Below are 57,306 nucleotides of genomic sequence, written 5' to 3'. Positions count from 1 at the left end.
GCGAGTCCGCCTCCACCTCCGCGCGGCGCGATGCGCGCGCGTACAGCGTGAGCCCGTCCGACTCCCACGTCGCCCACGGCCCGGCGGCGAAGGCGATGAGGTAGGTGGAGATCGGCTTCGTCTCGCCGAAGCGCCAGACCACCGCCGTGCGCACGGAGTCGAGCCCCTCCAGCGCGCTGTTGGTGAGCACCTTCCAGGACGCCGGCGCCGTGATCCGCATGCGCACGCGGGCCTTGAGGTCCGGCTGGTCGAAGCAGGGGAAGAGCGCGTTGGCGTCCGCCGGCACCAGGAGGGTGTAGAGGTACGTCGTGGCGTCCTTGGGATCGTCGGCGCGGATGATGGGCGCCCCCGCCGCCGCGATGCGCGTGGTGAACTCCGCGGACACCCGGTTGGACCCATCGCGCAGGTGGCGCGCGGGGATGCGGATGTGCCCCTGCGCCCACTGGTAGTCCGTGACCGCGGCCCCGTTCGCGCGCACCGAGTGGAGCGACGGTCCGCGGAAGTCGAGCACCAGGTCGCCCGTGCCGCTGCGGTCGAACTCCGCCTCCACGCGTCCGCGCGCCGAGTCGCGCCGGGTGATGTTCAGCGCCAGCGAGTAGCGCACGCCGGAGAGCGTGGCCGCGCGCTCCCGCGCCAGCTCCAGCGAGACGCCGGGTTGCATCGGATTGGAGCTCATCTGCGCTCTGACGGGGTGCGCGGCGGCCGCGGCGGCGATCGCCAGGACGGACGCGGGACGGATGCGTGGCATGGATTTCGGTTGGTGGCGGGGGCCCTCACCCCCGGCTCGTTACACTCGCCTGCCCCCTTCCCGATAACAGGAGAGGGCTGCGCCCTAACGTTATCGAGAGAGGGGGCTGCGGTCGCGGATGGCCGCCTGCACAGATCCGGTAGGGGCGCGATTCATCGCGCCCGTGCCCCGTGCCGCACCGCGTTCTCCCGACACACACACCAATACCCGTAGGGGCAGACCTGCGTGTCTGCCCACCCCCGCCGCCACACCGGCCCGCGCCCCGCCGCACAGATTTCGTAGGGGCCGCCCCACGTGGCTGCCCGTGCCTCGCCATGCCCAGATGCCGGCGTTTTATCGCCCGCCGTTTATCGCCTGATTCGCACGGTCGTGGCACGGATCGGCAGGGCCTGCACGCGGGCGCGGAAGCGCTGGTACTCGGGCGTGTCGCGGATCATGCGCTCGCGGTTCAGCGGGCCCAGCGTCCCGATCAGCGCGCGGGTGTTGCGCACGCGCTCCGTGCTGGTGGGATGCGACGCGAACCACTGGTCGAACGAGGTGGGCTCCTCCCTCTGCTCGCGAAGAAGCTCCTCGAAAAAGGTGGCGATGCCGTCCGGATCGTAGCCGGCGTTGGCCACCGTCACCACGGCGCGCTCGTCCGCCTCGCGCTCGGCGTCGCGGCCGTACTTGGCGAAGACGGCCGCGCCGCCCCCCTGGATCACCACCTGCTCCACCACTCCCGGCTCGCGGTCCAGCGCCCAGTAGACCAGCCGCACCAGGACGTTGGCGCGCTGCTGCTTCTCCATCTGCTCCAGCCCGTGCCGCTCGGTGACGTGCGCGATCTCGTGCCCCAGCACCCCCGCCATCTCCGACACCAGGTCCGCGTGCTCGATGAGGCCGCGGTTCACGAAGATGTGGCCGCCGGGGATGGCGAACGCGTTCACCTCGGGCGAATCGACCAGGTAAAAGGTGTAGCGGCGCCCGGATGAGTCCGCGCGGGATGCCAGCCCCTTCCCCATACCGTTGAGCGCCTCCACCGCGACGGGGTCCTGGATGAGCCGCACCTGCCCGCGGATCTCCGCCGCGTACTGCGCGCCGAGCTGCGCCTCCTCGTCGAGCCCGATGCTCCCCGCGCACGCGGCCAGGCTCAGCGGCGCGAGGAGCACGGCTACGTGTGCGAGGGTGCGGGTGCGTGGCATCGGCGCGCGCGTGCGGGTGGACGAAGGTGATCCCCCCTCTGCTTCACGTTCCGAGCCAGCCGGGCACGGCCCGGGTGCAGCCGCGCGGCTGCACCGCAGCCCGGATGCGGCACCTGGTGCGGTGACCCAGGTCGCGTAAGCCGTTGGTGTAAGGCGGTTTGCGAATTTGGCCACGCCGGACCGTGGGTTGCGTTGTCGGTAGGCACGAGCAGGACGAAGTGCAACCGAACAACATCGAGGCGACCATGCGAAACAAGATCGTGCTTCTGGCCGGAGCGGCCATACTGGCGACGGGCGGAGCGGCCGCCGCGCAGGCCCCCATCCCCACCGCGGCGGACAGCGCCCTCACCGAGTGCTCGCGCGCCGCGGCGGCTAAGGACGAGGCCGCCGCATCGACCGCCGCGGACCGGGCCGAGCGCCTGTTCCGCGCCCGTCTCGCCGCCGAGCCTCAGAGCGCGGAGCCGCGTGTCGGGCTCGCGCGGGTGATCGGCGAGTGCCGCATCGGGTTCGCGGACTTCATGAGCAAGGGGAGGCTCTCCGGGCAGTCGATCGAGCTGCTGAAGGCGGCGCTCGCGATCGACAGCACCCACTGGACGGCGCGCTACGTGCTCGCCCTGAACTACTTCCACCTCCCCGCCTTCCTGGGCCGCACGGACGACGCCATCCGCGAGTTCGAGCTGCTCGTGGCGCAGCAGGGGACGCGCAACACGCCCGGCATCTTCGCGCAGCCCTACCTGCGCCTCGGTGAGCTGTACGTCCGCCAGAACCGCACGGCGGATGCGCTGGCGATCTGGCGGCGCGGCGCGGCGCTCTTTCCGGGGGAGGCGCGCTTCGCCGAGCTGATCCAGCAACACGAGCGCCGCGCGGACACCACCGATTCGCCCACCGCGGCTCCGGCAGTCGCGATCGCGCCGGCCGCACCGGCGCCTGCTCCCGCCGCGCCCAAGCAGGCGGTGCTGCTGGACGGGCTCACGGTGCAGGCCAGTGCCAACCGGATGGACGACACGCGCAGCGGCACCTCGCTGAAGCGGATCGACGTGCTGATGACCCCCGGCGGCACCGCGGACCTGATGCAGGCCATCCAGACGGGACCGGGCACCACCCGCGCCGCCGAGGGGGCCGACCTGTACGTGCGCGGCGGCGACCCCGCCGAGGCGCCCGTCTGGGTGGACGGGGCGCGGCTGGTGTACGCGGGGCGCTACGAGTCGCTGCACGGCGGCGCGTTCGGCGTGCTCGACCCGGCGGTGCTGGGCTCCGCCACCTTTTCCAGCGGCGGCTTCGGCGCGCGCTACGGCAACGCCCTCTCCGGCGTGCTGGACGTCGAGACGCTCGGCCGCCCCTCCTCCGCGGCGGGCGTCCTCTCCGCCAACACGGTCGGGGCGGGGGCAATGCTCCAGCTTCCCGCCGGCAGGCGGGCGGGGATGTGGGGAGCGGCACGCGTGACCGAGGCGTCGATGATGCTGGCGATGCACGGCCGCGGCGGCGAGTTTGACACGGCGCCGCGCGCGCTGGAAGGGATCGGTGGCGCGGTGTGGGCGCCGCGCCCGGGGTGGCAGCTCAAGGCCACCGGGCTGATCGACACCGACGCGTCGGCGCGGAACGTGAGCGCCTACGGGTACAGCGGAGCGTTCGGCTCGCGCGGCGGCACGACGCTGGCGACGCTCTCGGGGCGCGGGGTGTCGCGCGACGGGCGGGTGGCGGTGCGGGCCAACCTCAGCGCCACGGAGCGCACCACTGGCTTCGACTTCGGGGTGATGGACCGCGAGCGCACCGACCGCGGGGTCGCCGCGCGGGTGGACACGGAGTGGATGCTGGGCGGCGGCCGACTCCGCGCCGGCGCCGAGGCCGCTGGGATGGAGGCCCGCCAGACCGGCGTCACCCCCACCACCGACCAGCTCGCCCCCGGCTCGCCCTCGCGGGTGCTGCAGGCGGTCACGGACGATGCATCGCACGTGGGCGGCTACGCGGAGTACGAGTGGGCGGCGTCGGGGCGGGTGGGCGTGGTGGCCGGCATCCGCGCCGACCGCCTTCCCGGCGAGACGGAGTGGACCGCGGACCCGCGGCTGGCCCTCGCCTTCCGCGCGGGCGACTGGACGCTGCGCGCTGCCGGCGGCGAGTTCCACCAGGGGCGCTGGCGGACGCGCTTCGCCCTTCCCGATGCGGGCTCCCCGGCCGGCGTCCCCACGCGGGCGCGGCACCTGGTGGTGGGCGCGGAGCGATCCGGCGAGCCCTCGCTCAAGGTGGAGGCGTACACGAAGTCATACGGCCGTTACGCCGAAGCCGGCGACGGGCCGCAGGCGGCCTCGGGCCGCGCCACGGGACTGGACGCGATCGTGCGCTGGAGCCGGCAGGCGCGAGTGAACGGGTGGATCACGTACGGGCTGCTCCGCGGGCGGCTGGAGCTGGAGGACGGGCGGGTGGTGCCCTCGTCGGTGGACGTGACGCACTCCTTCACCGGCGTGGCCACCGTGCGGCTTCCCGCCGAGCTGCAGCTCGGCAACACCCTGCGCTACGCCACCGGGCGCCCCTTCACCCCGCGCACGGTCGGCGCACCGGGCGAGCCGAACGGCGACCGGCTGCCGTACTACCTGCGCCTCGACACCCGTCTCACCCGCTTCTGGACGGTGCGCGGGCGGATGGTGGTGACGTACCTGGAGATGCTGAACACCGCGGGCCGCGAGAACATCGCCGGCTACAGCTACGACGACGCGGCGGGCACGCGCACCACGGTCCCCAACTTCTTTGGGCAGCGCACGGCCGTCTTCGGCGGCAGCGTCAACTTCTGAGCGGGATTCCAGCCGAATGAGCTCCCTTGCCGTCGCGGTCGCGTTCTTTGCCTGCGGAGTGGTCTTCTTCAGCACCGCGACGCTGCTCCTCTTCAACCCCCGCAGCCGCGGGGTGCGCTGGTACGCCCTCTTTCAGGCGGGGCTGATGTCGTGGCTGGCCGTGCAGGGGTGGATCTTCGCCACCGGCGGCACGCGCGGACCGCTCTTCTTCGGCATCATCCACATGCTCCCCGCGTTCTTTCTCGCCTTCGCGCTGGCGGAGGGGATGGAGCGGCCGGACTGGCAGGCGCTCCTGCCGGTGTGTGCCGGCCTCGTCCTCCTCCCGTTCGCCCTGCACGGGGAGAGGGGGACGATCCTGGACCTGTGGCAGCTCGCCGCCTGGGTGGGTGGCACGGTCCCGATGGTGCGCTTCGCGACGGTGTCGAGACGGGTGAAGGGCCCGGGGGAGCGCCGGCTGAGCCTGGGCGTCGTGGGCGGGATGGTGGCCGTGCTCCCGCTGGGGTTGATCGGCGGCTATCTCACCGAGGGCTCGCACTCCGTCTACGCCCTGCCGCTGGCGATGGTGTGGATGCAGCTCCTGATCTTCGTGGGGGTGTCGCGGCTGCGCTTCTACGACATCGAGGTGCGCGCGTCCAGGACCGGCGAGCTTGCCGCCGCCGCCACCGAGCAGGAGCGCCTCGCGGTGCTGGGAGAGCTCTCCGCGTCGGTGGCGCACGAGGTGCGGAACCCCCTCACCGGCATGCGCTCGCTGGCCCAGCGCCTCGCCGAGGACGATGTGGACGACGCCAAGCGCCGGCGCTACGCCGCCGTGATCCTGGAGGAGGCGGAGCGCGTGGAGCGGATCGTGGCCAACCTGCTGGGCTTCGCGCGGCGCGCCACGGTGCGACCCGAGCCCGGCGCCCGCACGGCGCTCGCGCCCCTCTTCGACGACCTCCTCCTGCTGGTGGAGGCGCACGCGCGCAGGGGCGGCGTCACCGTCGATGCGGACGCGGGCGGCAGCGTGGCCGCGGCGCCGCGGGAGGCGCTCGCGCAGGCCATCCTCAACCTCCTCCTCAACGCCATCCGCCACACCCCAGCCGGAGGCACGGTCCGCCTCGCTGCCCGCCCCGCGCAGGGCGACCTGGAGGTGGTGGTGAGCGACACCGGCCCCGGCGTTCCCCCCGCCGAGCGCGAGCGGATCTGGGAGCCCTTTCGCAGCGAGGGCGGTGGGACGGGGTTGGGGCTCGCCGTCGTCCGCCGGCTGGCGCGCGAGCTGGGGTGGGAGGCGCGGGTGGGCGGCGCACCCGGCGGCGGCGCGGAGTTCTCCATCCGCATTCCAGCTCCACAGGCGGCGCGATGAAGATCCTGGTGGTGGACGACGAGCGCTCGATCCGCTTCTCGCTTTCGGAGCTGCTGGAGGAGGAGGGGCACGACGTGCGAGAGGCCGAGCACGCCCCCGCCGCCCTGGCCGCGCTGGAGGATACGCCGGCGGACCTGGTGATCTCAGACCTCTCGATGCCCGCCATGAGCGGGCTCGAATTGCTGGAGGAGGTGCGCTCGCGGCACCCCGGAACCCTCTTCGTGCTGATGACGGCGCACGGCGACGAGCGGCTGGCGGTGCGCGCGCTGCGCGAGGGGGCGTATGGCTACGTCCCCAAGCCCTTCGACAACGAGGAGATCCGCGCCATCGCCCGCCGCGCCCGCGAGCTCCTGGCCCTGCGCGCGGAGAACGTGCGGCTGCGCGAGGAGCTGGGCGGCGCCTTCCACGGGCTGATCGGCGACTCGCCCGCGCTGCGCCAGGTGCAGAGCGTGGTGCGCCGCGCCGCCCCCACCGACGCCACCGTCCTCATCACCGGCGAGAGCGGCACGGGAAAGGAGGTCGTCGCCCGCGCCCTGCACGCGGAGAGCCGGCGGAGCGGCGCGGCGTTCGTGGCCATCAACTGCTCGGCCCTTCCCGGCGAGCTGATCGAGAGCGAGCTCTTTGGACACATGCGCGGCGCCTTCACCGGCGCCGACCGCGACCGCGTGGGGCTGTTCGAGGCGGCGGGCGGCGGGACGCTCTTCCTGGACGAGGTGGGCGACCTGGCCGCTCCCGCGCAGGCCAAGCTCCTCCGGGCGCTGGAGGAGCGGCAGGTGACTCCCGTGGGCGGCACGAAGCCGGTGGCCGTGGACGTGCGCGTGGTGGCCGCTACCAACCGGCCGCTTCAGCAGATGGCGGCGGAGGGCACCTTTCGCGAGGACCTCCTGTACCGGCTGAGCGTGATCGGCCTGCACCTTCCGCCCCTGCGCGAGCGGCGGGAGGACATCCCTGCCATCGCGGCGCACTTCCTCGCGTACTTCGCCGAGCGTCACGCCCGCCCCACCCGCGCCCTTTCCGAGGCGGCCCGGCGCATCCTGCTGGCACACGACTGGCCGGGCAACGTCCGCGAGCTGCGCAACGCCGTGGAGCGCGCCGTCGTGCTGGCCGAGGGGGAGACGATCGAGCCCGCCGACCTCCCTCCCGGCCTGGACACGCGCGCGCCGCTGGGGCCCGTCGATGCCGCCCTCGCGGACCTCTCCTGGGCCGACGCCCGCGCGCGAGCCATGGATGCGTGGGAGCGCGGCTTCCTGGCGGCGGCGCTGGAGAGGCACGGCGGCAACGTCTCGCGCACGGCGCAGGCGCTCGGCATCCACCGGCAGAGCCTGCAGAAGCGCCTTCGCCAGATTGGGCTTGAACGCGACTGACGGCGGGTTCTCACACAGAGCCACAGAGGTACGGAGAGGAGAACGGAAGGAAGGGCATCTGGAACTCTGCCGCACCTGCGCGGGTTGCATCTTGTGGGCAGAATCTTAATACAGGCGGACCGCGGCGCGGCGGGATCGGGCAACGCGTGCAGGCACAGCGAGTTAGGGGAAAGCAATGCAATGGCGCCACATTGATGCGGCGCGGATTGCAAGGTGTTGTAGGGGTTGGATTTCGGCGTGGTTGCGGGGATCGGCGACCGAATCAACTCCGAACATTACACACGTAACACGCGATTGTTGACAACGCTGGACGGGAGCTGTAGAGTGCATATCCCACTCCCAAACCCAGCCAGTCTCACCCCCCAGCCACAAGCATCCCCATGCTTACCGCCCTGTCGCTGGCGGCGTCGCTCGGCATCCTCGTGCCGGGGCCGCTCGCATCCGAGCCGGATTCGCTCCCCTTCCGCGATCCCGGCCTCGCTCGCCACGAGCTCGCCGCGCCGTCGTCGGTGGGGATGAGCGCCATCGGCCTGATCCGCGCCGAGGACGCCGTCTACTCCGAGCTGCAGCGCGGGTCCTTCCCCGGCGCGGCGCTGGCCATCGGGCGCCGCGGCACCATCGTGCTGGAAGAAGGGTTCGGCAACACGGGGCGAGGCTGGGACTCGGCCCCCGTGGACCCGGACGAGACGGTGTTCGACCTCGCCTCCCTCACCAAGGTGGTGGGGACGACGACCGCGGTGATGCTGCTGGTGGAGGACGGGAAGATGGGGTTGGACGAGCGCGTCTCGTCGTACCTGCCGGAGTTCACGGGCGGGGGGAAGGAGTACGTGACGGTGCGCCACCTCCTCACGCACACGGCCGGGCTCCCCGCCGGCACCGACGTGCCCGCCGGCCTGTCGCGCGCGGAGGCGCTGGCGCACGTGCTGCGGACCCCGCTGGTGACCTACCCCGGCGGGCGGATGGAGTACTCCGACCTGAGCCCCATCGTGCTCTTCGCCGCCGCCGAGCGCGCCGCGGGGGAGCCGCTCTACCACCTGCTCGACCGGCGCGTCTTCCAGCCGCTGGGGATGACCTCCACCTCGTATGTCTTCGGCCCCGACGGGTGCCAGCGCTGCGCCGGCACCTCGGGCGCGCTGGGCGCGGGCTTCAAGGGGCGCGTGCACGACCCCATCGCGCGGCGCCTGGGCGGGATCGCGGGGAACGCGGGGCTCTTCTCGACCGCGCACGACCTGGCGCGCTTCGCCGGGATGCTGGCCAATGGCGGCGAGCTCGACGGCGTGCGGATCTTTCGCGCCTCCACGGTGCGGCAGTTCGCCATGCGGCAGCCGGGCGCGGGCACGCGGGCGCTGGGGTGGGACACGCCTCCCCCGGGCGGCGGCGGCTCGGCGGGGACGCGCATCTCCACCATCGCCTTCGGCCACACCGGCTACACGGGCACCTCGCTCTGGATCGACCCCGAGCGCGGCACCTGGGTCGTTCTCCTCACCAACCGCACCTACGACGGCGAGGACAACAACCGCATGCAGGCCCTCCGCCGCGCCGTCCACGACCGCGTCGCCGAGGCCACCGACCGCGGCGGGTACCTGGCGAACAGCGGGAACTGAGGCCCCCACCCCCAGCGTCGCTCCGCGACGCATCCCCCTCCCCCATAACTGCCTGGGGGAGGCACTGCTGTCCGGCTAACGTAAGTAGATGCTTCTGTAACTGACAGCATGGTAGCTAGTTACAAAGAAAATCAGCCCGCGCCGATTTGAAGTCGGTGCCGCCCCTTCGTCATTCTGTCTGGAACCCTAGACAGGAGCGCCGAATGAACGAGGGCAGCACCATCTTCTCGCAGTTGATCGCCCATGCTTCCCGCGATGCGCTGGACCGTTGCATCCGGCGGTATCAGGGCAATCACCGCGTCCGCACCTTTAGCTGCCGAGACCAGTTCCTGGTCATGGCCTTCGCCCAGCTCACCTATCGTGAAAGCCTGCGCGACATCGAAGCCTGCCTGAGCGCCCTGCCCGATCGCCTGTACCACATGGGCATTCGTGGGAACGTGTCGCGCAGCACCCTCGCCGACGCGAACGAGCAGCGGGACTGGAGGATCTACGCCGACTTTGCTCAGGGGCTCATCGCCGAAGCACGCCGCCTGTACGCGGGCGAGCCTCTGGATCTCGATCTCGAACACACCGTCTACGCGCTGGACGCGACGATCATCGAGTTCTGCATCGAGCTCTTCCCATGGGCTCGCTTCCAGAAGCACGTCTCCGGCGTGAAGCTCCACACGCTGCTGGACCTGCGCGGCCCCATCCCCGCGTTCGCCCGGATCACAGCCGGCAACCTTGCGGATTCGCACATCCTCGACGCGTTGACGCCCGAGCCCGGCTCCATCTACGTCTTCGACCGCGCCTACCTCGACTTCGTGCGGCTGCATCGGCTGAACCAGGCAAAAGCGATCTTCGTCACCCGTGCGAAGAAGAACCAGAAGCTTCGCAGGATCTACTCGCGTCCTGTAGACCGGAGCACTGGCCTCATCTGCGACCAGACCGTGGTGCTCGCGATTGCCGCTACAGCCAGGAAGTACCCTGAGCACCTGCGCCGCGTCCGCTACAAAGACCCGGAGACGGGCAGGGGATATGTCTTCATCACCAACGACTTCGATCTGCCGGCGCTCACGATCACCAAGCTCTACAAGTCACGCTGGCGCATCGAACTCTTCTTCAAGTGGATCAAGCAGCACCTCCGGATCAAGGCGTTCTACGGGAGAAGCCCCAACGCCGTCAGCACCCAGATCTGGATCGCCATCTCCGTGTACCTGATCATCGCCATCGTCCGGAAGCGGCTTGGCATCGAGCGGGATCTCTACACTTTGCTACAGATCCTGAGCCTCTCTCTTTTCGAGCGAATCCCGCTAGAACAAGCACTCGGCTCACCCAATTTCGCCGATCTCAAAAACCCCTCCGCTAACCAGTTGCTACTACTGGACTTATAACCGGACAGCAGTGCTGGGGGAGGGGGTTTTGCATGTATCCGTCCGGGCTGCACAGGTCCCGTAGGGGCGCGATTCATCGCGCCCGTGCCCGCCTCTGCGCCGCCATTCGGTGTCTCACCACCAATCCCGTAGGGGCGGCCCCGTGTGGCCGCCCGTGCCCGCCGCCGCTCCGCCACCCTGCCGCTGACCACGAATCCTGTAGGGGCGGACCTGCGTGTCCGCCCTCCCTCGTCCCGCACGTTCCTCGGCGGTTCAGCGCGGCAGCCGCTGCCAGCGCGCGTGGGCGACGAACGACGTGAGCATCCCCACCACCAGCGGAATCGCCGCCATCGACACGTCGCCGAGGGCGGTGAGGACCACCGCGCCCGTCATGATGATCGTCAGGCCGGCGGCGGCGAGCGGGGTCAGGAACTGGTGGATGCGGAAGAGGCCGGGGAGCACCAGGCCCAGCGCCCCCAGCACCTCGCACACGCCGATGAAGCGTAGCAGCGAGACGGAGACGGTCGACTGCGCCTGGAGCACCTCGAACGGCGTTATGAGCTTCATCACGCCGGCGAACAGGAAGACCAGCGCGAGCACCACCTGCACGCCCCACAGCAGAACTTCCGAAGCCTTGTGGGTTTGCGTGCCCACCGCCAGGGTCTGCTCGCTCGCCAGTGTCGTGGACGTCATCGTTCTATCTCCGCGCAGGGTCTTGGTTGGCCGGGTGTCAGCCCCGGGTCTACCTGTGCGACGAAGGAAGGGTGCGCGGATCGACATGAGGCCCTCACCCCCGTCTCGTTACACTCGACTGCCCCCTCTCCCGATAACAGGAGAGGGCTGCGCCCTCCTGTCATCGGGCGAGGGGGCGGAGGTCCGATGTGCGCTGCGGAGGGCGGTGCGGAGGAGGGGACGGGCAGCCACGCGGGGCGGCCCCTACGTGGATCGGTGCGGAGGGCGGAGGTCGCGTCGCGGCAAGGGCGGGCAGACACGCAGGTCTGCCCCTACCGAGCATTGGTTTCCGTGCCACGGATGCCGTGGCAGGGGCGGAGTGCACCCTTTCCCCCGCTTGCGGGGGAGAGGGCCGGGGAGAGGGGGAACCCGCGCGGTTCGACGCCCGGGGGAGGGGCCCTCTACGGCTTCGGCTTCGCCGGCTCAGTGCGGCCGGTGCGGGCGGCCTGGGCGGCGGCGGGGTCCGTCACGTCGCCGTGAGCCTGCTGCACGGCCTTGTCGCGGGCCGCGCGCACACCCTCGCGCTCGAAGCGGTTCACCCACTGGAGGACATCGGCGGGCGGGGTGTACTGGGGCTTCCTGCGCGATTGGGGCTCACCGCGCTCCAGGCCGGCCAGGAACGGCTCGTACTTGGAGCCGGGATGCCAGAGCACCCAGTCGTCGAAGCCCACGTCGTACACGCCCTGCTTCTGCTGGCGGATCTGGTCGGGGCCGTACGTCTGGTGGTTGCGGCCGAGCCAGGTGGCCGAGAAAGCCTGCAGCCACGGCATCACCCGCGCCGGGCGAACCCCCGCCTCCTGCAGCCGGTCGTTGCGGAGGCGCGCCATCCCCGCGGACTTGAAGAGCACGTCGTACGGCATCAGGTCCGGCCGGCGCACCCCCGGCAGGTGCGTGGGGAAGTAGTGCGACGGGTACATCATGGGAAGGATGTGGTCCGCCGTCGCGGCCACCGTCTCCCACTGCTGGCCGATGTTCACGTCGCCCGCCTCGTTGGGCACCAGGCCGAAGACGTCCGCCGTGACGGTGACGCCCAGCGGGTGCAGGCGCCGCTTGGCCTCGTTGAGGAAGGCCGCGATGGCGTCCGCGCGGGCGCCGCGCGCCTTGGGATGCACCTGCGGCGGCAGGCTGCGGTACGGCTCGGCGAAGCGCACGTAGTCGAACTGGATCTCGTTGAAGCCGGCGCGCGCCACCTCCTCCGCGATGTCAAGGTTGTAGTCCCACACGTTCTCGTCCCAGGGGCTCACCCAGGTGTTCCCCGCCTTGTCCACCCAGAGCGCCCCGCCCGCCCGCTTCACGGACCAGTCCGGCCGCGCCTTGCTGAGGATCGGGTCCTTGAAGACGACGATGCGCGCGATCGTCCAGATCTTGTGCGCCCGCATCGAGTCCATCAGGGCGGGGAGGTTGCGGATCGCCACTTCGCCCGGCTGCGCGAGCTGCCTGGGAAGCTCCAGCGCCGTCTGGTAGCGGATCCCCTTTTCGTCCTTGACGTCGATTACGAAGGCGTTGATCTCCGTCTCGTCCGCCATCTTGAGGAGCTTGGGAAGGCGCGCGCGCGACCCCGCCGCGTAGGCGTTGATGTACAGGCCGCGGATGATGGGCGGCGCTTTGCCCCGCACCGCCTCGTTGCCCACCGTGCTCCGGTCGTCGCCGGGCGCGGCGGCGGCGCGGCCGGTGTCTGCGGTCGCCTTTGCCTCGCCCCCCGCGGTTTTCCCCTTTTCCGCCGCGCCGCCCGCCTTGTCGCCGCATGCGGCCCACAGCGGAAGGGCGCAGAGGAGGGCGAGCGGAAGCCTGGTCTTCATCGAAGTGTGCATCGTTTGAGGGTTCCGTCCGTTGATGTTCAGGGTGCCGCAGCGGGCCACACGTTGTTGGCGCGGTTCACGTCCGGCAAGGTGCCCGCGGGGTCCACTTCGACCCGTACCGGCGCGGCGCCGAGCGGCAGGGTAAAGGTCGCCGTGCGGGTGCGCGCGCCGGTCCAGCTTTCCAGCGGGATGTCCACGCTAGCCGATGCGCCGCCCTCGCCCGTGGCGGTCACGCGGATCGGCGCGGGGATGTCGCCCAGGTCCGTGATCGTCACCTCCACGCCGCCGTCCACGGCACGCACCGCGCCCACGGCGAAGTCCAGCGTCCCCGTCTCGAACCACCAGGGATAGAAGAACCAGTCCAGATCGCGCCCGGCCACGCGCTCGAACGTGTTGAAGAAGTCCCACGGGTACGGGTGCTTGAACATCCACTCGGTGGCGTAGGTGCGCATGGCGCGGTCGAAGGTCTCCGCGCCCACGACGCCGCGCAGCGCCACCAGCATCGTCCCCGGCTTGCTGTACGCCGCCACCGTGCGCGCCCCGTACGGAGAAACGAGGTCGGTGTGGCGCATGAGTGGCACCTCGTTGTCGCGGCCGGCCACGCGCAGGTACGCGTCGCGGGTCTCGTCGTGCGCGCGCGTGCCGGGGAAGAACGCCTCGCGCCCCTCGTCTTCGTGGAACGTCGTCAGCCCCTCGTCCATCCACGCGAACGACGCCTCGTCCGAGCCCACCATCATGGGGAACCACTCGTGCGCCAGCTCGTGCGCGATGACGCTGTGCAGGTCCGCGCGCTCGCGGGCGCGTGGGATGAACACCAGCATCGGGTACTCCATCCCGCCGATCGGCCCCTCCGCGACGGTGGCCTGTGGGTACGCGTACGGCACCAGGCGGTCGCTGAAGAAGCCGATCGAGTGCTGCGCGAAGCGCGCCGCTTCGTCCCAGTGCGGCGCGCCGGCGCGGTAGAGCGCATGGACGAGCACCGTCCGCCCCGCCGCCGACGTGCGCGCGGCGTCCCACAGGTAGCGGTCGGAGGCGGCGAAGGCGAAGTCGCGCACGTTCTCCGCGCGAAAGCGCCAGGTGAGGCGGCTGCCGGTGCGCGTGGCGCGTCCGGCGGCGCGCTCCGCCTCGGTCACCACGCGCACGATGCTGTCCGTGGTGGCGGCGCGGGCCAGGCGGGCGGCGGCCTCGGGGGTCAGCACCTCGCCGGGGTTCTGCAGGATGCCGGTGGCGCCCACCAGGTGCCCGGCGGGGAGGGTGATGGCGACGTCGAAGTCGCCGTACTCCAGGTAGAACTCGCCGTCTCCCAGGTACGGCGTGGCGTCCCATCCGATCACGTCGTCGAACGTCGCGACCTGCGGATACCACTGCGCCACGTTGAACGCCCGCCCTCCCAGCGCGTCCTCGTACGCCGTGCGGAACGTCCCGGCCGGGGGAACGCGGTAGCTCCACTCGATCTCCAGCACCGTGCTGTCGCCGGTCGCGACCGGGCGGGGAAGGGTCAGCCGCGCGAGCGTGCCCGCCACCTCGTACCCGGTCGCCGGGGTGCGCACGGGCGTCACCACGCCGATCTGCCCGGTCGCGACGGGGCGCAGCTCGCGCCCTTCCACCGCCACGCGTCCCAGCGTCACCCCGCCCGTGGGCGCGACGATGACGCGGTTCCGGCGCGCCGTCTCGGTGAAGATGTTCTGGTACAGGTTCAGGACGACCGAGGTGAGCGCCTCGGGCGAGCGGTTGCGGTACACGATGCGCTCGCGGCCGCGCAGCTCGGCGCTCGACGGGTTCAGCTCGGCCTCGATGCGGTACGACACCGCCTGCTGCCAGTAGCGCGGGCCGGGCTGCCCCGTGGCGGTGCGCGTCCCCGCGTGCAGCGCCTGCCGGTACCCCTGCGTCGTCGGCACGGCGCGCAGGATGGGGCGCGTGATGGTGTCGCGCGGCGCTGGCTCCGCGGCGCGGCGCCCGCCCGGCGCGCACGCCGATGCGAGGAGCAGAACGATTGCGGCTGTCTTGTGCACGTACGGTTCTCCGGGTTGTGGTGCGCCGGGGAATGTACGGCGGAGACGGGGAACGGGGAACCGCAGGCAGCGTACGCGAAGGTTGAGGGCGAGGAACCGGCGTGGGGCCGTACCCTGTCATCCTGAGCGACGCGCCTCACCGTCCTCTCCACGTCTCCGTACTCTGGCGCGTAGCGAAGGATCTACTGCGCGTAGCGAGAGGCCCGCCATCGCGCGCCATTCTCCTGCCTCGCCGGCTAGATCCTTCGGTCGCCGCAGGGAGTCCGGAGCGCGCCGCCGACATCTGGGTGGGCGGCTCCCTCAGGATGACAATAGGGGGCCTGGGGGGCTATGTTTGCAGCCCCACGCTACTGTTTTCGAACGAGGGATGTGACCGATGAAACTGGACCTCAGCGGCGTGTTCGCGCCCGCCACGACTCCCTTCGACCCGGTGACGGGCGATGCCGACCTGGTGTCGCTGCGCGCCAACGTGCGCGCGTGGATGGAGGCGCCGCTCTCCGGCGTGGTGCTCTTTGGCTCCACGGGCGAGGGGCCGCTGCTGGACGAGGACGAGCGCGCGCGCCTCACCGCCGGCGTGCGCGGGGTGCTGGATGCGGGGCGCCTCCTCCTGGCCGGCACCGGCGCCGAATCCACCCGTGCCACCCTGCGGATGACCCGCGCCGTCGCCGCGGAGGGCGCCGACGCGGTGCTCGTGCAGCCGCCCGGCTACTACCGCCCGCTCCTGACCCCAGAGGCGCTGCGCGACCACTACCTCGCGGTGGCGGAGGGCTCGCCGGTGCCGGTGATCCTGTACCAGGTGCCGCCCCGCTTCAGCGGCGCCGAGCTCCCCGCCGGGCTGGTGGGCGAGCTGGCCAAACATCCCAACATCGTGGGGATCAAGGACTCGCACGGCGACCTGCGCACGCTGGGCGCGCTGGTGGAGGCGTGCGGCAAGCGGTGCCAGGTGCTCGCCGGCAGCGGCGCCATCCTCTACGCCGCGCTGGAGATGGGCGCGGTGGGCGGCATCCTGGCCGTCTCCCTCCTCGCCCCCGCCGAGTGCGCCGAGCTCGCGCGCGCCTTCACCGAAGGCCGCTTGGGCGACGCGGGCCGCCTGCAGGAGCGCCTCGCTCCGCTCCATCGCGCCGTGGTGGCCGAGCTGGGCGTGCCCGGGATGAAGGCCGCGCTGGAGCTGCTCGGAATGCACGGCGGCCCCCTCCGCGCGCCGCTCAAGCCGCTCCGGAGCAAGGACCGCGAGCGAGTCCGCGAAGCGCTCCAGGCGGCGGGGCTGGGCGCGGCCGCTCTCTCCTGACCGACAAAAAACAACGGGGCTCACGCGGAGACGCGGAGACGCAGAGAGAACTCCGCCAGCTCCTCCGTGTCTCCGCGCCTCCGCGTGAGACAAATTCGGTCGGCCTGTTTCGTGCCTCCGCCGCCCGGCTCGTGTTCTGATACCCGAGCCGCGAAGGGGATGAAAGGGGCGATCTGGTTCCTGGTGGTGGGCGTCCTCCTGGTCGCCATGGCGCTCTCGCGGTCGATCGTGGCCCGGCTGCCGCTCTCCACCGCGATGCTCTACCTGGCGGCCGGATTCGCGCTCGGCCCGTACGGCGCGGGGCTCCTGAGCCTCGACGTATACGAGCAGTCGGCCGTGTGGGAGCGCGTCACCGAGATCGCGGTGCTCGTGTCGCTCTTCGCGGCCGGGCTCAAGCTGCGTGCGCCGCTGCTCGACGGCCGCTGGATCCTTCCCGTGCGGCTCGCCACCCTCTCCATGACCATCACGGTGGGGCTGGTGACGCTGCTGGGGGTGTTCGCCATGGGGCTGCCCGTGGGCGCGGCGGTCCTGCTGGGCGCCATCCTCGCCCCCACCGACCCCGTGCTCGCCTCCGACGTGCAGGTTACGCACGCCGCCGACCGCGACCGGCTGCGCTTCGGCCTCACCGGCGAGGCCGGCCTCAACGACGGCAGCGCCTTTCCGTTCGTGATGCTCGGATTGGGGCTCCTGGGGCTGCACGAGATGGGGGAGATGGGCTGGCGCTGGTTCGCGGTGGACCTGGTGTGGGCGGTCGTCGCCGGGCTCGCGGTGGGCGCCGTGCTGGGGACGCTCGTCGGACGGCTCGTCCTGCACCTGCGCAGGGTGCACCGCGAGGCGGTGGGGCTGGACGACTTCCTGGCGCTCGGCCTCATCGCGCTCGCCTACGGGATGGCGCTCCTGGTGAGCGGCTACGGCTTCCTGGCCGTGTTCGCGGCGGGGCTCGCTCTGCGCCGCATCGAGCGCCGCGAGTCGGGCGGCGACGCTCCCCCGGAGGACGTCGCGGCCGCCGCGCACTCCATCGACGTGGAGGAGATGGCGACCGACAAGGACACGGCGCCCGCCTACATGGCGCAGGCCGCACTCGGCTTCACCGAGCAGCTCGAGCGCATCGGCGAGTTCACCGTCGTCCTCCTGCTGGGAGGGATGATCTCCTGGCACTTCCTTCCGGCCGTCGCGCTCTGGTTCATCCCCCTCCTCTTCCTCGTCATCCGCCCGCTCTCGGTGTACGCGGGGCTGGTGGGGTCGCGCAGCACCGGGCTGCAGCGTGGGATGATCGGGTGGTTCGGCATCCGGGGGATCGGCTCCGTGTACTACCTCACCTTCGCCATGCAGCACGGCCTTCCCGAGGAGCTGAGCCGCCCGCTCGCCGAGCTGGTCCTCGCCACCGTCGCCGTCTCCACGGTGGCGCACGGCATCTCGGTGACGCCGCTGATGGCGCTCTACGGCCGGCGCACGAAAAGCTGAGGGCGGGCCGTTGTTCGCCGCTGCCGGGGCCGCTAGCTTGTCGCCCGCACGCGCCTATCGACCCCACGCACCCGCATCCGTCCCATGGCCGAATACAGCAACGTCAAGCTCGAAGTCCAGGACCGCATCGCCACCCTCTCGGTCAACCGGCCGGACAAGCTGAACGCCCTCAACGAGCAGACCATCCGCGAGCTGGGGCAGGCGATGGAGGAGATCGCCGGGCGCGAGGACGTGGGCGGCGTGATCCTGACCGGCGTGGGGGAGAAGGCGTTCGTGGCCGGCGCCGACATCGCCGAGCTGGCGAAGATGGGCCCGGTTGACGGAATCGAGGTGAGCCGGCTTGGGCAGCGGGTCTTCCGCTCGATCGAGCTGTCGCGCAAGCCGGTGATCGCGGCGGTCAACGGCTTCGCGCTGGGCGGCGGGTGCGAGCTGGCGCTGGCCTGCCACCTCCGCGTCGCGTCCGAGAACGCGAAGTTCGGCCTTCCCGAGGTGAAGCTGGGGATCATCCCCGGCTACGGCGGCACGCTGCGGCTGCCGCGCATCGTGGGGAAGGGCCGCGCGCTGGAGCTGATGCTGACCGCCGAGATGGTGGACGCGCAGGAGGCCTACCGCATCGGCCTCGCCAACAAGGTCGTCCCGCTTGCCGAGCTGATGGACGCCGCGCGCGCCATGATGAAGGGCATCCTCAAGAACGGCCCCGTCGCGCTGGGCCTCGCCATCGAGTGCACCACGCGCGGGCTGGAGATGTCGGTGGATGACGGGCTGGCGCTGGAGTCGAACCTCTTCGGCCTCCTCGCCTCCACCACGGACATGCGCGAGGGGATGACGGCGTTTCTGGAGAAGCGGCGGGCGGAGTTTACCGGACGGTAGGAATGACGAAGCGACTGGCGCCGTCATCCACGCTTCACCGGCTGCTGCTGGCTTCGCCGGTGGGGCCGTTGCTGGTGGAGCACGATGGGGCGGCGGTGCACGCGGTGCACTTCTGGGAGCAGGGGAAGCATCCGCCGGCCGGCACCCGCGTGGAGCCCACCCGCGACGATGCGCTCGGCTGGGAGATCGCGAAGCAGTTGCGCGAGTACTTCGCCGGCGCGCGTCGCGACTTCGACCTCCCGCTCGCGGCGGAGGGCACGGACTTCCAGCAGCGCGTGTGGCAGGCCCTGCGCGCGATTCCGTTTGGCCGCACCTGCTCGTACCGCGACGTGGCGGTGGCGATCGGGGTGCCGCGCGGCTCGCAGGCGGTCGGCCAGGCCAACCGCCACAACCCGATCCCCATCGTTGTCCCCTGCCACCGCGTACTCGACGCGAAAGGCGGCATCGGCGGCTTCATGGGCGCCGGCCCGGACGGCCCCGGAAGCGCCATCAAGCGCTGGCTCCTCGCCCACGAACGCTCCCTCTGTCCCCCTGAGGAAGCCGCCGCGCCCGACCTGTTCGACACGCCCTGAGCCGTTCCTTTTCTCTTGTCATCCTGAGGGAGCCGCCCGACAGATGCTTCCGATGCGCCGTACTCCTGCGGCGACCGAAGGATCTAGCCCGCGAGGCAGGAGGACGGCGCGCGAGCACGGGCCTCTCGCCACGCGCAGTAGATCCTTCACTCCGCGCCAGAGTTCGCGGACCGGTAAACGCTGGAGAGGCGCGTCGCTCAGGATGACACGGAATTTTTGTCATCCTGAGGGAGCCGCCCGGCCGATATCTGCTGTGCTTTCCAAGCTCCCGCGGCGACTGAAGGATCTAGCCGGCGAGGCAAGAGGACGGCGCGCGACCACGGGCCCCTCGCCACGCGCAGTAGATCCTTCACTCCGCGCCAGAGTCCAGAGCACGGGCGAGGACGGAGCGGCGCGTCGCTCAGGATGACAAAAAGACGGCTGGTCCGTCGTCAGTCCCATTCCCCATTTCCCCATTCCCCATTCCCCCCTCCTTGCACCTCGCCCGCCTCCACCTCCGCAACTACCGCAACTTCGCGGAGCAGGTGCTCGAAATCCCGCCGCAGGGAGTTGCCATCGTGGGCGACAACGGGCAGGGGAAGACGAACCTGCTGGAGGCCGTCTACTATCTGGAGATCTTTCGCTCCTTTCGCGGCGCGCCGGACGAGCAGCTCGTGCGCTTCGGCGAAGAGGTCTTCCGCGTGGAGGGCACTCTGCGCGGCGAGGACGGCGGCGAGCGCACCCTCGCCGCCGCCTTCGAGCGCCGCCGCAGGAAGAAGAAGGTGACCGTCGGCGGCGCGGAGCCCGAGCGGCTGGGGGATGCGCTGGGGAAGGTAGGCGCCGTGATCTTTTCGCCGTCCGACGTGGAGATCGTCGCGGGCGGGCCGGGGGAGCGGCGGCGCTTCCTGGACATCGTGCTCTCGCTGGCGGAGCCCGGGTACCTGGGCGCGCTGCAGCGGTACCGTCAAGCTCTCTTCCAGCGCAACACCCTGCTTCGCCAGGCGAGCCCCCCCGCGCTGGTGGAGGCGTGGAACGATCCCCTGGTCGCCGCCGGGAGCCGCGTGCTGGAGGCGCGCGCGCGCTGGGTGGCGGACCGCGCCGCCAGCTTCGCCGCGCACTACGCCCGCGTCGCCGGCGGGCAGCCCGGCACGCTCGCTCTCGTCCCATCCGTCGAGCTGGGGGAGGATACGCCCACCGTCGCCACCATCGCCGCGGCGTTCCGCGAAAAGCTGGAGCGCGTCGCCGAGCGCGAGCAGCGCCGCGGGATGACGCTGGCCGGCCCGCATCGAGACGACCTGCGCTTCGCCACGCACGCGGCGGATGGCACGCTCCTGGAACTGCGCACATACGGCTCGGGCGGCCAGCAGCGCACCGCCGCCATCGCGCTGCGCATGGTGGAGGCGGAGACGATCCGCGAGACGCGCGGCCGCGAGTCCGTCATCCTGCTGGACGACGTCTTCGCCGAGCTCGACCCTGGCCGCTCGCAACGCATCGTGGACTGGATCGAGGGCGAGGAGGGCGGCCAGGTGATCCTCACCTCCCCCAAACCGACGGACTTCCACGTCCACGGCGACACCCTGCCGCGCTGGACGATCCGCAACGGAGTGGTCTCGCCGCTCTGACCCGCCACCCGCCGCACGCCCGTGTACCGCACCTGCATCTACTGCACGGCCGATCTGGGCCAGAACGAGGCCGTCGAGGGGTTCCCTGTCGGGCGCACCCTCGCCTTCGATGCGGCGCGCGGGCGGCTGTGGGCCGTCTGCCCGAAGTGTGCGCGCTGGAACCTGGCGCCGCTGGAGGAGCGCTGGGAGCCGGTGGAGGCGGCGGAGCGGTGCTTCGTGGATGCGCGGCTGCGCGTGCAGTCTGAGAACGTGGGGCTGGCGCGCCTTCCGGACGGCACGCAGCTGGTCCGCGTGGGCAGGGCGCTCGAGGGCGAGGTGGCGGCGTGGCGGTACGGCCGCGAGCTCCAGCGCCGGCGCTGGAAGAACGCGCCGGCACAGGCGGTCTCGCTGGCGCTGCGGGTGGGCGCCATCGCCAGCCCCTGGGTGTACCTGGGGATGATGGGGACGCGCGTGGCGCGGGGGCTCCGCGTGGTCCACCAGATCCCGGCCGAGCGCTCCCCGGCCGGACAGCCCATCGTCATTCGCCGCGGCCACCTGACTCGCTCCTGGCGCCAGCCGGACGACGACGGCGACCTCGCGCTCCACATCCCGGGCATCCTCCCCGCCGAGCGCGACGGCAAGCGGTGGCACGTCCCCTCGCTCCTCCTGCGCGGCGAGAACGCGCGCCGGGTGCTCTCCCGCGCCGTGCTGGACGCGAACGCGGGGGGCGCGTCGGCGCACAAGCTTGAGCGCGCACTCGGGAAGCTGGCGGAGCGCGGATCGTCCGAGGAGTACCTGCGCTCCACCGCGGCCCAGCTGGTGCGCCTGGACGTCCCCGACCTCGGCTTCCACCCGCGCGGCTGGCGAGAGGTCGCCGGCTGGCTGCGCGGCGAGCGGCGCGACCGGCCCTTCAAGGCGAAGAAGCTGGACGCCCCCGGCGCCCTGGCCCTCGAAATGGCCCTCCACGAAGAGCAGGAGCGCCGCGCGCTGGAGGGCGAGCTGCACGCCCTCGAAGCCGCCTGGCGCGAGGCCGAGGAGATCGCCGCCATCGCGGATGGGCTGGCAATCTAGGGGCCCCTCACTCCATCTCCAGCTTGCGAGGCGGGCAAGGTGCCGCGATAATTGAGCAGGCTTGCCAAACCAGGAGGGACGATGGCGGTGATGACGTACACGGAAATGCTCGGCGGCTCCGCCGTGCTCGGCACCAGGGTCGAGACGCCGCTCGAGTGGGTTGGGGTTCTCGAGGGCGGTTTCCCGACGCGGAGTGTCGATGCGGTGATCGATGCGGGTGTCCTCAGCCGCGAGGAGGCGGAGGACCTCGTCATCCCGCGCCGCACCCTGTCGCACAGGAAGCAGCGGGAGCAGCACCTGACGCTGGAGGAATCGGACCGTCTGGCGCGGATCGTCCGGGTCAGCGCGCGCGCGTTCGAGACTTTTGGGGATGAGGACGGCGCCCGGGGGTGGCTGCGCGACCCGAACGGGGCACTGGGCGGCGCCACGCCGCTCTCGCTGCTGCGGACGGGCGAGGGGGCCGTGCTCGTCGAGCAGATCCTCGGACGGATCGATCACGGCATCTTTACCTGATGCCCGCTCGTTCGTATCGGATCGCGCGCGCCCCGTACGCCGACCTGAGCGGCGAGGGCGCGCGGCTCTACGGCGGACGGTGGAATCGTCCGGGACTTCCCGCGGTGTACACGGCCAGCAGCCGCGCCCTCTCCGTCCTGGAGATGCTGGTTCACCTTCAGCCGCGGCGCCTGCCCCGCGATCTCCAGCTCTTCACGGTCGAGATGCCGGACGACGTGCCGAGCGAGACGCTCGCCGTCGGCGGCTTCCCGGCGGATTGGAGGGCGATCGGATCGTCGTTCTGCCTGGACGCCGGTGACGAGTGGCTGCGCGGTGCACGTGGGGCAGTGCTCTGGGTGCCGTCCGCCGTCGTGCCAGACGAGTACAACGCGATCCTCAACCCGAACCACCCTGACGCGGCGCATATCCGGGTCGTGCACCGGCAGCCGTTCGAGTTTGATCCGCGGCTCCTGGCGCTCGGTGGCGTGAGTCTGGGCGACAACTGAGACGGGTTGAGTGTTGGCGATCGGACGAAGCCCCCGCGTGAACTTCGCGGGGGCTTCTGTGCGGATGCGTCCGTGGATGCTTAGGCCGTGACCCAGCCGTCGCCGTCGTGGAGGAGGCGGGGAGGGCCGTGGTCGCCGATGGCGGAGGCGCGGGTGACGAGCCCGGTGCGGGCGTCCCACGAGTGCAGGAGGCAGGAGGGCGGCTCCATCAGCACGCGCAGCCGTGTCCGGTCGCTCACATCCGGCATCAGCTGGTGCATGGTCGAGGCGCAGGTCACGGCGACGGTGCCGTGGAAGCGGCGCGTGAGGGTGCAGTGGATGTGTCCCGCGGCGACCGCTTCGACCTGCGGGTGCCGTGCGACGACCTCGCCCAGCCTCTCCGGGTGGCGCAGACCCATCGCGTCCAGCACGTCCATTCCGCACGGGACCGGGGGATGGTGCATGAAAAGGAGCGTGGGCCGGCCGGGTGCCTCCGCCAGGCGCTGCTCCAGCCAGTCGAGGCGCTCGTCGCAGAGCTCGCCTTCGTCGCTGCCAGGGATGTGGGTGTCCAGCGCCACGAGGAGGAGCGGGCCCGCATCCACCACGTACTGGACGAAGCCCGGCAGCGCGGACCGCCCCTGCGCGCCGAACACGGACAGCATCCGCTCCCGCCGGTCGTGGTTGCCGGGGAGCACGTACACCGGCATGGGGAGCGGCCGGATCAGGTCCTGGAAGAGCCGGTACTCCTCCGCCGTGCCGCCGTCCGTGCAGTCGCCGCTGACCACGACGGCGGCCGGCGCGGCGGGGAGGCGCATCAGGTGCCCGACCGCTGCCTGGAGCCGGGTGGCCGCCTCGCTCTGCGCGTCGGCGATGATGTGCGGATCGCTTATCTGTGCAATGAGCATGGCGCGGCGGCGGGAGGGGGCTGAGATCGCGTGCGTCAGAGGGGTGCGGCGAGCGGACCAAGTGGGAACGGCTCGGACACGCGCATCGCGTGTGGAACCTCCGTCTCCACCGCCCCCTCCGGGCCGGTGTGCAGGCCGTAGACGATGAGGCGGTAGGTGCCCTTTTCGATGCGCTCGCCCACGCCGATCTCGACCTGGAAGGTGCGGGTCTCGCCCGGCGCGATCACGATAGGCGCGGAGTGGCAAGCGTCGGTGGCCACGATCCAGGCGCTGGTCCAGGCACCGTCAGGGCGATGCTCCAGGCCCCACGGGAACGCGCCGTTGCAGTTGTCCAGGTAGAGCGGATGGCCGGCGGGCGCACTCAGCCGGATGCGCAGCGTCCGCTCGTCGGGCCGGTTCAACACCGCTACGTACGATGCGGGGCGGGGTGCGGCCGCCGCCGGTGCTTCGACCTTTGCGGGGCCCCTGGGCGGCTGATCGCAGGCGGCCGCCACCAGCAGAAGCGCGAGGGTGGCGAGCATGAACGGCGACGGCATCGGTCGCATTCCCATCACGTGACGAAACCGGGGAAGCCTGGGGCCTCCTCCCATGCGATCCAGCGCTCGATGGATCGCTTGTACCCGTCCGGCATCGGCAGATTCCTCACGGCTTCAGGGGCGAAGGCACCCACTTCCTTGTGCTCGGCGCTGTGCGTCAGCGCGGCGAACGGGGCGGGGTAGCATCCGTAGGTGACGATCAGGACCTCCTCGCCAGGAAGCACTTCGTAGAGCCAGGAGTCGATCAGCGGGCCGACGCGCACCAAGATCGCGAGCTCTTCCTCCAGCTCCCGCGCGACGCACCGCTCCGGAGCCTCCCCGCGCTCCAGCTTGCCGCCGGGCAGCTCCCACTCGTCGCGCTCGTTCTTCAGGAGCACGACCCTGCGGTCCGGGGTCAGGACCACCCCTTTAACGGAAACCGGGAATCGATGGTGCACGGCTCAGCGGGAAAGGGGGACGGCCGGATAGGGCGAGCTATGGCACCTCCATGATAACCGGCCTGCAAGCGCTCGCAACCGCAAGACGTCAGACGCTGCACCTCACATTCGTCATGTCTCCGCGCGCGGCATATCCGATGCGAGCCGTCGTGCTTGGGACCTGGATGATGAACGTCACGCACTAACGCACTAACGCACTAACGCACTCACGCACTCACGCACTCACGCACTCACGCACTAACGCACTCACGCACTAACGCACTCACGCACTCACGCACAGATCTCGATGCCACCCACCGACCCGATCCGCACCTGGCACGCGAGGCGAGTCCTCGCGCTGCTGGCACTGCGCTGCCTATTCGCCGTCCCGGCATCGGCGCAGTCCACGCCCGAAGCGCGCGTGGTGGAGGCGGTCTGCAACAAGCAGATCGTCGTGCTGGGGGAGCTGCCCAGCCACGGCGAAGCGCGCGGATTTCAGGCAAAGGCGCGCATCGCCCAGCGCCTGATCGAGCGGTGCGGCTTCGACGCGGTGCTCTTTGAAGCACCCATCTACGATTTCATCGGCTTCCAGCAGGCGGCGGCGCAGCGCCAGGCCACGCCGCTGCAGCTCGACCGGGGGATCGGCCGCTTCTGGTGGACGCGCGAGCTGGCGGAGTGGCGCGGGTGGCTGTACCGGCGCGCGGCGTCGGGCACGCTGGTGCTGGGCGGTCTGGACGACCAGGTGAGCGCGACCTCGGAGTACGCACGCGCCACGCTGCCGGGCCTGGTGGGCGCATCGTCGGGCGCCGAGTGTGAGCAGGCGGTCGCCAGGAACCTGAACTGGCGCTACGACGAGGCGCACGCCTTCGACGAGCCGGAGCGCGTGCGCCTCCACCGCTGCGCGCGCGCCGCGGCGGACGCCCTGGCCTCGCGCGGCTCCGGCACGCCCGAACAGGTGATGGCCGAGAACCTGGCCGGCTACTTCCATCGCCAGCTCGCCCCAACCGAAGCGCGCACTCGCGACGAGGCGATGTACCGCAACTTCGTCTGGCAGAGCGGGCGCATGCCGCGCGGCAGCAAGTGGATCATCTGGACGGCGACGGTCCATGCGGCACGGCGGCAGGGCACTCTGACCGAAAAGCCGCTCGGGGCGCGGCTGGCCGAGCGGTGGGGCGACCGGGTTGGCGTCATCGGCTTCAGCGCCCTCGCGGGGCGGTCGTCCAGGGCGGGAAGGCCCAGCGAGGCGCTTTCGGAGGCGCCCCCGGGCTCGCTGGAAGCCCAGGCACTCGGCACGCGCGCTGCCTCGGCCTATCTGGATCGCCGCGCACTGCGCAGGATCGGAAGCGCACCGTCGCGGCTCTTTGGCAGGTACACGTCGGCGGACTGGTCCACCCACTTCGACGGGGTGGTCGTGTTCCGCGAAGAGGTTGCTCCCGTGTTCGAACCACTGCCGTAGCCTCGCGCGAGCTTCAAGCTAGCATCACGCGATGCAGAACGGCGGACCGGATCACTCGGGCCGCCGTTTCACTTCGTTGCCCTTCGTCGGCAGGCGCCCTCCCCGGGATTTTGCCACTCAGCGGAACTGCGCCCTCCAGGACCTGGGAGTCAACTTGGCGAGCGCCGCGTAGTAGGCGACGTTCGGATCCTCTGGCAGAGTAGAGTTTTCCTGGAAGAGCGCATGCATATGCCCCGCAAGCACCGAAGCGATCGCGTGGAGCGCCTCATGCCGATCGAGTCCCTGTTTCATGAGCCGGGTGAGAGTAGCCGCCACCGGAATCTCGGACCCGAGCGCGATCTGGTTCTCAATGATGACGTGGAAAACCGCATGGGCGGTCGCGTTCGGCAGGCGAACACGCGTCTTGCGATGGTACTCTTCCACCAGGTGCATGCGCTCGTGCTCGTCTAGCGCGAGCCACCACTCCGGGTCTGGGGCCCGTTCGGGATCGTATCGGTACTGAGCCATGGGACGAGTTGGTTGCGTGGACAACGGCCAAGAGTGAAAAAGCTCGGGCACGAGCGGACAAACGCCCCCCCGTTGGCAATCGTTGGACTCGCTACATCCTCCGTGCAGGAGAAGTTGCACTCTCATCTTCAGGTGCACCATGACCACGCATCGGATCTACAGGACGAGCGTCGCGAGCGTTTATCCGCATTACGTCGCCAAGGCGGAGAAAAAAGGGCGCACGAAGGCGGAAGTCGACGAGATCATCCGCTGGCTGACGGGATATAGCCAGGAAGAGCTCGAAGCGCACCTCGACCAGCGAACGGACTTCGAAACCTTCTTCGCGGAAGCGTCCGGAATGAATCCGTCGCGCGCCCTGATCAAGGGCGTGGTCTGCGGCGTCCGCGTGGAGGAGGTCCAAGAACCCGTCATGAGAGAAATCCGCTACCTGGACAAGCTGATCGATGAGCTGGCAAAGGGCAAAGCGATGGAGAAGATCCTGCGGAAGCCATAGCGGGAGCGAAGCGGCAAGCACGCTGGGTCGCGCCGGGCGAGGCCGTAGTCCGCCCGAGTTCAAGAGTGTAGCCGCTCTGGATGCGTATGCTCAGTAGCGATCCTTCCACGCCTCGTAAGCTTCCCGGGCCGCCTCGACCGTCCATTCGGGTAGGCCACGGGCCGGGACGCGCCGGGAGTTCAGCTCCCGGACGAGCTGGGCGAACGAGACGCCGTCGTACTTGATCCGCTGGACCAGGGTGTAGGCCACCTTCACCTCCTTGCGATCCGCCTCCACGGAGCCGCCGGCACGGCGCTGGCCCCAGGGCGGATCGAAGATTCGTGTGGCGGAAGCATCGCTCGCCGGCGGCAGCAGCTCGCCCAGCAGATTCGACAGGTAGTCACCGAAATCCGTGGCGATTCGCGTCGCGCCACCCGCCTCCCAGCGCACGATTTCGGGCTCGGCGCCGGCCGCGGACGGCACGAACCCGACCGGGTCTCCTTCCACTCCGTCGATCTCGATCACCACGGCCGTCGCGGGGACCACTCCCTCGTCGCGCCACCGCAGCGACTCCTCGACGACGGGAATCACCCCCGCGCCGCCGGCTCCGAATACCTCGACCGGCGGCACGTCGAGCGCGCCCAGCACCTCGAGAAAGCGCCGGTAGCTGCGCGGGAAGCCCACCTGTAGGCGGTGCTCCGCTTCGGCGATCTCGTCGGCGCTCGCCGGCTCGCCTGCCGAGAAGTCATCGGACTTGGCGGTCCGCAGGCGGTTGAGCAGGTCGTCGTACGGACTCGTCATGTGCGACGCGGGAAGAAGGGAGCGGGAGAGTACGGATGTGGCCAAAGAGGCTGGCGCAGCGCGGGGAAGTTCTCCCCCTCACCCGCCCTGCGCCCCAGCGGGAGGGGGCCGGGGGGAGGGGGCCTGGAGCCTTTCGCGCCAGCGAGGGTCGGAGATGATCATGCGGATCCAGGGCGTATATGCCTCCGGATGGGCTTGGGCGTCGCGGGCGAGGTCGTCTAGCGGGGCCCAGCGCCAGCCTTCCACCTCGGCGGGGTCGGGGGCGGGAGCGCCGTCCCAGCGGCCCACGTAGACGTGGTCGAGCTCGTGCTCCACCAGCCCGCCGCCCACATCCGCGCGGTAGGTGAAGGCGAAGGCGGGGTGGAGGTCGCACTCGAAGCCCATCTCCTCGCGCAGGCGGCGGCGCGCGGCGGCGCCGACGGGCTCGCCAGGGCGCGGATGGCTGCAGCAGGTGTTCGTCCACTGCCCGCCGGAGTGGTACTTGGCGGCGGCGCGGCGCTGGAGCAGGACGTCGCCGTCGCGGTTGAAGACGAACACGGAGAGCGCGCGGTGCAGCCGCCCCTCCACGTGCGCGCGCTGCTTCTCCAGCGTGGCGACTTCGGCGTCGCTCTCGTCCACCAGGACGACGCGCTCTTCAGGTCGTGGCGGGTTCATGGCGGAAATTTACACGCGTACGCCGCGCCGCACCACGACCGGCGACCCCTCGGCGACGAAAGCGGAGCGGGGCGGGGCGGCGAGCGCTTCGGCGAAGGCGGGGCCGTAGAGCGCGGCCACGTCGGCGTCTAGCTGGTGCGTGCGCGCATCCCACACGCGCCACGACGGGTGCTCCACGCGGTACTCCACAGTGCCGCCGCCGCGCTGCGCCGCGTATCCCCAGTAGTGCTCGGTGATGAACTCCGCCTCGGAACCCGGGACGAGCGGCCGGGGCTCGCCGTGCGTGGTGGCGCGCAGGGCGGACCAGCGGCCGCGGTGCTTCCATCCGTACTCCACGTGCCGCCCGCCGCCGTCCAGCGGCGCGATGCGGTGGCGCATGGGCATGGCGGCGTACTGCTCGTTGTAGATCACGCGCGCCGCCGTCGCGATGGCCCAGCGCGGCACGATCTCGCGCACGAACACCACGCCGCGCCGCCACCCCTCCGGCCCGCGGCGCCGCACGTAGAAGCGCAGGTTTACCTCCTCGAAGTCGCGGTGGAAGGGGATCGGCACCCCCAGCACCCGCGTGTCCAGGAAGAGGAACCCCACCATGCTGGCGTACGTGGTGCCGCCCCACGAATCCAGCTCCGTTCCGGCAGGGACGAGCGGGCGCAGGGCGGCCGGATCGACCTCGAAGTTGAGCATCACGAGGTCGCGCCACTGCGCCGTCAGGAAGCGGCCGGGGAGCACGCCCGGTTCTTTCGGCATCGTGGGCAATGGTGGGCGATTGGACGAACTGACACCCAGAAGACGCGCGTTCTCTTCCGCGTCTCCATGCGCAGGCAATCGCCGCGCCGGAGGCAGCACGCGGCGTTTGCGAACCGCCCGCGGCTCGCCTATCGTGCACCCGTCGCGCACCCACAACTCTGGAGGCAGAACATGGCCGGCACGCTCACCCCCGTCCAGCAGCGCGCGCTCGACCAACTGCTGCACGCGCTGCGTCCCGGACGCGTGGTCGCGTTCTCAGGCGGCGAGGGCGCGGGAAAGACGACGGTGCTCCGCGCGGCGCACGCGGCGCTGGGTGGCGCGTGGCTGAGCGCCGGGGACCTGGCGGAGGCCGCGGACGGCCGCCATCCGCTGGCGCTGGAGGAGGCGTTCCACCGGCTCGTGGTGGACGCCCTCGCGCGGCACGACACGGTGTTCGTGGACGATTTCCACCTGCTGGGGATGGTGGTGGGGATGTCGCACATGTATCCCCGCATGAACTGGATCTACGCCTCGCTGGTGGCGCTGGGGAACCGGGTGGAGGAGATGGGGAAGCGGCTGGTCGTCGCCGCCGATCACAACCCCGTGACGCAGGGATGGCGCGTCGCGCACCAGGTGATGCTCGACGCGCCCAGGGCAGAGGACTACCGCGCGCTCTCCGCCGCCTACCTCGATCCCGCGGACGTGGCGCGGCTCGACTTCGAGCGCATCTTCCGATTCGCGCGGCGGATCAGCGCCCGGGCGCTGCGTCGCGCCTGCGAGTCGCTCCCCCAGGGCGCCGCGGTGGACACGGACGCCTTCGTGGAGCACCTGCGCACGCGCCACCTGGTCAGCAACGTGGACCTGGGCGAGGTGCAGGCGGTGGATCTGCACGACCTCAAGGGCGTCGACGACATCATCCGCGCCCTGGAAGCCAACGTCATCCTCCCGCTGGAAAACGCCGAGCTGGCGGCCGAGTTCGGGCTCAGGCCCAAGCGCGGCGTGCTCCTGGCCGGCCCTCCGGGAACGGGAAAGACGACGGTGGGACGCGCGCTCGCCCATCGCCTGCGCAGCAAGTTCTTTCTCGTGGATGGAACGCTGATCTCGGGGACCAGCGGCTTCTACTCGCGCCTGGCGGCGATCTTCGAGGCGGCGAAGCAGAACGCCCCCGCGGTGATCTTCATCGACGACAGCGACGTCATCTTCGAGGGCGGCGGGGAGCTGGGGCTGTACCGCTATCTCCTCACCATGCTGGACGGGCTGGAGAGCGAAAGCGCGGGCCGCGTCTGCCTGATGATGACGGCGATGGACGTCGGCAGCCTTCCCCCGGCCCTGGTGCGCTCCGGCCGCATCGAGCTCTGGCTGGAGACGCGGCTGCCAGACGAGGAAGCGCGCGCCGCCATCCTGACCGACCGCTGTGCCGGCCTCCCCGCGGCGGTCGGTGCCGTCGACGTGCAGCTCCTGGCCGCCTCCACCGAAGGCCTGACCGGCGCCGACCTCGCGCGGCTGGTGGAGGACGGAAAGATCTTGCTGGCGTACGACCGCTCGCGCGGCGAGGCGGAGGACGAGCCCACCGCGTACTTCCTGCGCGCCATCGAGACGGTGCGCGCCAACAAGGAGCGCTACGCCGAGGCCGAAGCCCGCGCCCGCGAACGCCGCCCCACGCGCTCCCCGATGTTCGACATGATGGAGGGGATGGGAATCTCGTACGCGATGGGCGAGGTGGACCCCGAAAGCGCTCTGCCCACCGAAACCCAGTTCCCGATGTTCGGGATGGGATCGCCGGAGTAGGGAGCCGCCGTCAGCCGGTGCGGGGGCGGCCACGGGCAGCCACGTGAGGCGGCCCTACGAGGTTCCGATGCCGAGAGCGGAGGCCGAGGCAACGTAGAGGAGGGCGGACACGCAGGTCCGCCCCTACCGGATTGGGTCCGAAAGGCGCAGGTCGGCGTGGATGCAGGCACGGGCGCGATGAATCGCGCCCCTACGGAATCTCACGCGGATGCACGCGAACTCCCCCTCCCCCAGGCAGTTGGGGGAGGGGGATGCGTCGCGGAGCGACGCTGGGGGTGGGGCCCCCTCACAACCCCCCCAGCTCCTCCGACAGCGTCCTCGACACGCTCGACCAGTCGTAGCGGTCGCGGGCCACGCGGAAGAGCGCTTCCTTGTGGCGCTCGCCCATCTCCAGGGCGATGGGGACGTGGCGGACGATGTCGGCGACGGTGCGCTCGGGGGAGGGGTCCAGCTTCATCGCCTCGGCGGCCTCGGGGGGGAGCACGGTGGCGACCGAGTCGATGCTGGCCTTCATCCCGCCGAAGTAGGTGCCCAGCGGGAAGGCGCCGCTCGCCAGCGCCTCCAGGAAGACGAGCGGGCCCGCCTCCTTGACCACCGATGGGAATACGGCGGCGTCGCAGCAGGGGAAGAGGTAGCGCAGCTCGGCGTGCGTCAGGTAGCCGGTGAAGATCACGCGGTCGCGCCGCACGTGCCGCCGGCCGGCGTCGAAGTAGGCGTCCAGCTCGCCGCGCTCGCGCAGGCTGTCGAGGAAGCGCGCCACCTTGGTGAGCTCGGTGGAGCCGCCCTCGCCCTCGGGGTCGCCCTCCATCTCGCGGCCGCGCGCGACGATGTCGGCGAAGACGTCGCGGGCGCCGTGCTCCAGTGCCCAGAGCATCGCCTCCAGCGGCTCGCGAAGGGGGCCGTGGCCCACCACCACCAGCCGAATCTGCGGGTTGCGCTCCAGGAGCAGGGGGAGGGCCGCGACCACTTCCTGCACCCCCTTGGCCGAGATCAGGCGTCCGACGTAGAGCAGCGTGGGCTCGCGCTCCCAGTCCACACCGTCCAGCTTCGCCTCCAGCTCCGCGTCGGGGAGCTTGGCGACGTAGCCGCGGCCCGCCGCCAGCGCCTCGTCCAGCGCCGCGCCGGTCAGGTCGTCGCGCAGGGCGGCGAGCATGGCGTCCGTCTGCGCGGGGGTGCGGCCGCGGTCGAGGCCGGCGAGCGACTCGCGGAGCTGCGTGGCCTTGCGGGGACGGTCCGCGCGCGCGACGGGCTCGAACTGGCTGGTGTCCACGCCCAGGTGCAGGTCCACCATCTTCTCGTCCAGACCGGGGACGCGGGTGAAGACGGTCGTCACCCGGCCCCGCATCTCGGAGCCGATCACGAAGATGCGCCCGGCGGCCGTGAACGCCTCCGTCGCCAGGCGCAGGAAGCGCTCGTCGCGCTTGACGGCGTACTCCAGCGCGCTGCCGTGCGGCATGATTGAGAACGGAATCCCTTCCGAGGCCCCCACGCGCTGCGCCACCACCGACATGAGCACCGCGTGGTTGGCGTGCATAGCCGTGATGCCGTTCTCGCGCACGACGCGGGTGAGCGCTCGGACGTTGCGCTCCATGTACGACTCGATCGCCGCGTCGTCCAGGTCCACCATGGGGACGACGTTCGTGAACTCCTCGTACTTGTCCCACACGTACACGGGAAGCGTGTCGCCCAGTACCGGCTTGTGGAGGATGCAGCAGCCCGGGTGGTCGCCGTCTTCTCGCCGGTAAAAGGTCTCGACGCTGCCGTCCGGGTGGTAGTGGCGCGCCTCGGCGATGAAGGGGTAGCGCTCGGGATGATTCTCCTGCGCCATCAGGTGGACCGTCTCCCCCTGGCGGCAGAGCGACTCCACTACGGAGCGCGTCCACAGGTTGCTTCCGGAGCCTTCCAGCAGGTACCCGTGCAGGATGCAGATCATGGCGCTCTCTCGCGGCGTGGTAATGGGCGGGACGTGCGCCCCGGTCGCAAGAGCGCGGCCAGCCGCTGGAGCGCATGTTGCGGTCCGGCCTCGCGAGCCCTCAACCGGAAGCGCCCATGCAGTCCATCGTCCACCTGGCGGGGCCCGATCGTACCGTCGAGCTGTTCGGGGTGCGGCTCATCGGGATGAACGCGGAGACGGGCCGCAAGCTGCTGATGACGCTCGCGGTGCTCGTGCTGGCGTGGGCGCTGGGGCGGGGGTTGAAGGCCCTCATCCGGGCGTCGCAGCGCAGGCGCCGTGACGTGCGTGCCCGGTTCTGGTCCGACCACGCGGTCAGCATCGGCACCACCATCGTCGTCGTCCTCGTCCTGATGTCCATCTGGTTCGACGATCCCAAGGGGCTCGCGATGCCGGCGGGGCTGCTGACGGCGGGGCTGGCGGTGGCGCTGCAGCGGGTGATCACGGCGGTGGCGGGGTACTTCGTGATCCTGAGCGGGCGCATCTTCAACGTGGGCGACCGCGTGGTGATGGGCGGCGTGCGCGGCGACGTGATCGCGCTGGGCTTCACCCGCACCAAGATCATCGAGATGGGGCAGCCGCCCCCGGTGCAGAACGAGGAGCCGGCGGTGTGGGTGGGCGCGCGGCAGTACACGGGGCGCATCGTCACGGTCACGAACGACAAGATCTTCGACGAGCCCGTCTACAACTACACGCGCGAGTTTCCCTTCATCTGGGAGGAGATGCGCATCCCCGTGCGCTACCAGGACGACCGGGCGCGCGCGGAGGCGATCATCCTGGAAGCCGCCCAGCGCCACACGGTGGAGGTCACCGAGCGCGGGAGCGCGGCGCTCGCCCGGCTCCAGCGCCACTACCGCATCGAGGCCGCGGACCCCGAGCCCCGCACGACGCTGCGCCTGACGGACAACTGGCTGGAGATCACGGTGCGCTTCCTGGCGCCCGACCACGGCGTGCGCGCCCTCAAGGACGCCATCGCCCGCGACATCCTGGATGGCTTCGACGCCGCGGGGATGGGGTTGGCGTCCGCGACGTACGAGATCGTGGGAGTGCCCCCACTGCGGGTGGTGGCCCAGCCCTCACCCCCCCGGCCCCCCTCTCCCAAACCGCTGGGAGAGGGGGGAGATGGGGTCGGTTAGCGGGCGCCGGCTACTTCAGGGCGTAGAGGTAGGCGGCGATGTCGCGGGCTTCTTCTTCGGTGACGCCCAGGTTGGGCATGGCCGTCTTTGGGTCGATGGCGGGCGGGTCCTGGATCCACGTCACCATGTGCTCCGGCGTGTTGGTAAGCACGCCGGCGATATACATGCGGCCCACCATGCCGCCGAGCGGTGGGCCCGCGGCGCCGTGCGCCCCCTGGATGCCGGGGATGGTGTGGCAGGCGTTGCAGCCGTAGTGCCGAATCTGCTCACGGCCGGCGTGCGGGTCGCCGCGGGTGAGGGCGGCGCCCGTCTCCATCGCCTTCGTGTCCGGCCCGCCGCCGCACGCGGAGAGCACGAGCGCCGCCGTCAGGAGCATCCAGGGACTCCGCATTCGCCGCCTCCTCTCAGGTGGGCCGCAGCAGGGCGCGGTCCTGCCAACGCGCCGCCTTCCGCTCCGACTCGCGCATCCACGCCGCCACCAGCGCCAGCCCCGCCACCAGGTAGCTGGCGCCGGCGGGAATCCACATGATCAGCCCCGCGAGCTGCTGGTCCTCCAGCGGCGTGAGCCCCCACGCCGCCCCGCCCGCGCCGTATTCTGGATACCAGGGCGCGCGCGCGAACGTCAGCAGCGCCCCCAGCCCGCCGCTGTGCATTGCGGTCGCGAAGAGGTAGAAGACGGCCGCGCCGTACCCCATCCGCCCCTCGCGCCCGTGCACCAGCGCCCACCAGAAGAGGAGCCCCGTGCCTAGGAAGCTCGCGTGCTGCAGCGTGTGCATCCACTCGCTGGTGAGCGTCGCCTGGTACGGGCCAGGGATGTGCCACAGCCAGAGCGCCGCCGCGTGCAGCGCGAACGCCGCGAACGGCGCGGTCACCAAGCGCCACCCCGCGCGCACCCCCTGCCGCCGCGCCGCCGCCCCCGCCACCCGCCGCCACCTCATGGGGAGCGCCCACAGAAACGGCAGCATTGGCCTCCCCAGCACCAGCAGTGGCGCGGCGAGGGCCATCAGCAATTCGTGCTGTACCATGTGCGCGGAAAAGAGCACCCCACCCAGACGGTGCAGCGGCGACACCATCGCGACCGCCAGCGTGACCCACCCCGCCGCGAAGCACCCCGCCTCCCACCTCCGCACGCCGCGCCCCACGCCCGACCGCCGCCAGAGCCGCTCCGTCCCCCGCGAGTAAAGCCACGCGCTCACAAAGAGCGCCACCACCACCCCCGGATCGAACGCCCACGCCGTCCACAGGTCGTGCGGCGCCAGCGGCTTCCCCGTGTGCGCCCACGCCGCCGAAGGCGCGAGGAGCAGGAGGAGGAGCAGGGCGGGCCCCCACCCCCCGGCCCCCTCCCCCGCCTGCGGGGGCGCAGGGCGGGGGAGGGGGAGAACACCGTGCAAGCGACGGGACCCGCCCCCTTTCTCGATAACGTGAGGGCGCAGCCCTCTCCTGTTATCGGGAGAGGGGGCAGCGAGGAACGAGCGGGGGTGAGGGCCCCCCATCAGATCCCCATGCACGGGTTCAAAAACCAGCTCGCCACCCACTGCGCCGCGATCGCCAGTGCGAACAGCGGGCTGGACAGGAGCCCCATGGCGGCCAGGAAGCGGCTGCGCGGAATCGCCCCGGGCTCCTCCCCAGGCCAGACGCCCCCGGAGCGCTTCCACTCCCGCCACGCCACCACGCCCCCCGCCGCCGCGATGGAGAAAGTGACGAGGCTCACCAGGTGCAGGGGAACGACCCCACCGTTCTCGCACTCCAGCCGCACCAGCGAGTACTGGACGTTCAGCCCCAGCATCCACGCCACCGGCCCCGCGAGCACGGCGAACCAGAGCGTCGCGATCGCGCGGCCCCCCCGCACCCGTCCCGCCTCCTCCGTCGTATCCACCATCCTCGCCCCCGTTCTGTTTCCTGCCGTCCCCAGCGCCACACCGCCCCCGCCCCTCGCGCTCCATATTCTCCCCCTCACCCGCCCTGCGCCCCCGCAGGCGAGGGGGCCGGGGGGAGGGGGCCCTCACAGCACCCGCGGCCCCCAGTAGATGATCAGATAGATCGGCACCCACACCAGCGACATGAAGTACTGGTAGAACGCCGCGTCGGCCGCGTCGGGGTAGTGCTTGCGCAGCGCATGCCCCGTGAGGAAAAGCGCCGCCAGCGTCCCCGTCTCAAAGAAATCAACCACGATGAGCGTCGTGTGCAGCACCACCACGCCCCACGCGGCCGATGCGTAGGCGTGCGCGTCCCAGCGCACGTTGAGCGCCAGCAGCTCCCACCAGCGCAGCACGTTCACCACCAGCGTCAGCGCGCACGCGACCAGGAGCCAGCGCCCCACCCCGCGCCGGTCGAAGCGCTTCGCCGCCTTCCCCGCCGCGTGCATGGGCGCCATCACCAGCAGAAGGAGAACCGTGTTGATGGTGGAGATCAGCAGATCCGGGTTGGGGGTGCGCCCCGGCGGCCACCCCATCTCGCCGGTGCGCAGGTAGAAGTACGCGCCCACCATCAGCACCAGCGTAAACCCCTCGATCACCATGAAGCCGATCGTGCCCCACCACAGGAGCGACCGGTGGCCGAAGACGACTTTGGGGAGGCCGGAGACGTCCAGCACGCTGCGCTCGGCGTTCATGCGGGCTCCTCCCCCTCGGTCAGGGGACGCTCGGGCTCATCCTGCGTCGCCATCCACACCAGCAGGGCGGGGAAGAGGAGCGACGGGCCCACCACGTAGGCCCACGTGGTGAAGATGCCGCCGATGAACGTCACCGCCACCGCCAGCGCGCAGAGCAGCGGCGCGATGCTGGGGCCGGGGTGCTCGTAGCGTGCGTCGGGCTCCGCGTCGAGCACGGTGGTCAGGAGGATCTCGCGGCGGCGCGTCCCCATCCCCGTGACGACGGGGCGGTCGGGGGTGCGCTCCCACAGCGCGTACAGCCCCTGCACTACCGGGATGTGGAGGAAGTTGTACGCGGGCGGCGGTGACGCGGTGCCCCACTCCAGCGTGTGCGAGCCCCACGGATCGTCGCCGGCCGGCGCGCCGCGTCGCGCGCTGGTGAAGACGTTCGCCAGAAAGGTGAGGATCCCCGCCGCCATCAGCGCCGCGCCCACGGTGGCCATCAGGTTGAGCGGCGCCCACCCCGCCTCCACCGGATAGGTGTACACGCGGCGCGTCATCCCCATGAACCCCAGGAAGTGCATCGGGAAGAAGGTGACGTTCATCCCTACGAAGAAGAGCCAGAAGTGCACCTTCCCCAGCGTTTCGGAGAGCATCCTCCCCATCACCTTGGGGAACCAGTAGTAGAAGGCCCCGAAGAGCGGGAAGACGAAGGCGCCGATCTGCACGTAGTGCAGGTGCGCCACCACGAAGTAGGTGTCGTGCGCCTGCTGGTCGAAGGGCACCGAGGCCACCATCACCCCCGTGATCCCTCCGCACACGAAGAGGACGATGAAGCCGATCACGAAGAGCAGCGGTGTGGCGAACCGTGGCCGCCCCGCCCACAGCGTCGCGATCCAGCAGAAGATCTGCACGCCGTTGGGGATGGCGATCATCAGCGACGCCGCCGTGAAGAAGCTCTGCCCCAGCTGCGGGAGCCCCGTGGTGAACATGTGGTGCACCCACAGCCCGAACGCCAGGAACCCCGTCGCCACCAGCGAGAGCACCAGCGGCGTGTGCCCGAACATCTTGCGCCGCGCGAACACGGGGATGATCTCGGACACGAACCCCGTGGCGGGGATGAACATGATGTAGACTTCGGGGTGCCCAAAGAACCAGAACAGATGCTGCCAGAGGAGCGGATCGCCCCCTTCCGCCGGGTTGAAGAAGTGCGTGCCGATCAGCCGGTCCATGGCGAGCATCATGCTGGCCAGCGCCACCGAGGGCATGGCGAAGGTGACCACCACCGCCGTCACCAGGACCGACCACACGTACAGCGGCAGCCGGTTGAGCGACATCCCCGGCGCGCGCTGCTTGAGGATGGTGACGATGAGCGTGACCGCCGCCACCAGCGACGCGATCTCGGTGAAGGTCACGGTCTGCGCCCACACGTCGATGCGCTTCCCCGGCGAGTACTGCGGACCGGAGAGCGGGACGTAGTTGAACCACCCCGCGTCCGGCCCCGTGTTGAGGATGAAGCCGGAGTACAGCAGCACCCCGCCGATGAGGTACGTCCAGTAGCCGAACGCGTTGAGGCGGGGGAAGGCTACGTTGCGGGTCCCCACCATCAGCGGCACGAAGTAGAGCGCGACCGCGAGCTGCACCGGCACCCCGAACAGGAACATCATCGTGGTGCCGTGCATGGTGAAGAGCTGGTTGTACTGGTCTGGCGAGAGCAGCCCGTTCTCCGGCCGGGCGAGCTGGATGCGCATGACCATCGCCTCCAGCCCGCCGAGCAGGAAGAAGATGAAGGCTGTGGCGATGTAGCGCTTCGCCACGGACTTGTGGTCCACGGCGACGAGCCACCCCCAGAAGCCGGGCTTGGGTCGCCAGCTCCGCTCCATCTCCGCCCGCCCGCCGGCGTCGAGGAGGCTGGCCGTGGCGTGGGCTTCGGTGTGGGCCAAGGAAGGTCTCCGCGCGAAGAAAGTGCGTTAGTGCGTTAGTGCGTTGGTGCGTTGGTGCGTTGGTGCGTTGGTGCGTTAGTGCGTTCGTAGGGGCGCGATTCATCGCGCCCGTGCCCGGCCCCGCTCCACCGCCCGTTGACGCACACCAAACCCCGTAGGGGCAGACCCGCGTGTCTGCCCGTCGCCGGCGATACCCCGATCCCCCCGGCCCAGGAGCGCATGAATTCGCCGCTGGCCCCCCACGAAGTCCGCCTCCGCGGACTCGCGCGGAGAGGCGGGCACCCCCCTTTTGTCATCCTGAGCGAAGCGCCTCACCGTCCTCGCCCCGGCTCCACCCCTTTGGCGCGGAGCGAAGGATCTACTGCGCGTGCTTGGAGACCGGCCCGTGACGCCTGTCCTCCCGCCTCGCCGGCTAGATCCTTCAGTCGCCGCCGAAAGTCCGGCCTGCGCCGCCGACCCCCGTCAGGCGGCTCCCTCAGGATGACATCGATTCCCCATTCCCCATTCCCCATTCCCCATTCCCCATTCCCCACACCCCTACTTCAGGCTCTCCAGATAATCCAGCAGCGCCTGCAGCTCATCGCTCGCGAGCTGGTTGGGCGGCATGCGGGTGCCGGGCTTGATGCTCTGCGGGTCCAGCACCCACCCGCCCAGATGGCCGCGCGTGTTGGGAATGGCGCCCGAGGCCAGCGTGCGGCGGCTCGCCAGGTGCGTCAGGTCCGGGCCGATGCGGCTGTTGGCCGGCGTGCCCCGGATGGTGTGGCACATCGCGCACTGCTTCGACAGGAACACCTGCTGCCCCTTCTGCTGCATCGAGTCGGCGGGAGGGGTCGAGCTCCGCAGCTGCGCCTCGTACCACGCGGCGAAACGGTCCGGCGGCTCCGCGATCACCAGGAAGTTCATCTTGGCGTGCTGAAGGCCGCAGAACTCCGCGCACCGCCCGCTGAAGACGCCCGGCTCGTCCGCGCGGAAGTAAGTGGTGCCGCCGTACCCGGGGATCAGGTCGATCTTGCCGTGGAGGTTCGGCGCCCAGAACGAGTGGATCACGTCGCGCGACTGCACCTCCAGCCGCACCTTGCGTCCGACGGGGATGTGGATCTCGTTGGCCGTCGACACACGGCGGCTGTACAGCGGGTCCTGGTACTCCACCGACCACCACCACTGGTGCCCGGTGACGCGGATCGTCATCGCACTGGAATCGGCGAAGGCCGCCAGCGCCCGCCCCGTGTAGAAGTTGTAGACCAGCAGCACCAGCAGGATGGTCACCGTGGCCGCCACCGACCCGCCCACCCACCGCGCCATCCGCCGCTCCGCCTCCGGCCCGGCGGCGCTCTCCGCCCGCCGCCTGCCGCGCCATAGCGCGTAGAAGAGGAAGCCCACCACCGCCACGAAAACGGCCGTGCCCAGCCAGGTGAGGAACCAGATCAGGTCGCTGATCCGCTCCGCCTGCGGGCCCACGGGGTGCGTGGCCGAGAACTGGCGCTCGCACCCCGCCAGGAGCACGGCCGCCGCGCACGCGTGGGGACGAAGGCGCGTGCTCACGGGAGCTGGCGCTGGGGTGCGGCGTCGGTCACGGGGCGGACCTCCTGCATGTGGTCCGCGCGGGCCGGCCAGGTGTCCGGCGGGGTGAGGCCGCTCAGCGTGCGCACGTACGACACGAGCTGCCAGATCTGCCCCTGGTCGATGCGCCCGCGGAAGGAGGGCATCCCGTTGGGCCGACCCTCCACGATGGTGGCGAAGACGTTCTCCGGATCGCTCCCGTAGATCCACTCGTCGTCGTTCAGCGGCGGCCCCATCCCCCCGCCGCCGCCCGCGGAGTGGCACCCGGCGCAGTTGTACTGCTCGTAGAAGGTCTGCCCCTGACCGACCGCGAACCGGTTCTCCTGGTACGCACCCATCGACGGGTCCGGCGTCTTGGGACCGGCCTGCAGCTCCGTCGTCTGCACCGCGGGAAAGGGCGATGCACCCGGCGGCGTGTCGCGCGACGGACGCTCCTCGCGCTCGCACGCCGCGAGCACCCCCGCCAGGCAGACCAGAACCAGCGCCATCGATCGCATCGTTCTCCCTCCGGTCATGGACGGCCTGCCCGCGGCACTCCGTACTCGTCCAGGATGGCGTTCACCTCCGCGCGCCGGCGGACGAGGATCGCCTCCACCTCTTCCTTGAGCTTCACGTCCTCGCGCCGCACTCCCATCGAGATGTCGAAGACGAAGGGGAGGAAGGGCAGGTCGACCTGCGGCGAGACGGGGACGACCTCCATCGGCACCCCCGCCCGCGGCGCGAAGTAGCCGGCCAGCGGCCCCCACACCACCGCCACGTCGATCTCCTTGCGCGCCAGCGCCGTCAGGATGTCGGCCGGCGGGTTGGGCTTGGAGTAGTCGCCGTACAGCGTGTAACCCCGCACGTTGCGGATGATGCCGCGCGTGCCGAGCGCGTGGGCGGGCGGCGTGTTGGCGTAGTCGTCGCCCACCAGGTGCACGCCGATCTTGACCCGCTTCAGCACGGGGTCATCGAACGAGCGCACCCTGAACCCCGCATCCTTGCGGTACACGAAGACGTAGGTGGAGCGGTAGTACGGCCTCGTGGGGAGGGCGAGCTCGAAGGAGCTGGGCACCCCCATCACCAGGTCGCACTCCCCGGCGCGCAGGGTGTTGCGGATGAAGCCGCGCCGCTGCGCCCACCAGGTGTACTTCACCCGCGCCCCCATTTCCCGCGCCACCATCTCCGCCAGCCGGTTCTCGAACCCCTCCCCCCTTTCGTTGGAGAAGGGGAGGTTGTTCGGGTCGGCGCACACCCGCAGCTCGCGGGCGGGCTTCGCCTGCGTCTCGGCGCAGGCGGCGAGGAGCGCTATCATGAAGAGAAATAGGCGCCGCGGGGGGCCCTCACCCCCGCTCGTTCCTCGCTGCCCCCTCTCCCGATAACAGGAGAGGGCTCCGCCCTCCTGTTCTCGAGAGAGGGGGCGGTTTTTACGGGCAGGTGCGGATTGGGCACGCTGTTCTCCCCCTCTCCCGATAACGAGAGGGGCACCCTCTCCTGTTATCGGGAGAGGGGGTCGGGGGGTGAGGGCCCCGTCAGGGGAGCGCGAACACATACAGCGTCCCTCCCTTTTCCGTGTGCCGCGGCAGGTCCCTCATCGCGCCGACGAATCCGAGCGCCGCGCTCGCGTCCTCGGTGGAGAGGTCGCCGGAGACCACCGCGCCGGGCCACCCGCCCACGCCGTCAAAGATCGCCACGTACTGCTTGCCGTCAGGGCCGCGAAAGGTGACGGGCTGGCCGATGATGCCCGAGCCGGTGCGGAACTGCCAGAGGATCTTTCCCGTGGTGGCGTCGACGGCCCTGAACCAGCGGTCCATGGTGCCGTAGAACACGACATCGCCGGCCGTGGCCAGGGCGCCGCTCCACACGGGGAAGCGCTCGCGGATCTTCCACGCGGCGCGCCTGCGCACCGGGTCCCAGGCGGTGAACTCGCCGCGGTGGCCGCCGGGGCCGGCGTACATGGTGACGTTGGCGCCCACGTACGGAGTGCCGGCGATGTAGTTGGCCTCCAGCGCCTCGTAGTCCATGCACAGGTTGTTGTGCGGGATGTAGAGGAGGCCCGTGCGCGGCGAGAAGGACATCGGCTGCCAGTCCTTGGCGCCCGGCGCGCTGGGGCAGATCCCGCGCACCACCGTCCCCAGCCGCGGCGTGGCGGTGGGGTTGGGCTGGAAGGCGCCCGTCTTCAGGTCCACGCCCTTGGAGGAGGTGATGTGGACGAAGGGGTCGGCGGAGAGCACCTCTCCGGTGGCGCGGTCCAGCACGTACATGTAGCCGTTCCGCTCCGCGCGCACGATGACTTTGCGCACCCGGCCGCCGATGGGCAGGTCGAGCAGGACGTTCTCGTTGACGCCGTCGTAGTCGTGGACGTCGTGCGGGCTCCACTGGTAGAACCAGCGCGCCTCTCCCGTGTCCGGGTCGCGGGCGAATATCCCGGCCGTCCACTTGTTGTCGCCCGGACGCTGCTCGGGGTTCCAGGGGCCAGGATTGCCCGTGCCGTAGAAGATCAGGTCCAGCTCGGGATCGTAGGAGATCCACCCCCACACGGTGCCGCCCCCCGTCTCCCACGCGCCCGGCGGCCAGCTCGTGACGCCGAGGTCCTTGCCGCGGTCCTGCGCGTAGTGCGGCTTGAAGCTGGGGCCGATCAGCACGTCGGCGTCGGGGCCGGTGCTGTAGGCGCGCCAGGCGGTGCGGCCGGTGGCGGCGTCGAGGGCGGTGAGCCAGCCGCGCACCCCCATCTCGCCGCCGCTGTTCCCCACCAGCACCTTTCCCTTCACCACCAGCGGCGCCATGGTCATGGTTTCGCCGCGGTTGATGTCGCCGATGCGGACGCGCCACGCCTCGGCCCCCGTGGCGGCATCGACGGCGACCACCTGGTTGTCGAGCGTGTTGAAGAAGATGCGCCCGTCCGCGTACGCGGCGCCGCGGTTCACCTTGTCGCAGCAGGCCACCCCCTGCGCGGCGATCTGCACCGGTGGCTTGTAGTGCCACTTCACCGGCGCGCCCGGCTTCGTCAGGTCCAGCGCGAAAAGCTCGTTCGGAAAGGGACTCACCCAGTACAGCGTGCTCCCCACCACCAGCGGCGCCCCCTCGTGCCCGAAGAAGTTGCCGTCGGAGAAGGTCCACGCCAGCCGCAGCCCCTTCACGTTGCCGCGGTTGATCTCGCCCAGCCCGCTGAACCTCGTGCTGGCGTAGTCCCGCGCCGGCATCACCCACTGCCCGTCCTCCGCCACGGGTGCGTTGCGCGCCGTAGCGGCGAACATCGTCCGCAGCGCGGGCCATTGCCCCGGCTTCTCCTTGGCGCCGTACTCGCCAGACATGTCGTGCTCGATGCACCCCGCCGCCAGGACGAGCAAAAGGGTGCGTAAGTGCGTGAGTGCGTAAGTGCGTGAGGAAACCCCCGCGCACCAGCGCACTAACGCACTAACGCACTCACGCACTTTCTTCATGGCAGCGCGAACACGTAAAGGGTCCCGCCCCGCGTGGTGGCGCCGGGAAGGTCGCGCATGGCGCCCGCGAAGCCGAGCGCCACGGTGGTGTCTTCGGGGTTCGCCATCCCCGCCACGATGGCGCCCGGCCAGCCGCCCACGCCGGAGAGGATGGCGACGTACTGCTTGCCGTCCGGCGCGCGGTAGGTGATGGGCTGGCCGATGATCCCCGACTCCGTCTTGAACTGCCACAGGAGGCGCCCGTTGCGCGCGTCCACCGCCTTGAACCACCCCTCCATCGTGCCGTAGAACACCACGTCGCCCGCGGTCGCCAGGGCGCCGCTCCACACGGGGAAGCGCTCGCGGATCTTCCACATGGCGCGCCTCCGCACCGGGTCCCACGCCGTGAACTCGCCGCGGTGGCCGCCGGGGCCCGCCTTCATCACCACGCTCATCCCCACGTACGGCGTGCCGGCGATGTAGTTGGCCTCCACCGACTCCACGTCCATGCACAGGTTGTTGTGCGGGATGTAGAGGAAGCCGGTGCGCGGCGAGAAGGCGGTGGGCTGCCAGTCCTTGGCGCCCGGCGCGCTGGGGCAGATGTCGCGCACCGGCCTGGCCATGTGCGGATACTTCGTCATGTCCGGTATGTACGTCCCCGTCTTCAGGTCCACCCCTTTCGACGAGGTGATGTGGACGAAGGGATCCGCGGAGAGCACCTGCCCCGTGGCGCGGTCCAGCACGTACATGTAGCCGTTCCGCTCCGCGCGCACGATCACCTTGCGCGTGCGGCCGCCGATGGGCAAGTCGAGGAGGACGTTCTCGTTGACGCCGTCGTAGTCGTGCACGTCGTGCGGGCTCCACTGGTAGAACCAGCGCGCCTCGCCCGTGTCCGGGTCGCGGGCAAAGATCCCCGCCGTCCACTTGTTGTCGCCGGGGCGCTGCTCGGGGTTCCAGGGGCCAGGGTTGCCGGTGCCGTAGTAGATGAGGTCCAGCTCGGGATCGTACGAGATCCACCCCCACACCGTCCCGCCGCCCACGCGCCAGGTGGTGGAGGGCCAGCTGCTCACGCCCAGGTCCTTGCCGCGATCCTGGGCATAGAACGGCTTGAAGCCGGGGCCGATCAGCACCTCGCTGTCCGGCCCCGTACTGTACGCCCGCCACGCAACCTTGCCGCTCTCCGCATCGAGCGCGGTGAGCCAGCCGCGCACGCCCATCTCGCCGCCGCTGTTCCCGACGAGCACTTTGTCCTTGACGACCAGCGGCGCCATGGTCATGGTCTCGCCGCGGTTGATGTCGCCCAACCGCGTGCGCCAAACCTCCTCGCCCGTCGCAGCGTCCACCGCGACGGTCTGGTTGTCGAGCGTGTTGAAGAAGACCTTGCCGGCCGAGTACGCGGCGCCGCGGTTCACCACGTCGCAGCACGCCACGCCGGCCGCGGCGCGCAGCAGCGGGGGCGAGTACGTCCACTTCAGCGCGCCGCCCCGCGCCAGGTCCAGCGCGAAGAGCTGGTTGGGAAAGGGAGTGATGATGTACATCGTGCTCCCCACCACCAGCGGCGCCGCCTCGTGCCCGCGCCGGATCCCCGTCGAGAACGTCCACGCCGGCTGCAGCCGGGCGACGTTGGCCGCGGTGATCTGCGCGAGGCCGCTGAAGCGCGTGCTCTGGTAGTCCTTGGCCGGGATCGTCCACTGCCCGTCCTCGGCGTAGGCGGCCGGGGCGATCCCCAGCGCGCGCCGCGCGGCCAGCGCCGTGGAGACCGGCGCCTCCGCGGACTCGCCGCGCGAGCAGCCGAGCGCCGCCACGAGGAGGACGGACGCGCGGAGTGGCCGGAGTGGCCAGGGGCGGCCCGCCGGGAACCTTCGCTTCAACACGCCTCCCACAGAGTGAGCCGCATGGAGCGTCCGGCCTGAAAGGATGCTGCAAGCCCGGGAGCCGGGCCGTGAAGTCGATGCGAACACTGGACAAAAGCCGCGGAACGGATGCTCGCGGCACCCTGTCCATTTTTCGCAGCATTCATGCCGTCAAGTGGCCTTTCTCTTGCGAGTCCGGCACCCGCAAACGCCAGTGTTTCACTGGGGTTCTACGCATGTTTCCGCCCATCCTCCGGATGTCGATGCAGGGAGAGGAGATAGGCCGGAGGGAGTTCTTGCGCCGTGCATCGCACGGGTGCGCGGCTCTGGTCGCGGGCGGCGCCGTTCCGCGCCTTTCTGCCGAGCCGCTGCGCATCGGGCTCGTAGCAGCGGGCGCCTCCGTCACCCGCGGTGTTACGCTGGGCGTGGAGGAAGCCGCGCGCACGGGGACGCTCTTCGGCCGCTCCATCGAGCTCGTCACCGGGACGGCGGAGAGCCTGGCGGGGCGGCGCGGGCTGGCGGCGCTGGTGGGCGGCTCGGGCGAGGCCCCGGCGCGGGCAGCGAGCGCGGTGGCGGAGCGCGCGGGCGTCCTCTTCCTCAACGCGGGCACCCCTGCGGACGCGCTGCGCGGGTGCGGGCGGAACACCTTTCACGTGGAGGCGAGCGCCGCCATGTACGCCGCGGCGGGGGCGCGCGCCGTGCTGTGGCACCCGTCACTGGAGCGCTTCGGGGCCGCGCAGCTCAACGACCGCTTCCGCGCCCGCTTCGGCGGCGCCATGGACGGGCCGGCGTGGGCGGGGTGGATGGCGGTCAAGGTGCTCTGGGAGGCCTCGTTGCGCGCGCGCTCCACGCAGCCGGCGGCGTTGCGCGCGTACCTGGCGCGCGGCGACACCCGCTTCGACGGACACAAGGGATGGCCGCTCTCCTTTCGCGCGTGGGACCGCCAGCTCCGCCAGCCGCTCTACCGCCTGGACGCGGCGGGGAAGGTGGCGGGCGAGGTCCCAGCCCGCGGCGCGGCGGGCGGGGCGTCGTCGGGCGAGCTGCTGGACCGCTTGGGCGCAGGTCCTTCCGCATCCACCTGCCGGGGAGGAACGCGATGAAGAAGACGGCATGGGCGGCGGCGCTCCTCATCCTGGCCGCGTGCGGCGACGAGGACCGTGCCCAGACGGAGTACACGCCCAGCAACGACAGGACCTCCACCTCGGCGGACGACAGCACCCTCGTCCCCACCCGCGTGGTCGCCATCCCGGACACGGCGGAGAAGGCGCCCCCCGTCCAGGTCACCCTCCCGCTCGCCCTGGCGCGGCTGGGGCGCGGGCTGGTGCAGGGGAACGGCGAGGTGGCGGCGGTGGGGAAGTCCACCTCCATCTCCGTGGCGCTGGCTCGGGGCGCGCCGGGCGCCACCTACGAGGGCGCCGTCCGCCAGGGCGACTGCGCAAAGATGGGGAGCCACATCGCCTCGCTTTTCCCCGTGAGCGCGGACTCGCTGGGGAACGGGCGCGCCTCCAGCGACGTCCCCGTCCCCATCGACAGCCTCACGAAGGGGCGCCACGTGGTGGTGTACGGGCGCGGCGGGCGGCCGGAGGTGTGCGGCCCCGTATCACCGCGCTCCGCCGCCCTTCCCGCGCCCCTCCCCAAGCGCGAGAACACGGCCCCGTCCCCGCGCCGCGCCCCGCCGCCGGATTCCGCGCGGTGAGCAGACTTGCTACGGGCTCACGCGGAGACGCGGAGACGCAGAGAGAACTTCGCGTGCTCTCCTCTGCGCCTCCGCGTCTCCGCGTGAGCACATTACGATCTTGATGAAACGCTACGCCCTGCTCGCGGCGCTCCTCGCGTTCCCCGCGTCAGCCCAGCGCCCGATGCTGTTCGTCAGCAATGAGGGCTCGCGCAGCGTCACGATGGTGGATGCCGTGACGAAACGCGTGCTGGCGACGATCCCGGTGGGCGAACGTCCGCGCGGCATCCAGAGCTCGCCAGACGGGCGGCGCGTGTACGTGGCGCTCAGCGACGACCGCCCCAACGCGCAGAGCGGGCGCGACGCCATCGCCGTCATCGATGTCGCCACGCGGCGGGTGGTCGCGCGGTACGCGGGCGGCACGGACCCCGAGCAGTTCGCGGTGAGCCCCGACGGATCGCGGCTCTACGTATCCAACGAGGACGCCGGCACCGCCAGCGCCACCAACCTGCGCACCGGCCGCACCATCGCCACGCTAGTCGTTGGCATAGAGCCGGAGGGGGTGGGGATGAGCCCAGACGGGCGCTGGGTGTACGTGACCGCCGAGACGAGCAACACGGTCTCCGTCATCGACACGCGCGGCAACCGGGTCGCCGCATCGTTCCTGGTGGACGTGCGCCCCCGCGCCGTCGCCTTCTCGCGCGACGGGCGGCGCGCGTACGTCACCAACGAGATCAGCGGCACCCTCTCCATCATCGACATCGCCCGCCACGAGGTGATCGGGAGCGTCGAGATGGAGCGCGGCGAGGGGAAGCCGGTGGGCGTGGTGGTGTCGGCCGATGGATCGCGCGTGTACGTGGCCAACGGCGGCGCCAGCACGGTTTCGGTGGTCGATCCGCGGGCGCGGCGGGTGGTGGCGCGCATCCGCGTGGGGCGGCGGCCGTGGGGGATCGCCCTGAGCGCGGACGGACGCTGGCTCTACACCGCCAACGGCCTCTCCAACGACGTGTCGGTGGTGGACACCCGCACCCTGCACGTGGTGGGGAGCATCCGCGTGGGGCAGCGTCCGTGGGGCATTGCCGTCACGCGCTGAAAAAGGACGGAGGGGTACGATGCAGACACGCGAAGCCGGGGCCGAGCTCGACTCCCCGCTCCAGTCCGTAGCGGAAGCGGCATGGACGCCGCTGGTGACGGCGCTCCTCGTGCTGCTGCCCGGGCTCGTGGGGCTGGCGATCGGCCGACCGACGCTCTTCCCCAGCCTCGGGCCGACGGCGCTCCTCCAGGCCCGCACGCCGGACCATCCATCCACGCGCTTCTACAACGTGGTGGTGGCGCACCTGATCGGCCTCGGCTCCGCGTTCCTGATGGTGACGATCTTCGGAATCGCGCACGCCCGGTCCGCCTTCGAGGTGGGGGAGCTCTCGTGGAGCCGCGTGTTGGCGGCGTCGCTGGCGGTGGGGCTTTCGGCGCTGGTGGACACGCTCCTCCGCGCGCCGCATCCGCCCTCCGCCGCCACTACCCTGCTGGCGTCGCTCGGCGCGTTCCACCCGTCCGTCCGCGACACTGTCACGTTCGTGATCGGGGTGCTGATCGTGGCCGTCGCCGGCGAGCTGTGCCGCCACCTTCGCCTGCGCGGGGTGGACTCGCCGCGCGCGCGGGACGGCGTCCGGTCATAGCCCGGCCTTGTAGCGGGCGCCGCGGCGACGTAAGCTGTGCCCCGGCGAAGCATCCGCGTTCCCATTCTCTCGCAGAACCATCATGGATCCCAAGATCTTGGAGTCGGCGCGCTCCTGTTTTCCCCCCGCCTCCGGCGCGCTGACGCTCGGCGCGGTGGTGCACGACGGCGCCTGCCACCCGGAGCCGCTCGTGGGGCTTCCGCTCTCGATGATCAACCGCCACGGTCTCATCGCTGGCGCCACGGGCACGGGAAAGACGAAGACGCTGCAGCTCATCGCCGAGCAGCTCTCCGCGGCCGGCGTGCCCGTCTTCCTGTCCGACGTGAAGGGCGACCTCTCCGGGATCGGCGCCCCGGGCGAGGCCAGCGACCGCGTCAACACGCGCGCCGCGGACACGGGCTACACGTGGAAGCCGCTCGCCGCCCCCGTCGAGTTCCTGAGCCTCACGGGGAAGTTCGGCGCGCAGGTGCGTGCGACGGTCTCGTCGTTCGGGCCGGTGCTCCTGGCCAAGGTGCTGGGGCTGAACGCCACGCAGACGAGCGTGCTGAGCCTCGTCTTCAAGTACTGCGACGACAAGGGCCTGCTGCTCCTCGACTTCTCCGACCTGCGCGCAGTCCTGCAGCACCTCACCGGCGACGGCGCGGACGAGCTGGCGCAGTACGGCGGGATGTCCAAGGCCACGGTCGGGGTGCTGCTGCGCGAGATGATCGAGCTGGAGCAGCAGGGCGCGGAGGACTTCTTCGGCGAGCCGGAGTTCGACCTGGACGACCTGATGGAGGTGGAGGCGGACGGGCGCGGCCGCGTGAGCGTGCTGGAGCTGCAGGACGTGCAGGACCGCCCCGCACTCTTCAGCACCTTCATGCTCTGGATGCTCGCCCGCCTCTACAACCAGCTTCCCGAAGTGGGCGACGTGGACCGGCCGAAGCTCGTCTTCTTTTTGGACGAAGCGCACCTCCTCTTCGACAACGCCAGCGAGGCGCTGCTGAACCAGGTGGAGCAGGTGGTGCGCCTGATCCGCTCCAAGGGCGTGGGCGTCTTCTTCATCACCCAGAACCCGCGCGACGTGCCGGCCGAGGTGCTGGGCCAGCTCGGCCACCGTGTCCAGCACGCCCTGCGCGCCTTCACCCCGGACGACGAGAAGGCGCTGCGCTCCGCCGCGCGCACCTTTCCCAAGACCACCTTCTACGACATCGAGGAGACGCTCACGACGCTCGGCATCGGCGAAGCGCTCGTGACCACTCTGTCCACTAACGGCGTCCCCACGCAGCCGTTCGCCACGCGCATGGTGCCTCCGGCTTCGCGCATGGGCCCGCTCACCGCCACGGAGCTGGAGGACGTCAACGAGCGTTCCGAGCAGGTGCGCCGCTACGCCACCGACATCGACCGCGAGAGCGCCCGCGAGATGCTCGCCGACCGCGCCGCGCCGGTTCGCGAAAAGGAGAATGAGGAGGAGCCGGACGACGCCCCCGAGAAGCCGCGCGCGCGCCGCGAAAAGGAGGCGCCGAGCGCCCTGGACAAGATCCTCAAGTCGCCGCTCACGCGCACGGTAGCCGGGGCGATCACGCGCGGCATCATGGGCGCGCTCCTCGGCGGAAGCTCGCGCAGCCGCAGCCGACGGCGCCGGTAGGCCTCACGCAGAGGCGCAGAGACGCAGGAAGAGAACAAACGGGAAAAAACATCTCACCCTCTGTTCTTTCTTTTTCCTCTCCTGCGTCTCTGCGCCTCTGCGTGAGATTGCTGTTAAGCGGTGCCCGCCTTGCCGCCGACATGGGCCCAGAGCGCCCGCTCCAACAGAACCGGTGTCCACTCGCCGCCCAGCTCCAGGGCGGATGAACGGAGCGCGTCCGCGTACCTGGCGTAGTAGCCCAGCGTCCACGCGACGGGGCCGAGGCCGGGAAGCTGCGCCGCCACCAGCTCGTCGAAGAAGGGATAGATCTCCGGTGCCGCCGCGGACGCCGCCGCCGATGCGGTCGCCGGTCCGACGCCCTTGAGCTTCGACAGCTCGGACACGGGCGCGGTGGGGTGCGGGATGCGGGCGAGCGCGGCGGTGCTAGTCTCCACCACGGCCGCGGGGTCGTTGCCGCGCACCAGCACCAGGTTCGGCGCGCGCCACACGCCGCGCGCCATCTTCCACTCCGTCAGCCGCACCAGCTCGGCGTGCGTGACGTGCGCCGGGCTGCGCGCGGCGATCAGCCCCGGCAGCTCCTCGCGATACCAGCGGTCCAGCTCGGGAAGGCGCGCGACTCCCTGCCGCTCGACCACGGCGGTGTAGTCGTCGAGCGCGCGGCGCAGCGTCTTCGGGTCCGGTATCGGCACGTCGGAGGGGGGCAGAAGGGGAGTGATGGTCGGCGCTGAAGCTGCCCTGCTTTCTCCTCGAGTGCAAGCATCCACGGCACCGCGACGCCACATCAGTGTACTCACCGCACCGCCACGATCGAAGGCGGACCAGAGCCACGCACCTTCACGCGCCTCGAAGCCGGCCCGCCGGAGTCGAGGCGCGTTCCCAAGTGAGACGAACACGATGTCGAACGACGCGCGCCCCGTCGCGGAGCGCATCCGCGCCGCGGCGGAGCTGCTGGAAGAGGTGGTCGCCGACCGCGCCCTGCTTGCGGAAGTGAGCGAGGAGGAGCGCAACCGCTTCCTCCGCGCCACCGGCCTCATCGCCCGTCCCGACGCCAACGACCGGCGCCGCCTGCAGAAGGCCACGCGCCGCGAGCGCCGCGCCGAGCGTGCTCAGCGCGCCGAAGAGGTGCTGTCGCAGCGCGGCATCCGCAAGCTGCGCCAGGAGCCGGTCTTCGTGACGCCGATGTTCGCGCCGGCGGGCTTCGACCAGCCGTACCTGCTCACTGAGAAGTCGCAGGTGCCCACGCCTGACGTGCACAACTGCTACATCTGCAAGCGCGACTACACGGAGCTGCACCACTTCTACGACCAGCTCTGCCCGCCCTGCGCCGAGCTGAACTTCGCCAAGCGCGGCGAGACGGCCGACCTTACCGGCCGCGTGGCGCTGCTCACCGGCGGGCGCGTCAAGATCGGCTATCAGGCGGGGATCAAGCTGCTGCGCGCGGGCGCGCACCTGATCGTCACCACCCGCTTCCCGCGCGACTCGGCCGCACGCTACGCGCAGGAGCCCGACTTCGCGGAATGGGGGCACCGGCTGGAGATCTTCGGCCTCGACCTGCGCCACACGCCCAGCGTCGAAGCGTTCTGCCGCGAGCTCCTGGCGACCCACGAGCGGCTGGACTTCATCGTCAACAACGCCTGCCAGACGGTGCGCCGCCCGCCCGAGTTCTACCGGCACATGATGGAGGGCGAGACCGCGCGCCTGGACCAGGTGCCCGAGCACGTGCGGCGCCTCCTGGGCTCGTACGACGCCCCCGCGCTCGCCGCCGCCGCCCTCGTCCCCGCGCGCACCGACGACGCGGTGGCCGGCCTGGCGCGCGCCGCGGAGCTGTCGCAGCTCCCGCTCCTGCCGGAGGAGTTCTCGGTGGACCAGGCGCTCTTCCCGGCCGGCCGCCTCGACCAGGACCTTCAGCAGATCGACCTCCGCGACCGGAACTCGTGGCGGATGATGATGGACGAGGTCCCCGCCGTGGAGCTCCTGGAGGTGCAGCTCGTGAACGCGGTGGCGCCCTTCATCCTCAACGCCCGCCTCAAGGCGCTGATGACGCGCACGCCGGAGCGCGACAAGCACATCGTCAACGTGTCGGCGATGGAGGGGCAGTTCTACCGCCGCTTCAAGACGGCGCGGCACCCGCACACCAACATGGCGAAGGCGGCGCTCAACATGATGACGCGCACCTCCGCCGTGGACTACTACGCGAGCGGCATCCACATGAACAGCGTGGACACCGGCTGGGTGACCGACGAGGACCCGGCGGAGCTCGCCGCGCGCAAGACCGCCGAGCACGGCTTCCACCCCCCGCTCGACATCGTGGACGGCGCCGCGCGCATCGTGGACCCCATCATCAGCGGCATCAACACCGGCCACCACGTCTGGGGCGCCTTCCTCAAGGACTACAAGCCGACGGATTGGTAGGGGTTACGGGCAGATCAGGGCTCCTCGTCCGCCATTAGGGCGCGGAAGCCCGCCTGCTGAAAGTGCCGGTCCTCCGTAGCGGCGTCGTGTAGGCCCCGGTCCCGCATCACCACGAAGGAGATGCAGTCGGTGAGCCCCCACTCCTTATCCGAGCGACGCTCAAACAGATCCAGAGCCCGCGTCAGGAGCGTGGTGTCCACTGCAACCACGCTCATGTTTGGCTCGCCGTAGCAGCCGCGGATGAATTCTGCAGCGTGCCGTCGCAAGCCAGGGGTTCTGCTCAGGGCGTTCCCCACTTCGGCAAGCACGGCCTCAGTGATGACGACTTCCGGCGACTGCTTGACCCGCTCGGCGAGCGACACAGCCCGCGGATGATGTGAATCCCGTGGGTTGAGGAGAGCCTGGACATAGGAGGTGTCCAGGAAGAGTCGCGCGGCGGGTGAGCGGAAGATCACTTCACGGACGACCGCTTCGGCGTCCCGTACAGATAGTGGTCGTGCTCACTTGACCAATCGGCCGGCATCTCAACCGTTCCGGCGGTCCGCTCCAGAAAGTCCCACAGCCCGCCGCCCTTGGGGAGGTCCGCATCGGCCTCCTCAGGCTGCTCGCCGTTACCCTCCAGCAGCATGTCTTGGAGCGTGCCCACGATCTGCTCCAGGGTCGTGTCCGCCGGAAGCTCCTCGATCGTTCGAATCGCAAGCTCTTTCGTAGTCATTCCCTCCTCCTCTGAGTGGCTCGCCCGTTCTAACCCGCCGGCCGATTCTGGTCGGCTGCAACTAGAATACCCCGGATCCTGCGTTCAGGACCAGACAGACTCCGATCAGTGTACTGTTAGTCCGAGCTGAGCTCGGCCCCGATGACCTACGAGGTGCTGTTCATGGGAGACACCACTTTCGATCTGGCCTACGCGTCACCCGAGCTCCGCGAGCTAGTGGAGGCGGCTGCGCGCACCGGCGCGGTCGTCCTCACCCGCGGCGGAGAAGCGGTTGCGAAGATCATCCCACTCCACCGGACCCGCGCCGCGCGCAAGCCCGGTAGCGCGCGTGGGATCATCCACATGGCCGAGGATTTCGACGCCACACCCGAGGACTTCAACGACTAGCGGCAGCCACGCGATAGTGATTGCCGCTTCGTCTTTTCACGCGCTCCCTCGCTCCGCGCTGGTACACCGACAGGCACACCAGCTCGCCCGCCCGGGTCGCGCACCTCCCACCATCGGCTATTCGTCTGCTTGATGATAGCGTACGCGGGTTGCTCCTTCGGCGCGGGTGCACCGGCACCTGTTCGTCCGTCATACCAGACCTCCAACTCTCTTGACCCCGGACGCGCGGCAGGGCTACTCTTGAGGAGCGCGCGGCCTTCGGGTTCGCTCGTTTAGGAGGCTGGCCGTATCTTCTTGGCGGGAGAGCGACCAGCCTCCTTTCTTCTGCCGTGCGTATGCGATAAGTGGCCGGCGGTGGTACGGAGGCAGATCCGCAACAAAAAGCCGCTTAGAGTTCTCATCCAGCGGGTGCTTGATGAGACTCTCTTTTCCATGCGGCAGATTTCGGAAGAGAGGCGGCGGTGAGCTATGACGCGATCCCCTCTTGGGGGACGGACCGACGCACACCGGGGCCTGACAGCGTGCAGCAGTTGATTGCCGCATGGAGCAACGCGCGATGCGATTGCATAATTAGCGTCGGAACCCAGCCACGCTACAGACGCAATTTGAGGGAGTTCACGGGTGAACGGCTTACCCATGTTGTTGTGCCTCTTGTCTGTGTCGAGTTGGGTAATCGAACGCGCGCCGAATGAATCTTCCCTTCGGCTACATCCTTAGCATCGGAACGGATCACATGCAGGTGCACATTGCCCGGCGGGTCGACAGCGAGCAACTCCAGTACTCGCGCGTTTTGCTGCCCTTGTTCGAGGCGATCGTTAATTCAATACACGCAATTGAGGACTCCGGCAGGTCGGACGGTCGCATCGACCTGGAGATTGAGCGCGATCTGTCATTGCTACCCCCTGATCCGCACCATAGTTATCTTCCGGATGTGCAAAACATCACGGTCATCGATAATGGCATTGGGTTCACAGATGAGAATCTTGAGTCGTTTCGGCTAGTGGATTCGCCGCACAAGGCTAGCAGGGGAGCGAAGGGTCTGGGACGCCTCACTTGGCTGAAGGCGTTCGATCGTGTGGTAGTCGAGAGCACATATCGGCATGGGGATAAGGCGTTATTCCGAACTTTCGGCTTCGAACGAACTGCCGATGGAGTGGAACGCCTCTCTACGGAGCCGAGTGTCTCGAATGAAAGTCACACTCGCGTCAAGCTGATCGGATTTAAGAAGGAGTTTCGTCCGCACTGTCCTAACCGACCCGAAACCATTGCTCGGCGTATAATCGAGCATTGCTTCCAGAACTTTCTGTTCGATACGATGCCCCCGTTGTGGATTGTTGATCCACAAGCAGGCGAAGAGATTTGTGTCAATGATCTTTACGCTTCGGAGTATTCTCCGAAGGACCAGCCGAAGGTGTTCTGGATTCAGGATCATCAATTCTTCGCCCAGGACGTCTTCCTTCGAAATTCTCCAGAAACGGAGCACGCCATCCATTTCTGCGCCAATGAACGAGTGGTGAAGTCCATAGCCCTCGCTCGTCGAATCCCTCATTTGGAGGGGAAAATCCAGGGCGAAGACAATGTAGATTACACATATGCGGTTTATGTCACAGGGAAGATTCTAGATGAGCGGGTAAACGGTGAACGCACGAGCTTCTCCATCGATAGCCGTGATGAACTCCGACTAAATGGCAGCCTTTGCTGGGAGGACATCGTCGACAAGGTCGTAGCGCAATCTGATGCTGTACTTCGCGGCTATACGACGGCGGCACGGGCACGTGCCCTGAGTCGCGTAGAGCGTTTTATCGCGAATCACGCCCCTGAATACCGGCACCTCCTTAAACACGCACGTGACCAACTCGCGGAAATTGCTGTCGCGGACGACAAACTCGATGTTGCGTTGCATCGGATTGATGCAGAATGGCGAGCACAACTGAAGGAGGAGGGGACGGCCCTCCTGAAGGCCGCCGAGAGGCCTGAAGGGTTTACGAAGCACAAGGAAAGATTCGCGAGCTTCTATGGAAAGCTGACGGATTCCGTCAAGTCAGACCTCGCGCAGTACGTAGTTCGTCGTGCTATGGTCCTCTCGTTCCTCAAGCAGCAAATTGCGCTGCAGCAGGATGGGAAGTTCCCGCACGAGGCCGCTCTCCACTCACTTATCATGCGGCAGCGCTCCACGTCTGATGATCTTACCGACGAGGATCACAACCTGTGGATTCTTGATGAACGACTTGCTTATCACTTCTTTCTCGCGTCCGATTTACCATTTAAGCAACAGACTGGCCCAGTCGATGTAGATAGTGACACACGTCCTGATATATTGCTGTACAATCGCGCGATGATGTTCACCGAGGGCGCGGATGTCATCAACTCGGCAATTGTTGTAGAATTTAAGAGGCCTGAGAGGAACGAGTATCAGGATGACGATAATCCGATCCAGCAGGTTTACGATTACGTCTCAGAAGTGCGGGACGGTACCAAAAAGGGGGTGAACGGAAGGAGGATCCAAGTCCGCGAGGATTTGCCATTCTTCTGCTTCGTAGTGGCGGACCTTACACCGAAGATGAAGCGATTTGCTGCGGGCGCTAGCTTACGACCAATGCCTGACGGTGATGGTTTTTTCGGCTACAACGAAGTACACAAAGCGTATGTAGAGGTTGTGTCCTACGACAAGCTGCTGCGGGACGCGAACCGCCGGAATCGTGCTTTCTTCAAGCGGCTGAATTTAGAGAACAGCTGAACAATTAGGCACGCGAATTGGCTTAATCCCGTGTCAGCGTCACGTGCAGCGTGTCGTGCGGCATCTGCATCTCGCCTACCATCGTATTCGCATCCATGATGGAGCCGTGATACTTCACGTGAGCGCCGAGCAGGTCCCACTCGAGGGTCACCTCGTCCTCGCCGCGATGGCCGGTGAGGACGAACGCGGTAGACTGGGTGCCGTGACGGGCGGTGCCGCGGCCGTCGACCTTGCCGGCGGCGTGTTCCTGGAGGGTGAGGCGCCACGCCACGTGTCCGGAATCCTGCGGCTCGCCGACGGCGGCGGACTCGGCGGTCCAGGTGCCGGTGACGTTGCCCTGCGCCACCTCGCGCGGGGAGCGGGGCGGGTGGCAGGCGGCCAGCGCGAGCGCCGCGGCTAGGATGGCGACGCGAGCCCGCTTCGGAGGGCTCGTGCTGTTTGCGGCGGGGGCCGGTGGTGTCATGCCGGTTCCGGTGCGGGTGAAGGCACGGGCAGCCACATGGGGCATCTGTTCCAATTAATTCGTCCGTGGCCCGCATTTCCTGTGTGAATGTCGCGGTGTTCGCTCCAGGGGCAGGTCTGGCGGCAGGGGGACAATGTCTTCGTCGGGGATCGTGGGTGCGCATGTCTTCAGGCGGCTTGAAGG

General features: G+C 70.0%; 52 protein-coding genes (1 of these 52 only partly in view). 25 read left to right on the top strand and 27 right to left on the bottom strand.

The window, feature by feature from the left end:
- Both VF647_14740 and VF647_14735 read right to left on the bottom strand, forming a co-directional pair.
- Positions 1-748 carry the beginning of a M1 family aminopeptidase gene (locus VF647_14740; GenBank protein HEX8453357.1) on the bottom strand. Its footprint begins 1,850 nt before the window's first position, so the window shows 748 of its 2,598 coding nt (coding positions 1-748); the start codon lies at positions 746-748; the stop codon falls past the left edge of the window.
- Between the two features lie 347 nt (positions 749-1,095).
- Complete coding sequence (locus tag VF647_14735; protein ID HEX8453356.1) at positions 1,096-1,926, bottom strand: M48 family metallopeptidase; 831 nt, start codon at positions 1,924-1,926, stop codon at positions 1,096-1,098.
- 245 nt (positions 1,927-2,171) lie between these two features.
- On the opposite strand from VF647_14735, the gene VF647_14730 reads away from it, so the two are divergent.
- From VF647_14730 to VF647_14710, 5 genes are all read left to right on the top strand, one after another.
- Positions 2,172-4,712: a hypothetical protein gene (locus tag VF647_14730; protein HEX8453355.1), complete on the top strand. Its 2,541-nt coding sequence runs from the start codon at positions 2,172-2,174 to the stop codon at positions 4,710-4,712.
- A gap of 16 nt (positions 4,713-4,728) precedes the next feature.
- Positions 4,729-6,051, top strand: coding sequence for a HAMP domain-containing sensor histidine kinase (locus tag VF647_14725; GenBank protein ID HEX8453354.1), 1,323 nt, complete (start codon positions 4,729-4,731; stop codon positions 6,049-6,051).
- The gene (locus tag VF647_14720) at positions 6,048-7,415 is read left to right on the top strand and encodes a sigma-54 dependent transcriptional regulator (GenBank protein ID HEX8453353.1); all 1,368 of its coding nucleotides are present in this window, start codon (positions 6,048-6,050) and stop codon (positions 7,413-7,415) included. Before VF647_14725 ends, VF647_14720 begins: the two co-directional genes overlap by 4 nt.
- Positions 7,416-7,795: 380 nt before the next feature.
- Positions 7,796-9,019 carry a serine hydrolase domain-containing protein gene (locus VF647_14715; GenBank protein HEX8453352.1) on the top strand — a complete coding sequence of 408 codons (1,224 nt, stop codon included), beginning with the start codon at positions 7,796-7,798 and terminating at the stop codon, positions 9,017-9,019.
- A 203-nt stretch (positions 9,020-9,222) separates the two neighbouring features.
- Positions 9,223-10,392, top strand: a complete 1,170-nt coding sequence (locus VF647_14710) for an IS4 family transposase (protein ID HEX8453351.1) — start codon at positions 9,223-9,225, stop codon at positions 10,390-10,392.
- A gap of 252 nt (positions 10,393-10,644) precedes the next feature.
- On the opposite strand, the gene VF647_14705 is transcribed toward VF647_14710, so the two are convergent.
- The 3 genes from VF647_14705 to VF647_14695 form a co-directional block, all read right to left on the bottom strand.
- Positions 10,645-11,064 carry a DoxX family protein gene (locus tag VF647_14705; protein HEX8453350.1) on the bottom strand — a complete coding sequence of 140 codons (420 nt, stop codon included), beginning with the start codon at positions 11,062-11,064 and terminating at the stop codon, positions 10,645-10,647.
- Positions 11,065-11,504: 440 nt separating this feature from the next.
- Complete coding sequence (locus VF647_14700; protein HEX8453349.1) at positions 11,505-12,902, bottom strand: putative glycoside hydrolase; 1,398 nt, start codon at positions 12,900-12,902, stop codon at positions 11,505-11,507.
- Between the two features lie 38 nt (positions 12,903-12,940).
- Positions 12,941-14,914: a M1 family metallopeptidase gene (locus VF647_14695; GenBank protein ID HEX8453348.1), complete on the bottom strand. Its 1,974-nt coding sequence runs from the start codon at positions 14,912-14,914 to the stop codon at positions 12,941-12,943.
- A gap of 376 nt (positions 14,915-15,290) precedes the next feature.
- On the opposite strand from VF647_14695, the gene VF647_14690 reads away from it, so the two are divergent.
- The 8 genes from VF647_14690 to VF647_14655 all read left to right on the top strand — a co-directional run bounded on the left by VF647_14690 (position 15,291) and on the right by VF647_14655 (position 22,757).
- Entirely contained in the window at positions 15,291-16,202 is a 912-nt protein-coding gene (locus tag VF647_14690) for a dihydrodipicolinate synthase family protein (protein HEX8453347.1), read from the top strand.
- 159 nt (positions 16,203-16,361) lie between these two features.
- Positions 16,362-17,666, top strand: coding sequence for a cation:proton antiporter (locus VF647_14685; protein ID HEX8453346.1), 1,305 nt, complete (start codon positions 16,362-16,364; stop codon positions 17,664-17,666).
- An 84-nt stretch (positions 17,667-17,750) separates the two neighbouring features.
- Complete coding sequence (locus tag VF647_14680; GenBank protein HEX8453345.1) at positions 17,751-18,536, top strand: enoyl-CoA hydratase-related protein; 786 nt, start codon at positions 17,751-17,753, stop codon at positions 18,534-18,536.
- A gap of 2 nt (positions 18,537-18,538) precedes the next feature.
- Positions 18,539-19,108, top strand: coding sequence for a methylated-DNA--[protein]-cysteine S-methyltransferase (locus VF647_14675; GenBank protein HEX8453344.1), 570 nt, complete (start codon positions 18,539-18,541; stop codon positions 19,106-19,108).
- Positions 19,109-19,581: 473 nt separating this feature from the next.
- Positions 19,582-20,709 (top strand): DNA replication/repair protein RecF, encoded by a 1,128-nt coding sequence (locus VF647_14670; protein HEX8453343.1) that lies wholly within the window; start codon positions 19,582-19,584, stop codon positions 20,707-20,709.
- A 21-nt stretch (positions 20,710-20,730) separates the two neighbouring features.
- On the top strand, positions 20,731-21,759 hold the full coding sequence (locus VF647_14665) for a hypothetical protein (GenBank protein HEX8453342.1): 1,029 nt from the start codon (positions 20,731-20,733) through the stop codon (positions 21,757-21,759).
- Positions 21,760-21,840: 81 nt separating this feature from the next.
- Positions 21,841-22,272, top strand: a complete 432-nt coding sequence (locus tag VF647_14660) for an antitoxin Xre/MbcA/ParS toxin-binding domain-containing protein (protein ID HEX8453341.1) — start codon at positions 21,841-21,843, stop codon at positions 22,270-22,272.
- On the top strand, positions 22,272-22,757 hold the full coding sequence (locus VF647_14655) for an RES family NAD+ phosphorylase (GenBank protein ID HEX8453340.1): 486 nt from the start codon (positions 22,272-22,274) through the stop codon (positions 22,755-22,757). The genes VF647_14660 and VF647_14655 overlap by 1 nt, the downstream gene beginning before the upstream one ends.
- 80 nt (positions 22,758-22,837) lie before the next feature.
- On the opposite strand, the gene VF647_14650 is transcribed toward VF647_14655, so the two are convergent.
- Genes VF647_14650 through VF647_14640 form a run of 3 tightly spaced genes read right to left on the bottom strand, consistent with a single transcriptional unit; the run spans position 22,838 to position 24,614 of the window.
- On the bottom strand, positions 22,838-23,641 hold the full coding sequence (locus VF647_14650) for a phosphodiesterase (protein ID HEX8453339.1): 804 nt from the start codon (positions 23,639-23,641) through the stop codon (positions 22,838-22,840).
- 35 nt (positions 23,642-23,676) lie between these two features.
- A complete protein-coding gene (locus VF647_14645) occupies positions 23,677-24,177 on the bottom strand; it encodes a hypothetical protein (protein ID HEX8453338.1) in 501 nt (166 codons plus the stop codon).
- Positions 24,178-24,191: 14 nt separating this feature from the next.
- Positions 24,192-24,614 (bottom strand): NUDIX domain-containing protein, encoded by a 423-nt coding sequence (locus tag VF647_14640; protein ID HEX8453337.1) that lies wholly within the window; start codon positions 24,612-24,614, stop codon positions 24,192-24,194.
- 286 nt (positions 24,615-24,900) lie between these two features.
- Here VF647_14640 and VF647_14635 point away from each other — a divergent pair, with 286 nt between their 5' ends.
- Entirely contained in the window at positions 24,901-26,049 is a 1,149-nt protein-coding gene (locus VF647_14635) for an erythromycin esterase family protein (GenBank protein HEX8453336.1), read from the top strand.
- A gap of 117 nt (positions 26,050-26,166) precedes the next feature.
- On the opposite strand, the gene VF647_14630 is transcribed toward VF647_14635, so the two are convergent.
- Positions 26,167-26,556, bottom strand: a complete 390-nt coding sequence (locus tag VF647_14630) for a hypothetical protein (protein HEX8453335.1) — start codon at positions 26,554-26,556, stop codon at positions 26,167-26,169.
- Positions 26,557-26,695: 139 nt separating this feature from the next.
- Between VF647_14630 and VF647_14625 the strand changes: the two genes are divergently transcribed.
- Entirely contained in the window at positions 26,696-27,049 is a 354-nt protein-coding gene (locus VF647_14625) for a DUF2200 domain-containing protein (protein ID HEX8453334.1), read from the top strand.
- A 90-nt stretch (positions 27,050-27,139) separates the two neighbouring features.
- On the opposite strand, the gene VF647_14620 is transcribed toward VF647_14625, so the two are convergent.
- From VF647_14620 to VF647_14610, 3 genes are read right to left on the bottom strand one after another with little or no spacing between them, the layout of a single operon-like run.
- Entirely contained in the window at positions 27,140-27,874 is a 735-nt protein-coding gene (locus VF647_14620; GenBank protein HEX8453333.1) for an SMI1/KNR4 family protein, read from the bottom strand.
- 33 nt (positions 27,875-27,907) lie between these two features.
- Entirely contained in the window at positions 27,908-28,483 is a 576-nt protein-coding gene (idi, locus tag VF647_14615) for an isopentenyl-diphosphate Delta-isomerase (GenBank protein HEX8453332.1), read from the bottom strand.
- A 9-nt stretch (positions 28,484-28,492) separates the two neighbouring features.
- Complete coding sequence (locus VF647_14610) at positions 28,493-29,230, bottom strand: DUF2071 domain-containing protein (GenBank protein HEX8453331.1); 738 nt, start codon at positions 29,228-29,230, stop codon at positions 28,493-28,495.
- Between the two features lie 171 nt (positions 29,231-29,401).
- Here VF647_14610 and VF647_14605 point away from each other — a divergent pair, with 171 nt between their 5' ends.
- Complete coding sequence (locus VF647_14605) at positions 29,402-30,997, top strand: ATP-binding protein (GenBank protein ID HEX8453330.1); 1,596 nt, start codon at positions 29,402-29,404, stop codon at positions 30,995-30,997.
- A gap of 286 nt (positions 30,998-31,283) precedes the next feature.
- Here the strand turns inward: VF647_14605 and VF647_14600 are convergent, their stop codons facing one another.
- On the bottom strand, positions 31,284-32,930 hold the full coding sequence (locus tag VF647_14600; GenBank protein HEX8453329.1) for a glycosyltransferase: 1,647 nt from the start codon (positions 32,928-32,930) through the stop codon (positions 31,284-31,286).
- Positions 32,931-33,046: 116 nt separating this feature from the next.
- Between VF647_14600 and VF647_14595 the strand changes: the two genes are divergently transcribed.
- A complete protein-coding gene (locus VF647_14595; protein HEX8453328.1) occupies positions 33,047-34,084 on the top strand; it encodes a mechanosensitive ion channel family protein in 1,038 nt (345 codons plus the stop codon).
- Between the two features lie 10 nt (positions 34,085-34,094).
- Here VF647_14595 and VF647_14590 read toward each other — a convergent pair whose 3' ends face one another.
- The 10 genes from VF647_14590 to VF647_14545 form a co-directional block, all read right to left on the bottom strand.
- Positions 34,095-34,475, bottom strand: a complete 381-nt coding sequence (locus tag VF647_14590; protein ID HEX8453327.1) for a c-type cytochrome — start codon at positions 34,473-34,475, stop codon at positions 34,095-34,097.
- Between the two features lie 13 nt (positions 34,476-34,488).
- Entirely contained in the window at positions 34,489-35,475 is a 987-nt protein-coding gene (locus tag VF647_14585) for a cytochrome c oxidase assembly protein (protein ID HEX8453326.1), read from the bottom strand.
- A 101-nt stretch (positions 35,476-35,576) separates the two neighbouring features.
- Positions 35,577-35,963: a hypothetical protein gene (locus tag VF647_14580; GenBank protein ID HEX8453325.1), complete on the bottom strand. Its 387-nt coding sequence runs from the start codon at positions 35,961-35,963 to the stop codon at positions 35,577-35,579.
- A gap of 123 nt (positions 35,964-36,086) precedes the next feature.
- Positions 36,087-36,695, bottom strand: coding sequence for a hypothetical protein (locus VF647_14575; GenBank protein HEX8453324.1), 609 nt, complete (start codon positions 36,693-36,695; stop codon positions 36,087-36,089).
- Entirely contained in the window at positions 36,692-38,617 is a 1,926-nt protein-coding gene (gene ctaD / locus VF647_14570; GenBank protein HEX8453323.1) for a cytochrome c oxidase subunit I, read from the bottom strand. Before ctaD ends, VF647_14575 begins: the two co-directional genes overlap by 4 nt.
- A 537-nt stretch (positions 38,618-39,154) precedes the next feature.
- Positions 39,155-40,159 (bottom strand): cytochrome c oxidase subunit II, encoded by a 1,005-nt coding sequence (gene coxB, locus VF647_14565; protein ID HEX8453322.1) that lies wholly within the window; start codon positions 40,157-40,159, stop codon positions 39,155-39,157.
- Positions 40,156-40,674 (bottom strand): c-type cytochrome, encoded by a 519-nt coding sequence (locus tag VF647_14560; protein HEX8453321.1) that lies wholly within the window; start codon positions 40,672-40,674, stop codon positions 40,156-40,158. Before VF647_14560 ends, coxB begins: the two co-directional genes overlap by 4 nt.
- A gap of 14 nt (positions 40,675-40,688) precedes the next feature.
- Positions 40,689-41,471 carry a substrate-binding domain-containing protein gene (locus VF647_14555; GenBank protein ID HEX8453320.1) on the bottom strand — a complete coding sequence of 261 codons (783 nt, stop codon included), beginning with the start codon at positions 41,469-41,471 and terminating at the stop codon, positions 40,689-40,691.
- A 217-nt stretch (positions 41,472-41,688) separates the two neighbouring features.
- On the bottom strand, positions 41,689-43,506 hold the full coding sequence (locus VF647_14550) for a methanol/ethanol family PQQ-dependent dehydrogenase (GenBank protein ID HEX8453319.1): 1,818 nt from the start codon (positions 43,504-43,506) through the stop codon (positions 41,689-41,691).
- A gap of 89 nt (positions 43,507-43,595) precedes the next feature.
- A complete protein-coding gene (locus VF647_14545) occupies positions 43,596-45,449 on the bottom strand; it encodes a methanol/ethanol family PQQ-dependent dehydrogenase (protein HEX8453318.1) in 1,854 nt (617 codons plus the stop codon).
- Between the two features lie 278 nt (positions 45,450-45,727).
- On the opposite strand from VF647_14545, the gene VF647_14540 reads away from it, so the two are divergent.
- From VF647_14540 to VF647_14520, 5 genes are all read left to right on the top strand, one after another.
- Complete coding sequence (locus VF647_14540) at positions 45,728-46,531, top strand: hypothetical protein (GenBank protein ID HEX8453317.1); 804 nt, start codon at positions 45,728-45,730, stop codon at positions 46,529-46,531.
- Positions 46,528-47,127, top strand: a complete 600-nt coding sequence (locus VF647_14535; GenBank protein ID HEX8453316.1) for a hypothetical protein — start codon at positions 46,528-46,530, stop codon at positions 47,125-47,127. Before VF647_14540 ends, VF647_14535 begins: the two co-directional genes overlap by 4 nt.
- A gap of 103 nt (positions 47,128-47,230) precedes the next feature.
- Positions 47,231-48,199 (top strand): PQQ-dependent catabolism-associated beta-propeller protein, encoded by a 969-nt coding sequence (locus tag VF647_14530; protein HEX8453315.1) that lies wholly within the window; start codon positions 47,231-47,233, stop codon positions 48,197-48,199.
- A gap of 19 nt (positions 48,200-48,218) precedes the next feature.
- Positions 48,219-48,782: an HPP family protein gene (locus VF647_14525; GenBank protein HEX8453314.1), complete on the top strand. Its 564-nt coding sequence runs from the start codon at positions 48,219-48,221 to the stop codon at positions 48,780-48,782.
- A gap of 82 nt (positions 48,783-48,864) precedes the next feature.
- Positions 48,865-50,409, top strand: a complete 1,545-nt coding sequence (locus VF647_14520; GenBank protein HEX8453313.1) for a helicase HerA-like domain-containing protein — start codon at positions 48,865-48,867, stop codon at positions 50,407-50,409.
- 113 nt (positions 50,410-50,522) lie between these two features.
- Here the strand turns inward: VF647_14520 and VF647_14515 are convergent, their stop codons facing one another.
- Complete coding sequence (locus VF647_14515) at positions 50,523-51,098, bottom strand: hypothetical protein (protein HEX8453312.1); 576 nt, start codon at positions 51,096-51,098, stop codon at positions 50,523-50,525.
- Positions 51,099-51,303: 205 nt separating this feature from the next.
- On the opposite strand from VF647_14515, the gene VF647_14510 reads away from it, so the two are divergent.
- On the top strand, positions 51,304-52,821 hold the full coding sequence (locus VF647_14510) for an SDR family oxidoreductase (protein ID HEX8453311.1): 1,518 nt from the start codon (positions 51,304-51,306) through the stop codon (positions 52,819-52,821).
- A gap of 14 nt (positions 52,822-52,835) precedes the next feature.
- Here the strand turns inward: VF647_14510 and VF647_14505 are convergent, their stop codons facing one another.
- Complete coding sequence (locus VF647_14505; GenBank protein ID HEX8453310.1) at positions 52,836-53,276, bottom strand: PIN domain-containing protein; 441 nt, start codon at positions 53,274-53,276, stop codon at positions 52,836-52,838.
- Complete coding sequence (locus tag VF647_14500) at positions 53,273-53,536, bottom strand: hypothetical protein (protein ID HEX8453309.1); 264 nt, start codon at positions 53,534-53,536, stop codon at positions 53,273-53,275. The genes VF647_14505 and VF647_14500 overlap by 4 nt, the downstream gene beginning before the upstream one ends.
- 141 nt (positions 53,537-53,677) lie before the next feature.
- On the opposite strand from VF647_14500, the gene VF647_14495 reads away from it, so the two are divergent.
- Both VF647_14495 and VF647_14490 read left to right on the top strand, forming a co-directional pair.
- Positions 53,678-53,923, top strand: coding sequence for a hypothetical protein (locus VF647_14495; protein HEX8453308.1), 246 nt, complete (start codon positions 53,678-53,680; stop codon positions 53,921-53,923).
- 688 nt (positions 53,924-54,611) lie between these two features.
- A complete protein-coding gene (locus tag VF647_14490) occupies positions 54,612-56,660 on the top strand; it encodes an ATP-binding protein (protein HEX8453307.1) in 2,049 nt (682 codons plus the stop codon).
- Between the two features lie 22 nt (positions 56,661-56,682).
- Here VF647_14490 and VF647_14485 read toward each other — a convergent pair whose 3' ends face one another.
- Positions 56,683-57,123, bottom strand: coding sequence for a hypothetical protein (locus VF647_14485; protein HEX8453306.1), 441 nt, complete (start codon positions 57,121-57,123; stop codon positions 56,683-56,685).
- Positions 57,124-57,306 lie beyond the last annotated feature (183 nt).

The organism is Longimicrobium sp. (assembly GCA_036387335.1).
Taxonomy (GTDB): domain Bacteria; phylum Gemmatimonadota; class Gemmatimonadetes; order Longimicrobiales; family Longimicrobiaceae; genus Longimicrobium.
The sequence above is the reverse complement of the archived record's forward strand: the minus strand, read 5'-3'. Positions and strand labels throughout refer to the sequence as shown.

Coding starts and splice junctions, on each gene's coding strand:
- VF647_14575 (HEX8453324.1), bottom strand. CDS start 36,695: ATGAACGCCGAGCGCAGCGTGCTGGACGTCTCCGGCCTCCCCAAAGTC.
- VF647_14635 (HEX8453336.1), top strand. CDS start 24,901: ATGCCACCCACCGACCCGATCCGCACCTGGCACGCGAGGCGAGTCCTC.
- VF647_14685 (HEX8453346.1), top strand. CDS start 16,362: ATGAAAGGGGCGATCTGGTTCCTGGTGGTGGGCGTCCTCCTGGTCGCC.
- VF647_14645 (HEX8453338.1), bottom strand. CDS start 24,177: ATGCCGTCGCCGTTCATGCTCGCCACCCTCGCGCTTCTGCTGGTGGCG.
- VF647_14660 (HEX8453341.1), top strand. CDS start 21,841: ATGGCGGTGATGACGTACACGGAAATGCTCGGCGGCTCCGCCGTGCTC.
- VF647_14655 (HEX8453340.1), top strand. CDS start 22,272: ATGCCCGCTCGTTCGTATCGGATCGCGCGCGCCCCGTACGCCGACCTG.
- VF647_14650 (HEX8453339.1), bottom strand. CDS start 23,641: ATGCTCATTGCACAGATAAGCGATCCGCACATCATCGCCGACGCGCAG.
- VF647_14630 (HEX8453335.1), bottom strand. CDS start 26,556: ATGGCTCAGTACCGATACGATCCCGAACGGGCCCCAGACCCGGAGTGG.
- VF647_14610 (HEX8453331.1), bottom strand. CDS start 29,230: ATGCCGAAAGAACCGGGCGTGCTCCCCGGCCGCTTCCTGACGGCGCAG.
- VF647_14680 (HEX8453345.1), top strand. CDS start 17,751: ATGGCCGAATACAGCAACGTCAAGCTCGAAGTCCAGGACCGCATCGCC.
- VF647_14530 (HEX8453315.1), top strand. CDS start 47,231: ATGAAACGCTACGCCCTGCTCGCGGCGCTCCTCGCGTTCCCCGCGTCA.
- VF647_14690 (HEX8453347.1), top strand. CDS start 15,291: ATGAAACTGGACCTCAGCGGCGTGTTCGCGCCCGCCACGACTCCCTTC.
- VF647_14625 (HEX8453334.1), top strand. CDS start 26,696: ATGACCACGCATCGGATCTACAGGACGAGCGTCGCGAGCGTTTATCCG.
- VF647_14700 (HEX8453349.1), bottom strand. CDS start 12,902: ATGAAGACCAGGCTTCCGCTCGCCCTCCTCTGCGCCCTTCCGCTGTGG.
- VF647_14600 (HEX8453329.1), bottom strand. CDS start 32,930: ATGATCTGCATCCTGCACGGGTACCTGCTGGAAGGCTCCGGAAGCAAC.
- VF647_14485 (HEX8453306.1), bottom strand. CDS start 57,123: ATGACACCACCGGCCCCCGCCGCAAACAGCACGAGCCCTCCGAAGCGG.
- VF647_14730 (HEX8453355.1), top strand. CDS start 2,172: ATGCGAAACAAGATCGTGCTTCTGGCCGGAGCGGCCATACTGGCGACG.
- VF647_14525 (HEX8453314.1), top strand. CDS start 48,219: ATGCAGACACGCGAAGCCGGGGCCGAGCTCGACTCCCCGCTCCAGTCC.
- VF647_14605 (HEX8453330.1), top strand. CDS start 29,402: ATGGCCGGCACGCTCACCCCCGTCCAGCAGCGCGCGCTCGACCAACTG.
- VF647_14495 (HEX8453308.1), top strand. CDS start 53,678: ATGACCTACGAGGTGCTGTTCATGGGAGACACCACTTTCGATCTGGCC.
- VF647_14580 (HEX8453325.1), bottom strand. CDS start 35,963: ATGGTGGATACGACGGAGGAGGCGGGACGGGTGCGGGGGGGCCGCGCG.
- VF647_14725 (HEX8453354.1), top strand. CDS start 4,729: ATGAGCTCCCTTGCCGTCGCGGTCGCGTTCTTTGCCTGCGGAGTGGTC.
- VF647_14500 (HEX8453309.1), bottom strand. CDS start 53,536: ATGACTACGAAAGAGCTTGCGATTCGAACGATCGAGGAGCTTCCGGCG.
- VF647_14715 (HEX8453352.1), top strand. CDS start 7,796: ATGCTTACCGCCCTGTCGCTGGCGGCGTCGCTCGGCATCCTCGTGCCG.
- VF647_14720 (HEX8453353.1), top strand. CDS start 6,048: ATGAAGATCCTGGTGGTGGACGACGAGCGCTCGATCCGCTTCTCGCTT.
- idi (HEX8453332.1), bottom strand. CDS start 28,483: ATGAACCCGCCACGACCTGAAGAGCGCGTCGTCCTGGTGGACGAGAGC.
- VF647_14595 (HEX8453328.1), top strand. CDS start 33,047: ATGCAGTCCATCGTCCACCTGGCGGGGCCCGATCGTACCGTCGAGCTG.
- VF647_14555 (HEX8453320.1), bottom strand. CDS start 41,471: ATGATAGCGCTCCTCGCCGCCTGCGCCGAGACGCAGGCGAAGCCCGCC.
- VF647_14590 (HEX8453327.1), bottom strand. CDS start 34,475: ATGCGGAGTCCCTGGATGCTCCTGACGGCGGCGCTCGTGCTCTCCGCG.
- VF647_14535 (HEX8453316.1), top strand. CDS start 46,528: ATGAAGAAGACGGCATGGGCGGCGGCGCTCCTCATCCTGGCCGCGTGC.
- VF647_14520 (HEX8453313.1), top strand. CDS start 48,865: ATGGATCCCAAGATCTTGGAGTCGGCGCGCTCCTGTTTTCCCCCCGCC.
- VF647_14675 (HEX8453344.1), top strand. CDS start 18,539: ATGACGAAGCGACTGGCGCCGTCATCCACGCTTCACCGGCTGCTGCTG.
- VF647_14735 (HEX8453356.1), bottom strand. CDS start 1,926: ATGCCACGCACCCGCACCCTCGCACACGTAGCCGTGCTCCTCGCGCCG.
- VF647_14490 (HEX8453307.1), top strand. CDS start 54,612: ATGAATCTTCCCTTCGGCTACATCCTTAGCATCGGAACGGATCACATG.
- VF647_14705 (HEX8453350.1), bottom strand. CDS start 11,064: ATGACGTCCACGACACTGGCGAGCGAGCAGACCCTGGCGGTGGGCACG.
- VF647_14510 (HEX8453311.1), top strand. CDS start 51,304: ATGTCGAACGACGCGCGCCCCGTCGCGGAGCGCATCCGCGCCGCGGCG.
- VF647_14560 (HEX8453321.1), bottom strand. CDS start 40,674: ATGCGATCGATGGCGCTGGTTCTGGTCTGCCTGGCGGGGGTGCTCGCG.
- VF647_14710 (HEX8453351.1), top strand. CDS start 9,223: ATGAACGAGGGCAGCACCATCTTCTCGCAGTTGATCGCCCATGCTTCC.